The organism is Nocardioides sp. InS609-2 (assembly GCF_023208195.1).
Taxonomy (GTDB): domain Bacteria; phylum Actinomycetota; class Actinomycetes; order Propionibacteriales; family Nocardioidaceae; genus Nocardioides.
The window spans coordinates 1233275-1286427 of record NZ_CP060034.1 but is presented as its reverse complement, the minus strand read 5'-3'; the positions used below and the strand labels follow the sequence as shown (position 1 = coordinate 1286427).

General features: G+C 69.0%; 71 protein-coding genes and 3 tRNA genes (2 of these 74 running past the window's edge). 20 read left to right on the top strand and 54 right to left on the bottom strand.

Annotation, left to right across the window (positions count from 1 at the left end; all coding sequences use genetic code 11):
- Positions 1-330, bottom strand: partial view of a histidine kinase gene (locus tag H4Q84_RS06840; RefSeq protein ID WP_248582648.1) — the 5' end (the start) only. Its footprint begins 828 nt before the window's first position; only the first 330 of its 1158 coding nucleotides appear in the window; its start codon is at positions 328-330; its stop codon lies beyond the left edge, outside the window.
- 129 nt (positions 331-459) lie between these two features.
- Between H4Q84_RS06840 and H4Q84_RS06835 the strand changes: the two genes are divergently transcribed.
- From H4Q84_RS06835 to rdgB, 4 genes are all read left to right on the top strand, one after another.
- Complete coding sequence (locus tag H4Q84_RS06835) at positions 460-1374, top strand: ATP-binding cassette domain-containing protein (protein WP_248582647.1); 915 nt, start codon at positions 460-462, stop codon at positions 1372-1374.
- On the top strand, positions 1371-2171 hold the full coding sequence (locus tag H4Q84_RS06830; RefSeq protein ID WP_248582646.1) for an ABC transporter permease subunit: 801 nt from the start codon (positions 1371-1373) through the stop codon (positions 2169-2171). Before H4Q84_RS06835 ends, H4Q84_RS06830 begins: the two co-directional genes overlap by 4 nt.
- Positions 2172-2298: 127 nt before the next feature.
- On the top strand, positions 2299-3024 hold the full coding sequence (gene rph / locus H4Q84_RS06825) for a ribonuclease PH (protein ID WP_248582645.1): 726 nt from the start codon (positions 2299-2301) through the stop codon (positions 3022-3024).
- Entirely contained in the window at positions 3021-3644 is a 624-nt protein-coding gene (gene rdgB, locus H4Q84_RS06820; RefSeq protein ID WP_248582644.1) for an RdgB/HAM1 family non-canonical purine NTP pyrophosphatase, read from the top strand. The genes rph and rdgB overlap by 4 nt, the downstream gene beginning before the upstream one ends.
- On the opposite strand, the gene H4Q84_RS06815 is transcribed toward rdgB, so the two are convergent.
- The 4 genes from H4Q84_RS06815 to H4Q84_RS06800 all read right to left on the bottom strand — a co-directional run bounded on the left by H4Q84_RS06815 (position 3631) and on the right by H4Q84_RS06800 (position 4787).
- The gene (locus H4Q84_RS06815) at positions 3631-3936 is read right to left on the bottom strand and encodes a hypothetical protein (protein WP_248582643.1); all 306 of its coding nucleotides are present in this window, start codon (positions 3934-3936) and stop codon (positions 3631-3633) included. The two genes, rdgB and H4Q84_RS06815, sit on opposite strands and share 14 nt — an antisense overlap.
- Complete coding sequence (locus H4Q84_RS06810) at positions 3867-4058, bottom strand: hypothetical protein (protein WP_248583724.1); 192 nt, start codon at positions 4056-4058, stop codon at positions 3867-3869. Before H4Q84_RS06810 ends, H4Q84_RS06815 begins: the two co-directional genes overlap by 70 nt.
- Positions 4059-4106: 48 nt before the next feature.
- Positions 4107-4188 (bottom strand) — tRNA-Leu (locus H4Q84_RS06805).
- 128 nt (positions 4189-4316) lie between these two features.
- Positions 4317-4787, bottom strand: coding sequence for a peroxiredoxin (locus tag H4Q84_RS06800; protein WP_248582642.1), 471 nt, complete (start codon positions 4785-4787; stop codon positions 4317-4319).
- 107 nt (positions 4788-4894) lie between these two features.
- On the opposite strand from H4Q84_RS06800, the gene H4Q84_RS06795 reads away from it, so the two are divergent.
- The 6 genes from H4Q84_RS06795 to H4Q84_RS06770 are packed head-to-tail and all read left to right on the top strand — an operon-like array spanning position 4895 to position 7937.
- Positions 4895-5587 (top strand): energy-coupling factor ABC transporter permease, encoded by a 693-nt coding sequence (locus H4Q84_RS06795; RefSeq protein ID WP_248582641.1) that lies wholly within the window; start codon positions 4895-4897, stop codon positions 5585-5587.
- Positions 5584-5916 (top strand): PDGLE domain-containing protein, encoded by a 333-nt coding sequence (locus tag H4Q84_RS06790; protein WP_248582640.1) that lies wholly within the window; start codon positions 5584-5586, stop codon positions 5914-5916. The genes H4Q84_RS06795 and H4Q84_RS06790 overlap by 4 nt, the downstream gene beginning before the upstream one ends.
- Position 5917: 1 nt before the next feature.
- Positions 5918-6601: a cobalt ECF transporter T component CbiQ gene (gene cbiQ / locus H4Q84_RS06785; RefSeq protein ID WP_248582639.1), complete on the top strand. Its 684-nt coding sequence runs from the start codon at positions 5918-5920 to the stop codon at positions 6599-6601.
- Positions 6598-7353: an ABC transporter ATP-binding protein gene (locus tag H4Q84_RS06780; protein WP_248582638.1), complete on the top strand. Its 756-nt coding sequence runs from the start codon at positions 6598-6600 to the stop codon at positions 7351-7353. Before cbiQ ends, H4Q84_RS06780 begins: the two co-directional genes overlap by 4 nt.
- The gene (locus H4Q84_RS06775; protein ID WP_248582637.1) at positions 7350-7598 is read left to right on the top strand and encodes a DUF3618 domain-containing protein; all 249 of its coding nucleotides are present in this window, start codon (positions 7350-7352) and stop codon (positions 7596-7598) included. The genes H4Q84_RS06780 and H4Q84_RS06775 overlap by 4 nt, the downstream gene beginning before the upstream one ends.
- Positions 7599-7613: 15 nt before the next feature.
- Positions 7614-7937, top strand: coding sequence for a co-chaperone GroES (locus tag H4Q84_RS06770; protein WP_248582636.1), 324 nt, complete (start codon positions 7614-7616; stop codon positions 7935-7937).
- On the opposite strand, the gene H4Q84_RS06765 is transcribed toward H4Q84_RS06770, so the two are convergent.
- Positions 7928-8203: a MerR family transcriptional regulator gene (locus H4Q84_RS06765; RefSeq protein WP_248582635.1), complete on the bottom strand. Its 276-nt coding sequence runs from the start codon at positions 8201-8203 to the stop codon at positions 7928-7930. The genes H4Q84_RS06770 and H4Q84_RS06765 overlap by 10 nt on opposite strands.
- A gap of 135 nt (positions 8204-8338) precedes the next feature.
- Here H4Q84_RS06765 and H4Q84_RS06760 point away from each other — a divergent pair, with 135 nt between their 5' ends.
- On the top strand, positions 8339-8770 hold the full coding sequence (locus H4Q84_RS06760; protein ID WP_282580319.1) for an HSP20 family small heat-shock protein: 432 nt from the start codon (positions 8339-8341) through the stop codon (positions 8768-8770).
- A gap of 148 nt (positions 8771-8918) precedes the next feature.
- Here the strand turns inward: H4Q84_RS06760 and H4Q84_RS06755 are convergent.
- Positions 8919-8991: transfer RNA gene (locus tag H4Q84_RS06755), tRNA-Lys, on the bottom strand.
- A gap of 59 nt (positions 8992-9050) precedes the next feature.
- A complete protein-coding gene (locus H4Q84_RS06750) occupies positions 9051-10625 on the bottom strand; it encodes an NAD(P)/FAD-dependent oxidoreductase (protein ID WP_248582634.1) in 1575 nt (524 codons plus the stop codon).
- A gap of 136 nt (positions 10626-10761) precedes the next feature.
- On the opposite strand from H4Q84_RS06750, the gene H4Q84_RS06745 reads away from it, so the two are divergent.
- The gene (locus tag H4Q84_RS06745; protein ID WP_248582633.1) at positions 10762-12807 is read left to right on the top strand and encodes an ATP-binding protein; all 2046 of its coding nucleotides are present in this window, start codon (positions 10762-10764) and stop codon (positions 12805-12807) included.
- A 57-nt stretch (positions 12808-12864) separates the two neighbouring features.
- On the opposite strand, the gene H4Q84_RS06740 is transcribed toward H4Q84_RS06745, so the two are convergent.
- Positions 12865-12940: transfer RNA gene (locus H4Q84_RS06740), tRNA-His, on the bottom strand.
- 47 nt (positions 12941-12987) lie between these two features.
- Positions 12988-13641 (bottom strand): oligoribonuclease, encoded by a 654-nt coding sequence (gene orn / locus H4Q84_RS06735; protein ID WP_248582632.1) that lies wholly within the window; start codon positions 13639-13641, stop codon positions 12988-12990.
- A 73-nt stretch (positions 13642-13714) separates the two neighbouring features.
- On the opposite strand from orn, the gene H4Q84_RS06730 reads away from it, so the two are divergent.
- Genes H4Q84_RS06730 through H4Q84_RS06715 form a run of 4 tightly spaced genes read left to right on the top strand, consistent with a single transcriptional unit; the run spans position 13715 to position 16214 of the window.
- Positions 13715-14185: a MauE/DoxX family redox-associated membrane protein gene (locus H4Q84_RS06730; protein WP_248582631.1), complete on the top strand. Its 471-nt coding sequence runs from the start codon at positions 13715-13717 to the stop codon at positions 14183-14185.
- Positions 14185-14919, top strand: a complete 735-nt coding sequence (locus tag H4Q84_RS06725) for a thioredoxin domain-containing protein (protein WP_248582630.1) — start codon at positions 14185-14187, stop codon at positions 14917-14919. Before H4Q84_RS06730 ends, H4Q84_RS06725 begins: the two co-directional genes overlap by 1 nt.
- Positions 14919-15173, top strand: coding sequence for a hypothetical protein (locus H4Q84_RS06720; RefSeq protein ID WP_248582629.1), 255 nt, complete (start codon positions 14919-14921; stop codon positions 15171-15173). The genes H4Q84_RS06725 and H4Q84_RS06720 overlap by 1 nt, the downstream gene beginning before the upstream one ends.
- Positions 15174-15194: 21 nt before the next feature.
- Complete coding sequence (locus tag H4Q84_RS06715) at positions 15195-16214, top strand: adenosine deaminase (protein WP_248582628.1); 1020 nt, start codon at positions 15195-15197, stop codon at positions 16212-16214.
- Between the two features lie 279 nt (positions 16215-16493).
- On the opposite strand, the gene H4Q84_RS06710 is transcribed toward H4Q84_RS06715, so the two are convergent.
- The 3 genes from H4Q84_RS06710 to H4Q84_RS06700 are packed head-to-tail and all read right to left on the bottom strand — an operon-like array spanning position 16494 to position 17937.
- Positions 16494-16901, bottom strand: a complete 408-nt coding sequence (locus H4Q84_RS06710; protein WP_248582627.1) for an arsenate reductase ArsC — start codon at positions 16899-16901, stop codon at positions 16494-16496.
- Positions 16898-17581 carry an aquaporin gene (locus H4Q84_RS06705; RefSeq protein ID WP_248582626.1) on the bottom strand — a complete coding sequence of 228 codons (684 nt, stop codon included), beginning with the start codon at positions 17579-17581 and terminating at the stop codon, positions 16898-16900. The genes H4Q84_RS06710 and H4Q84_RS06705 overlap by 4 nt, the downstream gene beginning before the upstream one ends.
- Positions 17578-17937, bottom strand: a complete 360-nt coding sequence (locus H4Q84_RS06700) for a metalloregulator ArsR/SmtB family transcription factor (RefSeq protein WP_248582625.1) — start codon at positions 17935-17937, stop codon at positions 17578-17580. The genes H4Q84_RS06705 and H4Q84_RS06700 overlap by 4 nt, the downstream gene beginning before the upstream one ends.
- A gap of 75 nt (positions 17938-18012) precedes the next feature.
- Between H4Q84_RS06700 and H4Q84_RS06695 the strand changes: the two genes are divergently transcribed.
- Positions 18013-18426 (top strand): ArsI/CadI family heavy metal resistance metalloenzyme, encoded by a 414-nt coding sequence (locus H4Q84_RS06695; RefSeq protein ID WP_248582624.1) that lies wholly within the window; start codon positions 18013-18015, stop codon positions 18424-18426.
- A gap of 700 nt (positions 18427-19126) precedes the next feature.
- Here the strand turns inward: H4Q84_RS06695 and H4Q84_RS06690 are convergent.
- The 32 genes from H4Q84_RS06690 to H4Q84_RS06535 all read right to left on the bottom strand — a co-directional run bounded on the left by H4Q84_RS06690 (position 19127) and on the right by H4Q84_RS06535 (position 43690).
- Positions 19127-19330, bottom strand: a complete 204-nt coding sequence (locus tag H4Q84_RS06690) for a hypothetical protein (protein ID WP_248582623.1) — start codon at positions 19328-19330, stop codon at positions 19127-19129.
- Between the two features lie 86 nt (positions 19331-19416).
- The gene (locus H4Q84_RS06685) at positions 19417-19719 is read right to left on the bottom strand and encodes a hypothetical protein (protein WP_248582622.1); all 303 of its coding nucleotides are present in this window, start codon (positions 19717-19719) and stop codon (positions 19417-19419) included.
- A 10-nt stretch (positions 19720-19729) separates the two neighbouring features.
- The gene (locus H4Q84_RS06680) at positions 19730-21775 is read right to left on the bottom strand and encodes a hypothetical protein (protein ID WP_248582621.1); all 2046 of its coding nucleotides are present in this window, start codon (positions 21773-21775) and stop codon (positions 19730-19732) included.
- Between the two features lie 16 nt (positions 21776-21791).
- Positions 21792-22244 (bottom strand): hypothetical protein, encoded by a 453-nt coding sequence (locus tag H4Q84_RS06675; RefSeq protein WP_248582620.1) that lies wholly within the window; start codon positions 22242-22244, stop codon positions 21792-21794.
- A 4-nt stretch (positions 22245-22248) separates the two neighbouring features.
- On the bottom strand, positions 22249-22605 hold the full coding sequence (locus H4Q84_RS06670; RefSeq protein WP_248582619.1) for a hypothetical protein: 357 nt from the start codon (positions 22603-22605) through the stop codon (positions 22249-22251).
- Positions 22606-22608: 3 nt separating this feature from the next.
- Entirely contained in the window at positions 22609-22899 is a 291-nt protein-coding gene (locus H4Q84_RS06665) for a hypothetical protein (protein WP_248582618.1), read from the bottom strand.
- 2 nt (positions 22900-22901) lie between these two features.
- Positions 22902-23084 (bottom strand): hypothetical protein, encoded by a 183-nt coding sequence (locus H4Q84_RS06660; protein ID WP_248582617.1) that lies wholly within the window; start codon positions 23082-23084, stop codon positions 22902-22904.
- An 8-nt stretch (positions 23085-23092) separates the two neighbouring features.
- The gene (locus H4Q84_RS06655; RefSeq protein ID WP_248582616.1) at positions 23093-24145 is read right to left on the bottom strand and encodes a hypothetical protein; all 1053 of its coding nucleotides are present in this window, start codon (positions 24143-24145) and stop codon (positions 23093-23095) included.
- Positions 24142-24798: a M15 family metallopeptidase gene (locus H4Q84_RS06650; protein WP_248582615.1), complete on the bottom strand. Its 657-nt coding sequence runs from the start codon at positions 24796-24798 to the stop codon at positions 24142-24144. Before H4Q84_RS06650 ends, H4Q84_RS06655 begins: the two co-directional genes overlap by 4 nt.
- A gap of 229 nt (positions 24799-25027) precedes the next feature.
- On the bottom strand, positions 25028-25174 hold the full coding sequence (locus H4Q84_RS06645) for a hypothetical protein (protein WP_248582614.1): 147 nt from the start codon (positions 25172-25174) through the stop codon (positions 25028-25030).
- On the bottom strand, positions 25174-25965 hold the full coding sequence (locus H4Q84_RS06640; protein WP_248582613.1) for a hypothetical protein: 792 nt from the start codon (positions 25963-25965) through the stop codon (positions 25174-25176). The genes H4Q84_RS06645 and H4Q84_RS06640 overlap by 1 nt, the downstream gene beginning before the upstream one ends.
- A 166-nt stretch (positions 25966-26131) precedes the next feature.
- The gene (locus tag H4Q84_RS06635; protein ID WP_248582612.1) at positions 26132-26530 is read right to left on the bottom strand and encodes a hypothetical protein; all 399 of its coding nucleotides are present in this window, start codon (positions 26528-26530) and stop codon (positions 26132-26134) included.
- Positions 26527-26958 carry a hypothetical protein gene (locus H4Q84_RS06630; protein WP_248582611.1) on the bottom strand — a complete coding sequence of 144 codons (432 nt, stop codon included), beginning with the start codon at positions 26956-26958 and terminating at the stop codon, positions 26527-26529. The genes H4Q84_RS06635 and H4Q84_RS06630 overlap by 4 nt, the downstream gene beginning before the upstream one ends.
- Positions 26955-27281, bottom strand: coding sequence for a hypothetical protein (locus tag H4Q84_RS06625; RefSeq protein ID WP_248582610.1), 327 nt, complete (start codon positions 27279-27281; stop codon positions 26955-26957). The genes H4Q84_RS06630 and H4Q84_RS06625 overlap by 4 nt, the downstream gene beginning before the upstream one ends.
- A gap of 24 nt (positions 27282-27305) precedes the next feature.
- The gene (locus H4Q84_RS06620; protein WP_248582609.1) at positions 27306-28853 is read right to left on the bottom strand and encodes a hypothetical protein; all 1548 of its coding nucleotides are present in this window, start codon (positions 28851-28853) and stop codon (positions 27306-27308) included.
- Positions 28850-30427, bottom strand: a complete 1578-nt coding sequence (locus tag H4Q84_RS06615; RefSeq protein WP_248582608.1) for a hypothetical protein — start codon at positions 30425-30427, stop codon at positions 28850-28852. Before H4Q84_RS06615 ends, H4Q84_RS06620 begins: the two co-directional genes overlap by 4 nt.
- An 82-nt stretch (positions 30428-30509) precedes the next feature.
- The gene (locus tag H4Q84_RS06610) at positions 30510-31472 is read right to left on the bottom strand and encodes a hypothetical protein (protein WP_248582607.1); all 963 of its coding nucleotides are present in this window, start codon (positions 31470-31472) and stop codon (positions 30510-30512) included.
- A gap of 7 nt (positions 31473-31479) precedes the next feature.
- Positions 31480-32352, bottom strand: a complete 873-nt coding sequence (locus H4Q84_RS06605; RefSeq protein ID WP_248582606.1) for a phage tail domain-containing protein — start codon at positions 32350-32352, stop codon at positions 31480-31482.
- The gene (locus tag H4Q84_RS06600) at positions 32353-35847 is read right to left on the bottom strand and encodes a phage tail tape measure protein (RefSeq protein ID WP_248582605.1); all 3495 of its coding nucleotides are present in this window, start codon (positions 35845-35847) and stop codon (positions 32353-32355) included.
- Between the two features lie 27 nt (positions 35848-35874).
- Positions 35875-36234 (bottom strand): hypothetical protein, encoded by a 360-nt coding sequence (locus H4Q84_RS06595; RefSeq protein WP_248582604.1) that lies wholly within the window; start codon positions 36232-36234, stop codon positions 35875-35877.
- A 35-nt stretch (positions 36235-36269) separates the two neighbouring features.
- The gene (locus H4Q84_RS06590) at positions 36270-36914 is read right to left on the bottom strand and encodes a hypothetical protein (protein WP_248582603.1); all 645 of its coding nucleotides are present in this window, start codon (positions 36912-36914) and stop codon (positions 36270-36272) included.
- Positions 36915-37008: 94 nt separating this feature from the next.
- On the bottom strand, positions 37009-37518 hold the full coding sequence (locus H4Q84_RS06585; protein ID WP_248582602.1) for a hypothetical protein: 510 nt from the start codon (positions 37516-37518) through the stop codon (positions 37009-37011).
- Between the two features lie 4 nt (positions 37519-37522).
- Positions 37523-37939: a hypothetical protein gene (locus H4Q84_RS06580; protein ID WP_248582601.1), complete on the bottom strand. Its 417-nt coding sequence runs from the start codon at positions 37937-37939 to the stop codon at positions 37523-37525.
- Positions 37940-37952: 13 nt separating this feature from the next.
- Positions 37953-38285, bottom strand: a complete 333-nt coding sequence (locus tag H4Q84_RS06575; protein ID WP_248582600.1) for a hypothetical protein — start codon at positions 38283-38285, stop codon at positions 37953-37955.
- 45 nt (positions 38286-38330) lie between these two features.
- On the bottom strand, positions 38331-38795 hold the full coding sequence (locus tag H4Q84_RS06570) for a hypothetical protein (protein WP_248582599.1): 465 nt from the start codon (positions 38793-38795) through the stop codon (positions 38331-38333).
- Entirely contained in the window at positions 38795-39160 is a 366-nt protein-coding gene (locus H4Q84_RS06565) for an HK97-gp10 family putative phage morphogenesis protein (protein ID WP_248582598.1), read from the bottom strand. Before H4Q84_RS06565 ends, H4Q84_RS06570 begins: the two co-directional genes overlap by 1 nt.
- A gap of 14 nt (positions 39161-39174) precedes the next feature.
- Positions 39175-39606 carry a DUF6093 family protein gene (locus tag H4Q84_RS06560; protein ID WP_248582597.1) on the bottom strand — a complete coding sequence of 144 codons (432 nt, stop codon included), beginning with the start codon at positions 39604-39606 and terminating at the stop codon, positions 39175-39177.
- Positions 39603-39977 carry a hypothetical protein gene (locus H4Q84_RS06555; RefSeq protein ID WP_248582596.1) on the bottom strand — a complete coding sequence of 125 codons (375 nt, stop codon included), beginning with the start codon at positions 39975-39977 and terminating at the stop codon, positions 39603-39605. The genes H4Q84_RS06560 and H4Q84_RS06555 overlap by 4 nt, the downstream gene beginning before the upstream one ends.
- 111 nt (positions 39978-40088) lie before the next feature.
- Positions 40089-40709, bottom strand: coding sequence for an HNH endonuclease (locus H4Q84_RS06550; protein ID WP_248582595.1), 621 nt, complete (start codon positions 40707-40709; stop codon positions 40089-40091).
- Between the two features lie 127 nt (positions 40710-40836).
- Positions 40837-41988 (bottom strand): hypothetical protein, encoded by a 1152-nt coding sequence (locus H4Q84_RS06545; protein ID WP_248582594.1) that lies wholly within the window; start codon positions 41986-41988, stop codon positions 40837-40839.
- 12 nt (positions 41989-42000) lie between these two features.
- On the bottom strand, positions 42001-42396 hold the full coding sequence (locus H4Q84_RS06540; RefSeq protein WP_248582593.1) for a DUF2190 family protein: 396 nt from the start codon (positions 42394-42396) through the stop codon (positions 42001-42003).
- A 1-nt stretch (position 42397) separates the two neighbouring features.
- A complete protein-coding gene (locus H4Q84_RS06535; protein WP_248582592.1) occupies positions 42398-43690 on the bottom strand; it encodes a hypothetical protein in 1293 nt (430 codons plus the stop codon).
- Between the two features lie 35 nt (positions 43691-43725).
- Between H4Q84_RS06535 and H4Q84_RS06530 the strand changes: the two genes are divergently transcribed.
- The gene (locus H4Q84_RS06530) at positions 43726-43998 is read left to right on the top strand and encodes a hypothetical protein (protein WP_248582591.1); all 273 of its coding nucleotides are present in this window, start codon (positions 43726-43728) and stop codon (positions 43996-43998) included.
- Between the two features lie 145 nt (positions 43999-44143).
- On the opposite strand, the gene H4Q84_RS06525 is transcribed toward H4Q84_RS06530, so the two are convergent.
- The 5 genes from H4Q84_RS06525 to H4Q84_RS06505 all read right to left on the bottom strand — a co-directional run bounded on the left by H4Q84_RS06525 (position 44144) and on the right by H4Q84_RS06505 (position 49828).
- The gene (locus tag H4Q84_RS06525; RefSeq protein WP_248582590.1) at positions 44144-44338 is read right to left on the bottom strand and encodes a hypothetical protein; all 195 of its coding nucleotides are present in this window, start codon (positions 44336-44338) and stop codon (positions 44144-44146) included.
- Positions 44335-46119 (bottom strand): phage minor head protein, encoded by a 1785-nt coding sequence (locus tag H4Q84_RS06520; protein ID WP_248582589.1) that lies wholly within the window; start codon positions 46117-46119, stop codon positions 44335-44337. The genes H4Q84_RS06525 and H4Q84_RS06520 overlap by 4 nt, the downstream gene beginning before the upstream one ends.
- Before the next feature lie 5 nt (positions 46120-46124).
- Positions 46125-47738 (bottom strand): hypothetical protein, encoded by a 1614-nt coding sequence (locus H4Q84_RS06515; RefSeq protein ID WP_248582588.1) that lies wholly within the window; start codon positions 47736-47738, stop codon positions 46125-46127.
- A gap of 105 nt (positions 47739-47843) precedes the next feature.
- The gene (terL, locus tag H4Q84_RS06510; protein WP_248582587.1) at positions 47844-49367 is read right to left on the bottom strand and encodes a phage terminase large subunit; all 1524 of its coding nucleotides are present in this window, start codon (positions 49365-49367) and stop codon (positions 47844-47846) included.
- Between the two features lie 23 nt (positions 49368-49390).
- A complete protein-coding gene (locus H4Q84_RS06505; protein ID WP_248582586.1) occupies positions 49391-49828 on the bottom strand; it encodes a hypothetical protein in 438 nt (145 codons plus the stop codon).
- Between the two features lie 231 nt (positions 49829-50059).
- Here H4Q84_RS06505 and H4Q84_RS06500 point away from each other — a divergent pair, with 231 nt between their 5' ends.
- On the top strand, positions 50060-50665 hold the full coding sequence (locus H4Q84_RS06500; RefSeq protein WP_248582585.1) for a hypothetical protein: 606 nt from the start codon (positions 50060-50062) through the stop codon (positions 50663-50665).
- A gap of 3 nt (positions 50666-50668) precedes the next feature.
- Here H4Q84_RS06500 and H4Q84_RS06495 read toward each other — a convergent pair whose 3' ends face one another.
- From H4Q84_RS06495 to H4Q84_RS06485, 3 genes are read right to left on the bottom strand one after another with little or no spacing between them, the layout of a single operon-like run.
- Positions 50669-51466, bottom strand: a complete 798-nt coding sequence (locus tag H4Q84_RS06495) for a hypothetical protein (protein WP_248582584.1) — start codon at positions 51464-51466, stop codon at positions 50669-50671.
- A complete protein-coding gene (locus tag H4Q84_RS06490) occupies positions 51463-52293 on the bottom strand; it encodes a hypothetical protein (protein WP_248582583.1) in 831 nt (276 codons plus the stop codon). The genes H4Q84_RS06495 and H4Q84_RS06490 overlap by 4 nt, the downstream gene beginning before the upstream one ends.
- The gene (locus tag H4Q84_RS06485) at positions 52290-52550 is read right to left on the bottom strand and encodes a hypothetical protein (RefSeq protein WP_248582582.1); all 261 of its coding nucleotides are present in this window, start codon (positions 52548-52550) and stop codon (positions 52290-52292) included. Before H4Q84_RS06485 ends, H4Q84_RS06490 begins: the two co-directional genes overlap by 4 nt.
- On the opposite strand from H4Q84_RS06485, the gene H4Q84_RS06480 reads away from it, so the two are divergent.
- Complete coding sequence (locus H4Q84_RS06480; protein WP_248582581.1) at positions 52540-53007, top strand: hypothetical protein; 468 nt, start codon at positions 52540-52542, stop codon at positions 53005-53007. The genes H4Q84_RS06485 and H4Q84_RS06480 overlap by 11 nt on opposite strands.
- A 1-nt stretch (position 53008) precedes the next feature.
- Here H4Q84_RS06480 and H4Q84_RS06475 read toward each other — a convergent pair whose 3' ends face one another.
- Positions 53009-53153: the 3' portion of a hypothetical protein gene (locus H4Q84_RS06475; RefSeq protein WP_248582580.1), read on the bottom strand. 401 nt of this gene lie beyond the right edge of the window; only the last 145 of its 546 coding nucleotides appear in the window; its start codon lies beyond the right edge, outside the window; the stop codon is at positions 53009-53011.

Genomic DNA, 53153 nt, shown 5'->3' with positions numbered 1-53153 from the left:
GCCCGCGATGACGATCGGCACGAGCCGGCGTCGGGTTGCCAGCGAGACGGCCGCCAGGGTGCCCGGGCCGGCCGCGATCCCGGAGAACAGCGACATCACGCCCAGGATGACGGCGATGGCGAAGGGCCAGCGCCGGCGCCAGAAGACCAGTACGTACGCGATGGCGCCGAGTCCGAGATCAAGGACCAAGAAGAGCGGGTAGCGCTCGGCCTGCGCTTCGGCGACCGGCACCCAGACGAGCAGCGAGATGCCGACACACAGCGCGAGCCGCCACGCGTGGGAGTTCCACCGCAGCGGCGGCTGGTACTGCTCCGGTCTCGGCTCTTCCACCTGCAAAGGCTAGGCGCACATCGGCGGCGTGACAGCCGTCCCGGGGACCGGACGGACCCCTACTTTGGTCTGGTACGACGAGCCCCGGGACGGATGTGCCGGTGCCCGGATCTCGGCAGACTCCTCGTCATGATCACCGTTGAAGGTCTCTCCAAGTCGTACGGAAACTTCCGTGCGGTCGATGACGTCAGCTTTGCCTGCCAGCCCGGCCGCGTGACCGGCTTCCTCGGTCCCAACGGCGCCGGCAAGACCACCACGATGCGCATCATGGTCGGCCTCACCGCGCCGTCCGCGGGCCGCGTCACCATTGGCGGTCACCTCTACCAGGACATTCCCAACCCCGGCCGGCACGTGGGCGTGCTCCTCGACGCCTCGGCCCAGCACGCCGGTCGCACCGGCCGCGAGATCCTGAGCATCGGCGCCGAGACGATGGGCCTGCCCGCCTCCCGCGTCGACGAGATGCTCGAGCTGGTCTCGCTCGACAAGACCGAGGCCAAGCGCCGACTGCGCAACTACTCGCTCGGCATGAAGCAGCGCCTCGGCATCGCCCACGCCCTGCTCGGTGACCCGTCGGTGCTGATCCTCGACGAGCCCGCCAACGGTCTCGACCCCGCCGGCATCCGGTGGATGCGCGGGCTCCTCAAGGGGTACGCCGACCGCGGTGGCACCGTACTGCTGTCCAGCCACCTGCTCAACGAGGTCGAGCTGATCGCCGACGAGATGATCCTCATCGGCCGCGGCAAGATTGTCGCCCAGGGCGACAAGGCGTCGCTGCTCGCCGGTGCCAAGCACGACACCACCAACGTCTCGTCGCTCGACAACGACCTGCTCACCAAGGCCCTCGAGCACGAGGGCTACTCCGTCGCGCCCGCCGGCGCCGGCCTGCGCGTCGAGTCCGCTCCGGTCGACGTCGGCCGCGTGGCTGCCGACAACACCATCGTCCTGACCGACCTCCGCTCCGCTGACGGCGGACTCGAGGATCTCTTCCTCGAGCTCACCTCCGACACCCAGCGCGACGTACTCCCCGAAGGAGCCCAGGCATGAGCACCACCGCTGCCCCCTCGATGATCGACCTCACGTCGACCCCGCAGGTCCCGATGAGCCGACTGGCCAAGGTGGAGCTCCGCAAGGCGCTCGACACCCGTGCCGGTCGATGGTTCGCCCTGTCGATCCTGGCCCTGGTCCTGGTGGTCGAGGTCATCTACGCGTTCGCAGCGCCCGACGACGCGAAGGACTACGGCGACTTCCTGGGCGTCGCCGGCGGCGTGCTCGGCTACTTCATGCCGATCCTCATCATCATGCTCGTCACCAGCGAGGCCAGCCAGCGCAACGGCCTGGTGACGTTCACCCTCGAGCCCCGACGGTCGAGGGTCGTGGTCGCCAAGTTCCTGGCCGGCTTCGCGCTCGCGGTCGCCGTGATGGTGCTGGCCGCGCTGATCGCGGTCGTCGGCACGCTCGTCGGCTCGGCCGCCGGCGCGTCTCCCGAGTGGACCGTCGACGGCAACCTTCTCTTCAACGGCTTCGTGCTCTCCAACGCGATCGGTGTCCTGATCGGCTTCGCGATCGCCACCCTGATCATGAACACCCCGGCGGCGATCGTCGGCTACTTCGTCTACAGCCTGATCCTGCCGATCGCGGTCGGCATCCTGGGCTCGCTCAGCTCGGGCTTCGAGAAGTTCGCACCGTGGATCGAGTTCAACACCGCGCAGAAGCCCCTCTTCATGGGCGACTACACCCCGACGGGTGAGCAGTGGGCACAGATCGCCACCTCCGGCACCATCTGGCTGGTCATCCCGCTGGTCCTCGGCATCGCACGCCTGCTGCGCATCGAGTTCAAGTAGTCAGCACCCCACAGACTGCTCTCCCCTCGGGGGAGGGGGCAGGTACCGGGTCCGGACGTCCCACGGGGGCGACCGGGCCCGGTCCAACATTTCGGGGCTGTCCATGCCCCAACCTAGGATCCCCACCATGACTTCAACCCGTGCCGACGGCCGTGCCGACGACCAGCTCCGCGACATCAAGATCACCCGCAACTGGCTCGACCACGCCGCCGGCTCGGTGCTCGTCGAGTTCGGCCGCACCCGCGTGCTGTGCGCCGCCTCGGCATCGGCCGGCGTGCCGCGCTGGCGCAAGGGCTCCGGCCTCGGCTGGGTCACCGCCGAGTACGCCATGCTCCCCGCGTCGACCAACACCCGCTCCGACCGGGAGTCGGTCAAGGGCCGCATCGGCGGCCGCACCCACGAGATCTCCCGCCTGATCGGCCGCTCGCTGCGCGCCGTCATCGACTACAAGGCCCTCGGCGAGAACACCATCCAGCTCGACTGCGACGTGCTGCAGGCCGACGGCGGCACGCGCACGGCCGCCATCACCGGTGCGTACGTCGCCCTCGCCGATGCCGTCGCGAGCCTGCGCGAGGCCGGCTCGCTGACCGGCGAGCCGCTCACCGGCTCCGTCGCCGCCGTCAGCGTCGGCATCATCGACGGCGTGCCGCGCCTCGATCTGCCCTACGAGGAGGACGTCCGCGCCGAGACCGACATGAACATCGTGATCACCGGCGACGGTGGCTTCGTCGAGGTCCAGGGCACGGCCGAGGGTGCCGTCTTCTCGCGCGCCGAGCTCGACGCGCTGCTTGCGCTGGGCGAGAAGGGCTGCGCCGACCTGACCCGCATGCAGCGCGAGGCGCTGGCTCTGTGAGCCGCGTCTTCCTGGCGTCGCGCAACGCCAAGAAGCTGGCCGAGATGCAGCGCATCCTGGCCGAGCACGCCCCGGGCATCGAGGTCGTCGGCCAGGGCGGCGTGCCGACGTACGACGAGCCGGTCGAGGACCAGCCCGACTTCGAGGGCAACGCGCTGCTGAAGGCGAGGGCCGGTCTGGCTGCGACCGGTTTGCCGAGCCTGGCCGACGACAGCGGCCTTTGCGTCGACGCGCTCAAGGGCATGCCGGGCGTGCTCTCGGCGCGGTGGTCGGGTCCGCCGAAGTCCGACGCCCGCAACAACGCGCTCCTGCTCGACCAGCTCGCCGACGTACCTGCTGACCGTCGTGGCGCCCACTTCGTCTGCGCGGTCGCGTTCTGCCACCCCGATGGCACCGAGCTCGTGGTGCACGGCCGGATGGACGGCCGCATCATCGGCGAGGTCCGCGGCGCGGGTGGTTTCGGCTACGACGTGCTCTTCGCCGCCGACGGTCACGACGTCACGACCGCCGAGCTCGACACCGCCGAGAAGGACGCGATCTCCCACCGGGGCAAGGCGTTGCGCGAGATCGCCCCTCAGGTGGCGTCGGTGCTGGTGAGGACGAACATCAGCAGCGAGTAGACCGCGGCCGGCACCGAGATCTCGGTGCTGTCGAGCACCTCCAGGGCAACGAAGACCGCCCGCGTGCCGTTTGTGCACGTCGATCTCCATCGACGAGGCGATCGACTGCGCGGCGGTTGAGCGCGACGTCACCGTGGAAGAGGTGGCTGAACAGGTTGGCCGTCGTACCTCCCGGCGACGACACCAGCAGCATCATGCCAATGCTGATGCCGAGCAGCGGGCTCAGGCCGAAGGCGTCCACCAGGCCGAAGCACATCGCCGGCAGTACGACGAGCTGGCAGGCCAGCGCCACCACGACCGCCTTCGGTGCGCGCCGACCCGCCGGGAGTCGTCGCGCGTCGGGGCGAGGCCGAGCCCGAACATGATGATCGCGAGGGCGATGGGCAGCCCGACGGTGATGAGCGCGGAGTCCATGACCGGACCCCGGTCAGGACCGAACCATTGGTCGACGAAATCGCACAGTGCCGAAGGGGGGACTTGAACCCCCACGCCCGAAGGCACGGCATCCTAAGTGCCGCGTGTCTGCCAGTTCCACCACTTCGGCTCGGGGCTCACCCTACTGAGGTCTACCCGGTCGTCGGAGACGCGACCCGGGCTCCCGGGACGTCATGCGAAGTGGGCCACCCGGGCAGTACCCGGGCAGCCAGATCGCAGGACGTCCGGGCCGTGGAGTCAGTCGAGGCCGAGATCCCGCCGCAGCTTCGCGACGTGCCCAGTGGCCTTCACGTTGTACTGCGCGACGGCGACCTTGCCCTCCGGGTCGACCACGATCGTCGAGCGGATGACGCCCTCGACGAGCTTGCCGTAGAGCTTCTTCTCACCGAACGCGGCGTACGCCGCGAGGGTGGACCGGTCGGGGTCGGAGAGCAGCGTGATGGTGAGACCGTCGCTCTCGCGGAACTTCGCGAGCATCGCAGGCTCGTCGGGGGAGATGCCGAGGACCTCGTAGCCCGCGGCCTGCAAGGAGGACAGCGAGTCGGTGAAGTCGCACGCTTGCGTGCTGCAGCCGGGCGTCATCGCCGCCGGGTAGAAGTAGACGATCACCGAGCGCCCGCGCAGGTCGGAGAGCGTGACGCTCTCGCCCGTGTCGGAGGTGAGGGTGAAGTCGGGGGCGGTGTCGCCGACGGTAAGGCGTTCAGTCATTCGAAGCTCCTGTGACCCGAGGGGTGTTGTTGCAACCAAGTTGCAATAGTGTGACGATGCTGTCCAGATCAATCACCCCAGAATCTACCGACCGGAGGCGGCCACTCGTGCACGTGCCCGACGGATTCCTCGACGCACAGACCTCGATCGCCACCGGCGTGGTCGCGGCCGCCGGCGTCGCCGTGGCGCTTCGGGGCGCGCGCCGCGAGCTCGACGACAAGACCGCACCGATGGCCGGCCTCGTGGCCACCTTCGTGTTCGCCGGTCAGATGATGAACTTCCCGGTGGGTGCCGGCACCAGCGGCCACCTCCTCGGCGGGGCGCTCGCCGCCGTACTCGTCGGACCCTTCACCGCCGTGCTCTGCATCAGCGTCGTGCTGCTGGTGCAGGCGCTGCTGATGGCCGACGGCGGCATCACCGCCATCGGCACCAACATCACGCTCATGGCCCTGGTCGGCGTGGTCGTTGGCTGGGGAGTCTTCGTGCTCCTGCGCAGCGTCCTGCCCAAGCGGGTCGCCCTGGTCGCCCCGGCGGCCGCGGTGGGCGCCCTGGTCAGCGTGCCCGTCGCCGCCACCGCCTTCAGCGCCCTCTTCGCCATCGGCGGCACGGTGCCGGTCGACGCCGGCGCGGTGTTCACCGCGATGGTCGGCTGGCACGTCGTCATCGGCATCGGTGAGGCGGTCATCACCGGCCTGGTCATCGGCAGTGTGGTCGCCGTCCGCCCCGACCTCGTGTACGGCGCCCGCCCGCTGCTGGCCGACCGCGAGCTCGAGATCCGTCGACCGGGAGTGGCCGCATGAAGCTGAAGACCTTCCTCCTGACCGGGCTGGTCGTGGCACTGCTCATCGCCGGCGTGGCGAGCTTCTACGCCAGCAGCCATCCCGACGGGCTCGTGTTCGTGGCCGAGAAGACCGGCTTCCTCGACAGCGCCACCGACCATGGCGCGGCCGACGGCCCGCTGGCCGGCTACCAGGCCAAGGGCGTCGACAACCCGCGCCTGGCAGGTGGACTCGCCGGTGTGGTCGGCGCGCTGGCCGTGCTGCTGATCGGTGGCGGGCTCTTCTGGACCATCCGGCGTCGCGACCGCGACGAAGAGCCGGAACCCCGCCAGCACGCCGACAGCCACTGACGTGGGCGCGGGACACGGCCACCGGCTGCACTTCCACGGGCACAGCCCGATCCACCGCGCGCCGGCGCACCTCAAGCTCGTCGGGCTCGTCTCGTTCATGCTGGTCGTGGTCGCCACGCCGCGCCAGTCGTATCCCGTCTTCGCCGGCTACCTCGTCGCGCTCCTCGTCGTCATCGCGGTCTCGCGGGTGCCCTTCGGCTACCTCGCCAAGCGGATGGTGATCGAGGTGCCGTTCCTGCTCTTCGCGGTGCTGGTGCCGTTCGTCTCGCACGGCCCGAAGGTCGAGGTGCTCGGCGTGCAGGTCTCCGAGACCGGGCTGCTCGCGGCGTTGGCCCTAGTCATCAAGGGCAGCCTCGGCGTACTCGCGTCGCTCACCTTGGCCGCCACCACCGAGCCCGACGAGCTCTTGCGCGGGCTCCAGCGGCTTCGCATGCCCGGTCTGATCGTGGCGATCATGGGATTCATGGTCCGCTACCTCGACGTCGTGACCGGCGACCTGGCCCGGATGACCACAGCGATGCGCTCGCGCGGCTGTGACCCGCGGTCGCCTCGGCACTGGCCGACGCTGGCCCGGTCGCTCGGCGCCCTGTTCATCCGGTCCTACGAACGCGGCGAGCGCGTCCACCTCGCCATGCTGTCGCGTGGGTACGACGGCGCGCTGCCCGACCTCCGGCGTACGCCGTGAGCACCCCGACGCTCGACGTACGCGGGCTCGCCTACGCCTATCCCGACGGCCACCAGGCGCTCTTCGGCGTCGACCTGCACGTGCACAAGGGGGAGCGGGTCGCCCTGCTCGGACCCAACGGCGCCGGCAAGACGACGCTGGTGCTGCACCTCAACGGCATCCTCGCAGCCGGGGCCGGCACGGTCGCCGTGAGTGGGCTGCCCGTGGTCAAGAAGAACCTCAAGGAGATCCGCAGGCGGGTGGGCATCGTCTTCCAGGACCCCGACGACCAGCTCTTCCTGGGCACGGTGCGGCAGGACGTCGCGTTCGGCCCGGCCAACCTGGGCGTGCGCGGCGTCGAGCTCGACCGCCGCGTCATGGCTGCGCTCGACCTGGTCGGCATGGCCGACTTCGTCGACCGGCCCCCGCACCATCTCTCGTTCGGGCAGCGACGCCGGGTCGCCGTGGCGACCGTGCTGGTGATGGAGCCCGAGATCCTGGTGCTCGACGAGCCCAGCTCCAACCTCGACCCCGCGTCCCGCCGCGAGCTGGCCGACATCCTGCGCGGCCTCGACGTCACCGTGCTGATGGTCACCCACGACCTGCCCTACGCGCTCGAGCTGTGCCCGCGGTCGGTGGTGCTCAGCGACGGAGTCGTGGTCGCCGACGGCAAGACCTACGACGTGTTGACCGACGACGCGCTGATGCGTGCGCACCGGCTGGAGCTCCCGTTCGGTTTCGATCCGAGGCGCATTGATAGCCTGCCCCGGTGAGCAACGACATGAGCTCCCTCGAGCGCGAGATCGAGGCGGCCCGCGACAGCCTGGCCAGCACGATCGACCAGCTCGTCCACCGGGCGAGTCCGAAGACGATCATCGGCCGACAGGTCTACGCGACCAAGGCCCACTTCGTCGACATGGAGTCGGGCCAGCCTCGCACCGACAACATCCTCAAGGTCGCCGGGGGCGTCCTGGGTGCTGTCGTGCTGGTCGCGGTGCTGCGCAGGATCACCCGCTGACGGAGCGGCACCCCAATGTCTGACAAGTCGCCCATCAAGATGCTGCACGACCGGATCATGGTCGAGCAGGACCGTGAAGCAGGCGAACGTCGTTCCGCCGGCGGCATCGTGATCCCCGCCACCGCCGCCATGGGCGCCCGGCGCCTCGCCTGGTCGCGCGTGGTCGCCAAAGGCCCGCACGCCCGTGCCGTCGAGATCGGCGACCGGGTGCTCTTCGACCCCGAGGACAAGGCCGAGGTCGAGGTCCAGGGCGAGGTGTACGCCGTCATGCGCGAGCGCGACGTGCACGCCGTGTCCGCCGGCCGGCTCGAGGACGAGTCCACCGGCCTCTACCTCTGACCCGTCAGCTGACGCTCGAGGATGGCGATCCTGTCCTCGAGGACCAGGACCCGGTCGACTCCGGCGAGGTTGAGGCCCTCGGCGAGCAGGTCGCGAATCCGGTGGAGGCGGTCGATGTCCTCGAGGCTGTAGAGCCGGCTGCCACCGAGGGTACGTCCCGGCTCGAGCAGGCCGCGGCGCTCGTAGACACGCAAGTTCTGAATCCCCATCGAGACCATGTCGGCCGCCACGGAGATGGCGAAGACCCCTCGGGTTCGTTCGCTCACTGTTGCACCACCCCCTGCTTGCCGAATAGAGATGACTTGACCAGATCTAACGATTTGAGTATAACGAACCTGTATTCATCAATACAGGTTGTGGGCGTCTTGCGACCCACCTGAAGGCGAACCAGGAGGACAGTGATGCTGCTTCGAAACACCGACCCGTTCCGCGACCTCGACCGCCTGACCCAACACTTGCTCGGCACCACCAGCCGTCCCGTGGTGATGCCGATGGATGCCTGGCGCCAGGGCGACCGTTTCGTGATCGAGTTCGACCTGCCCGGTGTCAGCAAGGACAGTGTTGATCTCGACGTCGAGCGCAACGTGCTGACCGTGCGTGCCGAGCGTGTCGGCAACTACGGGGACTCAGAACCCCTGGCGTCCGAGCGCCCGCGCGGGATGTTCAGCCGTCAGCTCGTGCTGGGCGACAACCTCGACCTGGACCGGATCGAAGCCACATATGCCGAGGGCGTGCTTCGCCTGACCGTCCCGGTGGCCGAGAAGGCCAAGCCCCGCAAGATCGACATCAGCGCCGCCGGCACCTCTGAGGAGCCGGCAGCAATCAACGCCTAGTCGAGACCAGCCGATCCGGCGGAGGTGCGAGAGCCTGGCCCTCAGGCAGCGTGTCACGGCTCTCGCACCCCGCTGGGTCGCACGTGGCAGAGCATGAGATGACACAAGGCCAGGCGCCTTGCGGCGGCCTGGCCTTGCTGTCTGTCTGTACGCCATCAGGGACTTGAACCCCGAACCCGCTGATTAAGAGTCAGCTGCTCTGCCAATTGAGCTAATGGCGCGTGCTGTGAAGCGATCGCAAGGCTACCAGCGGGCGACAGGAGAGAAAAATCGGGCTGGACTACCGCGAGGCGAGCACGGCCTGTGCCGCGTTGTGCCCGCCGAGACCCGACACGGCGCCGCCGCGACGCGCCCCTGCGCCGCACAGCAGGACCGACGACGACTCGGTCTGCACCCCCCACTGCTGGGCCGGGGTGTCGAGCCGCGCGCGGTTGGACGCCCAGGGCCAGTCGAGGTCGCCGTGGAAGATGTGGCCGCCGGGCATGGCGAGGTCGGCCTCGATGTCCTGCGGGATCTTCGCCTCCAGGCACGGCTGGCCGTAGGCGTCGGTGGCCAGGAGATCGGTGATGGGCTCGGTGAGGTGGGCGTTGATCGAGGCGAGCGCGCGCTCGACGGCCAGCGCCTTCGCGCCCTCACGGTCGTCGTCGAAGAGTGCCGCGGGCGTGTGCAGGCCGAAGTAGGTCAGCGTGTGCGCCGCCGACTCGGCCAGCTCGCCCAGGATGGACGGGTCGGTGAGGGAGTGGCAGTAGACCTCGCCGGGGAGGACAGCCGGCATCCTCCCGGCCGCCGCGTCGGCGTACGCCGCCTCGAGCTGGGTGTAGTCCTCGTCGAGGTGCAGGGTGCCGGCGAAGGCCAGCCGCGGGTCGAAACCGGACTTGAGCTGCGGCAGCCGGTCCAGCAGGAAGTTGATCTTGAGCTGCGAGCCCTGCGGTTTCGTCGCGGCTTCCTCGGGCTGGCCGAGCAGGATCTGCAGCACCCACGGAGCGACGTTGGCCAGCACGTGGCGCCCGGTGATCGTGTGCGTGCGGATGCCGTCGTGCCAGGTGACCTCGGCCTCGTCGTCGCCCGCAGAGATCGAGCTGACGCCCGCCGACGTGACGATCTCGGCGCCCGCCTCCACGGCGGCCCGCGCGAGGGCGTCCGTGACCGCGCCCATGCCGCCGACCGGCACTCGCCACTCACCGGTGCCGTTACCGATCAGGTGGTAGAGGAAGCAGCGGTTCTGTGACAGCGACTGGTCGTGCATCGAGGCGAAGGTGCCGATGAGCGCGTCGGTCGCGACCACACCACGGACGGTGTCGTCGGAGAAGCGCTCCTCGATGGTCTCGCCGAGCGGCCGCTGCACGATGTCGCGCCAGATCCGGGCGTCGACCGCCGACGCGAGGTCGCGCTCGGTCGGCAGGGGCGCCATGAGGGTGGGCGCGACGGCGGCGGCCATCCCGGCCACCTCGGCGTAGAACACCCGCCATGCGTCGTACTCGTCGTCGCTGCCGGTCAGCGCCGCGAACGACTCGCGTGTGCGGTCGCCCTCGGGGCGCTCGACGAGCAGCCCGCCGGGCTTCCCGTCGCGGACGAACGGTGTGTACGACGCGGTCGTGCGTGGTGCCAGGGCGATGTCGAGGCCGAGCTCGCGCACGAGCCGCTCGGGCATCAGCGAGACTAGGTAGGAGTAGCGGGAGAGCCGCGCCGGCTGACCGGCGAACGCCTGCGCCGAGACGGCCGCACCGCCGGTGTGCCCGAGCCGTTCGAGCACGACGACCGACAGGCCGGCCTGGGCGAGATAGGTCGCCGCTACCAGACCGTTGTGCCCGCCGCCGACCACCACGACGTCGTACCTGCTCTGGTCGGAAGTCATCGGATCAACCTAATGCAGGGGATGTTTGTCCCGTTCCTCCGCGCGACCCTTGGGAAAGCCCTAATCTCATCTTCGGGCTCGGCGGAGCCCGTGTCGTGATCGATCCCGGGCGCGGGCGAAACATAGGGAGACGTGCGTGAAGTCTCGGGACCTCGGTCTGCTGGCGCTGATGGCGACCGTGGGATTCGTCGCCGTCACCGTCCTGCCCGAGGGAAGTCACGCCGGCGAGATGTGGCCCACCGGTCTCGCTGCCGGCGTCTTGTTGCTCAACGCACGTAGCAGATGGGCCGAGATAGGCCTCCTCGTCTTCTTGGCCAGCGTCGTCGCGATGACGTTCGCGGGCCGCGCGCCTCTCATGGCCGGGGGCTGGTCGCTCGGCATCACGGCTGGTGCCCTCGTCGTCGCCGGGGTCCTCACCCACCGTGGCACGCGGACGCCGCGGCTGCGTGACAACGTCGACCTGGCCAGGTTCTTCGCGGCGATCCTCGCGGGCTCCGCGGTTGCAGGGGCGTTCACGGGGGTGACCTCGCTGCTGCTCCAGGGCGACCGGCCCGGCGTGCTCGCCGTCGCCACGGTGCTTGCGCACCTGAACGGCTACGCCGTCATCCTGCCGTTCTTCATGGCCGTCGCCCGGCACCGGGCGAACAGCTCGCGGATCGAACGGGCGCTCCAGGCCAGCGCGCTCGCCGGCGTGATGCTGCTCGTCTTCGGGCTCTTCGGCGACAAGCCGCTGATGGCCTTCCTCGTCGTACCCGTGCTGTCGTGGTGTGCCCTGCGCAACTCGATGCGCGTCACGCTCCTTCAGTTGCTCGCCTTCGGCGGCAGCGCTGCCGGTCTCACGCTGGCGGGCATCGGTCCCTTCGCGGGCGTGGAACGGCTCTCCCACCACTTCGACATCGTCATGCTCGCGCTGCACCTCTTCGTCCTCGCCTGTGTCGTCTCCTCCCTGCCCAGCGCGGTGGCCGTGGCGATGCAGCGCGACGTCAGCCACGCGGCGTCAGTGGAGCGCGACCGCCTGCACAGCCTGGTCGGCAGCACCCGCGGCATCGCGATCATCGGCACCGACGCCGACGGCCTGATCAACCTCTTCAACCCCGGCGCCGAGCAGCAGCTCGGCTACCGCGCCGGGGAGGTCCTCGGGAAGTCGCCGTCGATGTTCCACCGGCAGGAGGAGTTCGAGCGACTGGCGGAGCTGCTCGGCACCGAGGCCACCCACCGGGCGGTGGCGTTCGTGCTGCGCGAGCCCGAGCACGCCGGCACCGAGGTCGAGTTCGTCAACAAGGACGGCGACCTGCGGATGCACACGATGACGCTGGCCCGGATCATCGACGCCGACGGCAACGTCGCCGGCCACGTGAGCACCGCCGAAGACGTCACCGAGCGGGTGCAGGCGCACACCACCCTCACCGAAGCTCTCGAGACCGAGCGGCAGGCGGTCGACCGGCTTCGTCAGGTCGACCAGCTCAAGGACATCTTCGTGTCCAGCGTCAGCCACGAGCTGCGCACTCCGATCACCAGCATCCTGGGCTACCTCGAGATCCTCGGAGACGGCGGCTTCGGCCCCGTCAACTCGGCCCAGACCAACGCGCTGACCCGGGTCGCCGGCAACAGCGAGCGCCTGCTCTCGCTCATCGACGACCTCCTCCTGCTCAGCCAGGTGCAGGACGGTGTCCTGGAGACGAAGTCCGCCGACTGCGACCTCGGTGCCGTCGTACTTGCCGCGGCCAACGTGGTCGCGCCCGCGTGCGAGACCACCGGCAAGGCGTTCGGCATCGACGTGCCGTCCACACCGTCGCCGTTCACCGGCGACCGGGCTCAGCTCGAGCGCGCGGTGATCAACCTGCTCAGCAACGCCGTGAAGTTCACCCAGGCCGGCGGGCGCATCGACGTGGCGCTGCGGAGCGACGCCGACGCGGCGATCATCTCGGTGCGCGACACCGGCGTGGGCATCCCGCGGGACGAGCAGGCGCAGGTCTTCAAGCGCTTCTTCCGCTCGTCGGTGGCCTTCGAGATGGCGATCCAGGGCAGCGGGCTCGGCCTGTCGATCACCCAGGCCATCGCGGTGAGCCACAACGGGCACGTGGAGTTCGAGTCGAACCCCGGGGAGGGCAGCGTGTTCCGGCTCGTCTTCCCGCAGCGCGTGTACGACGCGCACGCGCACGGGCACGCGAACGCCGGCTGACCGGCGTACTCAGGGCAACGCAGAAGGCCCCCGGCGCGAGCCGGAGGCCTTCTGACTTGGGGTGAACGACGGGACTTGAACCCGCGACATCCGCGACCACAACGCGGCGCTCTACCAGCTGAGCTACGCCCACCACGAAGCCCCGACAACGTCGGGGCCGCGACGAAAAGTATAGAGGTACTAGGCGGGGATATCCGCATCGGGGCCCCGGCCCGTGATGGAGCCACCGTGCCGCGCCGCGATCTCCTTGGCGACCGTGCTGTCGGGGCCGGGCGGGGGCACGAAGACGGCTTCGCGGTAGTAGCGAAGCTCCTCGATGCTCTCCTGGATGTCGGCCAGCGCGCGGTGGTTGCCGCGCTTGGGCGGCGAGGAGAAGTAGGTACGCGGGAACCAGCGCCGCGACAGCTCCTTGATGGAGGAGACGTCGACGTTGCGGTAGTGCAAGAAGCCCTCGAGGGTCGGCATGTCACGCGCCAGGAACGACCGGTCGGTGGCGACGGAGTTGCCGGCGAGCGGCGGGCGGCTGCCGTCGGGGCAGTGCTCCTTGATGTAGTCGAGCACCTGCTTCTCGGCGTCGGCCATCTCGAGCCCCTCGTCGAGCTCGATGAGCAGGCCGGACGTCTCGTGCATCGAGCGCACGAAGTCGATCATCTGCTCGAGCGCGGCCGGGGGTGGCTTGACGATCACGTCGATGCCGTCGCCGATGACGTTGAGGTCGAAGTCGGTGACCAGGGCTGCGACCTCGATGAGTGCGTCGGCCTGGAGGTCGAGGCCGGTCATCTCGCAGTCGATCCAGACAAGTCTTTCGTTCACGATCGGAACCCTACCCACCATGGGGACCCGGCCAGCCACCCCTGGCCAGCAGAGGTTCAGGTTCGCCTCAGGTGAGCGACCTAGGGTCGGCTGCGTGAAGCAGTGGCTCGGTCTGGTGGCGCGACTCGTCACCGGAGGGGTCTGGTTGGTCGCGGGGGCGCTGAAGCTGCCCGAGCCTGCCGAGAGCGTGCGTGCCGTACGTGCCTACGACCTGCTTCCCGAGTCGATCGTGCCGACCGTGGGGCACCTCCTGCCGGTGCTGGAGGTCGTCGTCGGGCTGTGCCTGGTGCTGGGCGTCCTGACCCGGGCGATCGGCGTCGTCTCGGCGCTGCTCTTCCTCGCCTTCGTGGTCGGCATCGCGTCGGCGTGGGCCCGCGGCCTGGAGATCGAGTGCGGCTGCTTCGGTGGTGGCGGCACTCGCGCGGGTGCGTCGAGCGAGTACCCGCTCGAGATCGCCCGCGACGCCGGCCTGCTCCTGCTGTCGTGCTGCCTGGTGGCCTTCCCGCGGACGCGGCTCGCGCTCGACAACTTCCTGTTCCGCGTCGTACCCGAGAGGACCCTGTGATGTCGAAGAAGCGCGCGCACGAGAACAGGAGCGCCCGAGCTGCTGAGGTGATCCGGAGGCAGGAGGCCGCGGAGCAGCGTCGGCGCCTGATCGTCGTCGGCGCCGTCGCGGCGGTGCTCGTGATCGCCGTGGTCGTGGGGCTCGTCGTCCAGGGCCAGCGCGACACGACCGGAGACGTCGCAACTCCACCCGCCGGGGCCTCGGACTCCTTCGGACTCGTGCTGGGCGACGACGGTGCGCCGCACACGGCGGTGGTCTACGAGGACTTCCTGTGCCCCGTCTGCGGGGAGTTCGAGAAGCTGACCAACGCCGGCCTGGCTGACGCCGTAGAGGCTGGTCGGGTGCAGGTGGAGTACCGGACGCTCGACTTCCTCTCCCAGTTCGGCGACTACTCGCAGCGATCCGCCAACGCGTTCGCCGTCGTGCTCGACGCGGCCGGCCCCGACGTGGCCAAGAAATTCCACGACGAGCTCTTCGCCGACCAGCCCTCCGAGGAGGGTCCCTTCCCCGAGGACTCCGCGCTCGTCGAGAAGGCGGTCGAGGCAGGAGCGGACGAGTCGGCAGTGAAGGCCGGGATCGAGGATCTCGCCTTCGCGCAGTGGGTCAAGAACGGCACCGAGCGGGCGTCGAAGGACGGCGTCGTTGGCACCCCTACAGTGATGCTCGACGGCAAGCCGGTCTCAGGCGAGACGCTCGGTGACCTCGCCGCCAACCTCCTGACGGGAATCAGCTGATGCAGGTCGAGCGGGTCCAGAAGTGGGTGATGTCTGCCCTGATCCTGACGACCGCAGCGCACTTCGCCGCCGGGCTCGTGATCCTGGCCAACACGGTCGACCGGCCGGGAGCGTTCCCGGTGCTGCTCACGGTCGCCACCATCGTCTGCGTGCTGGCGATCGTGGGTGTGCGCGTCCTGAACCAGCGCTCGATCCTCACGCCGTGGCTGGTCTTCGCTTCCATCCCGGTCGCCGTCGGTTTCTACTTCTCCTGATCCCGCTGCCAGACTCCGGCGATGAGCATCGCCGCCTTCATCGCAGGCCTTCCCAAGGCTGAGCTGCACGTCCACCATGTCGGGTCCGCCTCTGAGCGGATCGTCCGTGAGCTGGCCGAGCGCCACCCGGGCACCGTGCCGGCCGATCCCGACGAGCTGCGCAAGTTCTACGAGTTCCGCGACTTCGGGCACTTCATCGAGGTCTACCTCGCGGTCGTCGACCTGATCCGCACTCCCGAGGACGTGCGGATGCTGACCTACGAGGTCGCCCGCGAGATGGCCACAGAACAGCATGTCCGGTACGCCGAGCTCACCTGCACGCCGTACACGTCGGTGTTGCGAGGGATCTCCATCCAGGCCTACACGGAGGCCATCGAGGACGCTCGCGTCGCCGCCGAGCGTGACTTCGGCCTGGTGCTGAGGTGGATCTATGACATCCCGGGGGAGTCGGGCATCCCGGCTGCCGACGCGACGCTGGACTATGCGCTGAACCACCGGCCCGAGGGGCTCGTCGGGTTCGGCCTGGGTGGGCCGGAGATCGGCGTACCCAGGCCCCAGTTCGAGCCGCATTTCACCGCCGCGCGCGGTGCTGGGCTGAAGTCGGTGCCGCACGCCGGCGAGACGACCGGGCCAGAGACGGTGTGGGACGCCATCAACCTGCTGGGCGCCGAGCGGATCGGGCACGGCACGTCGTCGGCCCAGGACCCCGCCCTGCTGGCGCACCTGGCCGAGACCGGGATCGTGCTGGAGGTGTGCCCGTCGTCGAACATCGCGACCCGGGCCGTGGCGACCCTGGCGGAGCACCCGATCGTCGCGTTCCGTGACGCGGGCGTGACGATCACGGTCAACTCCGACGACCCGCCGATGTTCGGCACCACGCTCAACCGGGAGTACGAGATCGCCGCCGACCTGCTCGGTCTCGACCAGGCCGGGGTCGCCGACCTGTCGCGGGCGGCCGTTCGAGCGTCGTACGCACCGGAGGACGTGAAGGCCGGGCTCATCGGGGAGATCGACGGGTACGTCGCCGCCAACCGCCTCTGACGGCGTGTCCGGCGCGACACGCCGGACGCCCGAAATTACCTGGGCAGACCCCTTGATCCGTCCGCGCGACGGAGGGTAGAACTGTCCGTGTCGGAAGGACTTCGGTCCGGAAGACACCGGAGCCCCGGCAACTCATACTTGCCGGGGTTCCACCTATTTCTGGGGTCTCGCCGGCTCTCACGACCAAAGCACAGGCCCCGCGAGCTCATACTTCGCGGGGCCGAGTCCATTGGACCGTGCCCCGCTCAGGTTTCGACGGACCTGCGTCGCGTGTCGCTGCTACTCGTTCTGCAGCAGCTCGGCCAGGAGCTGCTCGACCCGGCCCCGGATCTCGTCTCGGATCGGCCGGACCGACTCGATGTCCTGGCCGGCCGGGTCGTCGAGCTGCCAGTCCTCGTAGCGGGTGCCGGGGAAGAACGGGCACGCGTCGCCGCAGCCCATCGTGATCACCACGTCGGAGGCCTGGACCGCCTCGGGCGTCAGCACCTTGGGCTGCTCGGCGGTGATGTCGATGCCTTCCTCGTGCATGGCCTCGACGGCTACGGGGTTGATGCGCTCTGCGGGCTGGCTGCCGGCGGAGAGTACGTCGACCCGGCCGGCCCCGAGATGCATCAGGTAGCCGGCGGCCATCTGCGAGCGACCGGCGTTGTGCACACAGACGAACAGGACGCTGGGTTTGTCGGTCACCGGGCTGACTCCAGGGCTGGCGTGATCGGAAAGAGAAAGCGGACGGCGGCCAGGGCGAGTGCGCCCCCGACCACCTGGCAGGCGATGAACGTCGGCGCGTTGGCCGGCTGGATGCCGGCGAAGGTGTCGGAGAGCGTGCGCGCCACGGTGACCGCCGGGTTGGCGAAGCTGGTCGAGCTGGTGAACCAGTAGGCGGCGGTGATGTAGCCGCCGACGACCAGCGCGACGTGGTCGGCCCGTCCGGTGCGCAGGCAGCCGAAGATGACGAGCACCAGCCCGAAGGTGGCGACCACCTCGGCCAGCCACAGGTCGCCACCGGCGCGTGCGCGGGTCGAGAGCGTCACGGCGTCGAGGTCGAACATCAGGTTGGCGAGGACGACACCGACGCCGCCGCCGGCGAGCTGCGCGGCGACCAGGGCGGTCGTCGTACGGCTGTCGATCATGCCCAGAAGGCGTTCGACCACGGTCACCACCGGGTTGAAGCTCGCCGAGACCGGCTGCAGCGCCAGGATCAGCGCGACGAGCGCGGCGCCGGTGACGAGACTGTTCTCCAGCAGCTGGAGGCCGACGTCGTCGGGGGAGAGGCGGCTTGCGGCGATGCCCGAGCCGACGACGGCCATGACGAGGAACGCGGTGCCGAGGAGCTCGGCGACGACTCGCCTTCGCAGGGTGATGGTCACCGGGCGACGCCGCCGAGCAGTACGCCGACGTCGGCGAGCGCCTCGGAGCGGATCCGGTAGTAGACCCAGACGCCGCGCTTGCTGCGGTCGAGGAGGCCGACCTCGTGGAGCACCTTGAGGTGGTGGCTGATGGTCGGCTGCGAGAGGTCGAACGCGTCGTTGAGGTCGCACACGCAGGCTTCGCCGTCGGCGTGCGAGGCGACCAGCGAGAGCAGGCGCAGGCGGACCGGATCGGCCAGCGCCTTGAGCAAGGGAGCGATCCGTGCGGCACCCTCCGCCGACAGAGGTTCCTTCGTCAGCGGGGAACAGCAGGCGACGGCCTGGACCGGGGTGAGCTCGAGTACAGACTTTGACATGTGTCTATATTGACAGATCCCAATGTCTGGTGCAACATCAGACATCGAAGCCCATCTATGTATTGGAGACGCATCATGAATCGCATCCAGCTCGCCCTCAACGTCGACGACCTCGAGACCTCGATCGCGTTCTACGGCAAGCTCTTCGACGCCGTACCCGCGAAGATCCGGCCCGGCTACGCCAACTTCGCCATCGCCGAGCCGCCCCTGAAGCTGGTGCTCATCGAGAACCCCGGCCACGGCGGCTCGATCAACCACCTGGGCGTCGAGGTGGGCGACGTCGACACCGTCGACGCGATCCAGTCGCGCCTGACCACCGACGGCCTCGCCTCGAGCGACGAGCGCGGCGTCACCTGCTGCTACGCCAAGCAGGACAAGTTCTGGGTGGAGGGCACTCCCGACGGCGAGCGCTGGGAGGTCTACACGGTGCTCGCCGACGCGCCGGTCGCTCCGGCGCCGGTGGTGGACGGGGAGCCCTGCTGCGCGTGACACACACGCCGTGGAGGATCCGGGGTTGTTCGACCGTCGCGCCGAGGGGGTGCGACTCGGTCGTAGTCGTCACTCTCGCGCTCAAGCGTGCTGATCGACTCTCGGGTGGTCTGCCCGGATACCCGCTGAGCCGGGGGGCCTCCGCCTTCTGGAATGGCACGACGTCGATGCCGCAGTAGCCGATGACTTGGTCGCTGCCGAGCTCGCACACGCGCCAGTAGCGGAAACCGAACTGCTGCCAGACATCAGCAGGCGAGCGGTGCGAGTCGAAGTCAGCGAGGGCGACATCTCGTGGCTCTCCGATCGAACCTGTGTCAGTGCCCCCGGGTGGATTCGAACCACCGACCGGCGGATTAGAAGCCCGGTCAGGGCATCCCGGCTGGTTCCAGTGTTGCCCTGCCGGTTGCTTATCTGCGCAGGTCAGGGGGGCTGTGGGGGTTGGCGATCCCAACAAGCCGTGGTGATCCTCTGTCCGTGGCTGCTCCGCGTTCTGCCCCACGTCATGCGTCGAGTTCGAACCCCAGACGCCGTGCCGACCGCTGCTCGGCACGGGCGTCGCGCAGCTCGATCGACCTACCCTCGTCCCATCACGAGGGCAAGCAGGCTGCGGGGGAAAGGTGCGGGGCAGAGCAAGATCAGACCAATCACGCCCATCATGGACTTCAGGAAGCGGTGGGCGGAGCGGAGTACTGCAACTAGCTCACTGGTCCACAGGCCGCACCCGTTCGGCCTCGAACACCTCGAGCCGCCTCTCGCCCGGGCGACGCGACCAGGTGACCTGGGCGGACCATGTGTCGTCGTCGTGTTGGCGCCAGGCGCGGAGGTCGCCGGGGTACCAGCGGTCGTCGACGAGGACCTCGACGAGGGGCTGGTCGTGCCCGGTGTAGGTGATGACCTGACGCATGGCCCTGATGGTGTCAGGGCACAACGAAAACGCCCCACCACCCGGTCTGGGTGGTGGGGCATTGGCGTACGACGGTGCAGCTGGTGTCAGGTCACGGTGACGGTGTTCTCGCTGGCCAGGATCATCCGGTCGCCGGCGCCGCCGAGTCCGGCGTGGACCCGGTACTGGCCGGCTGCGTGGGTGACCTTGGCGGTGGTGCGCGCCAGTCGCCTCGAGCTGGGTGCGCCGACCCAGGCGGCGGTGAGCCACGTGTGTGTGCCGGCTTGTGGTCCGGTGGTTGGGGTGAGGGAGAGCTCGACGGTCATGTCGAGGGTGGTGCCGTCGTCGGCGTCGATGATGCCTTCGACGTACTCCTTGGACCCGGCTGGGATCTCGATGGGCTCGGGCACGGTTGGCTCCTCAGGGCTGTGTGGTGAGCGTCGGGCGGGCCGGGATGGTGAGGGTGTGCCGGTCGGGTGTGAGCACCGTTGTGGGGCGGTCGGGGGTGGTGAGCGTCGTCGTGCGCCGCGGTGTGATGATCGACCAGCGCCGGGGTGTGATGAGGGTGACGTCGATGTCGGGCACGGTCGGGGTGATGCCCTGAGCGGCCACGAGCTGGCCGGAGCCCGTGAGGGCCGCGGGGCCGGTTCCGGCTGGCACCCCGGACGCGGCTAGTTCGCCGGCTCCGGTGAGGTCAGCCAGCGCCTGGGTGGCGGCCCCGGCGGCGAAGGTGAGGGTGCCCGAGCCCGTGAGCACGGCGCCCGTCGCGAGGGTCGGTTTGCTGATGGATGTCAGGGTGCCGGACCCCGACAGGCTGGCGGTGTGCGTGAGGTTGGGAGTCGTGGTGAGGGCCAGGACGCCGGTGCCGGACAGTGTGGTAGCACCGGAGCTCGCGGAGCCGCTGGTGGTGTTCAGCGTGCCGGCGCCTGCGAGGGTGGCCACCGCGGAGGTCTGAGGAATGCCGGTGGCGATCAGCGCGCCGGCGCCAGACAGGGCGGCCGTCGACGCGGCGGCAGGTTTCGCCGAGGCCGATAGCGTTCCGGAGCCCGTGAGGGCCGCGCTGCTCGTGCTCGCGGTGCCCCCGGTCGCAGCCAGGACCCCCGTGCCTGACAAGGTCACGATCGGTGAGGTGGCGGGCGTGCCGGTCGTGGTGATCGTTCCGCTGCCGCTGAGGGCTGCGGCAACGCTCTCGGCCGGGGTCCCGGTCGCCGTGAGGGCGCCGGCGCCTGTGAGTGTGGCGGCGCTGGCGACGACCAGGCCACCCGTCGCGGCGAGGGTTCCGGTGCCCGACAGCGCGGCTGTGCCCGTGGTCGCTGGTGCACCCTGGGCGGTGAGGGTGCCCGCGCCGCTCAGGGTGGCCGTTACCGCCGTGCTGGGCTTGGCCGTGGTTGCCAGGGTTCCGGCGCCGGTGAGTGTCGCCGTGCCTGTCGGGCTGGGGGTGGAGACGGCGGTGAGGGTTCCTGAGCCGCCAAGGGTGGCTGCGCCGACGGCCACGACTGCTCCGGCGGCAACGAGTGCGCCGGACCCGCTCAGCGAGGCGGTGACGGCGGCAGTGGGGCGACCCACCGCTGAGAGGGTTCCGGAGCCGCTCAGTGAGGCCGAGGTCGTGGTGCTCGGCGTGCTGGCCGTGGACAGGGTGCCTGTGCCGGTGAGCGTCGCAGAGCCTGTGCTGGCCGGGGTAGCTGTGGATGACAGTGAACCGGATCCGGTGAGCGTGGCGGCGCCCGTGAAGCCACCTGCGGACTGGATCGACTGGACTTCGAGCGCGACGAGCGACCATGTCTGCCCGGTCGCCGGGGATCGCATGCCTACGCGCTGGGGACCGGCGATGGCAGCGGCCTGCCGCCAGTCGTACCCGACGTAGGTGCCGCCCGTGGAGCCGTCGTCTAGCAGTTGCTCGGTGGCGCCGCTGTAGTAGTCGCGGGTGCCGGGAACCGTGGCGGACCAGTCACCACACGATGCGGTGATGATGCAGTTGTCGTACTTCGTACTGAGCAGGTGGCTGTCGGGGAACGTGCCAGCTGCGCCGTTGAGCTGGAGAATCTTCTGTGTGCCGTCGAAGGTCGCCGCGCCTTGCCACCTTTCGAGGACGATGGCCTTGCGCTGAGCAGTCGTCGTCGTGCCCGTGTCGATCGTGACGGAGCCAGCCGCCGAGACGACGCTGCTGGTCCAGATTTCCTCGTTGACCTTCGACGCGACGAGCACCTGGGCGCGCAGGGTCCACGTCAGCCCACCACCCGAGGGGTTCGCGGACCATGCCGCGCCGCCGTCTGGGCCGGACTCGCGGGACCGCTTGAACACGAGCTGGTCCCCGACAGCCGCCGTGGTGGTGGCCGTGATCGCGGCGGTGCCGGTGCCGGTTGCTGTCTGGGTGTCGGCGGGGACAGGGGCGACATAGGACGCGTCAGCTGTGCGAGGCGGCTTGCCCTGGTGCTTGCGCGCGTGGAGCAGCACGATGTCGCTCACGGCGCGCTCCTAGCGATCAGAGGTCATGGATCGCGAAGATGAAGGCACCGAACGCGTCGTTCGCCGTCGTGCCGTTCGGTCCGCCGTACTTCAATCCCGTGGCCGCCACCAGCGTCTCCACCCCGTAGGCCGCGTCGAGGGTGATGGACGCCGCGGGAGTCAGGCCGGTGATCGGGGCGAACGCCACGACGGTCAGCATCGACGTCGCCGCCGCGTTGCCCTGCAACAGACCCGCCGCCGAGACGCGGGCCCGCACGGTGGCCCCGTCGAGCACACCCAAGAGGATCTGCGGGAACGTGGCCGCGCCGTGCAGCGTGCCCTGAAGCTCGACCCAGAGCCGACCCGACGCGGGCACCGTCACGGTGAGCCGCAGGTTCGTCGTGTCGATCGCGGTCATCGCGAGCGCCGCCGTGGTGGCCTTGGAAACCGATGTGGCGGGGTCGTAGGCGATCGCGCCGAGGACCGTCATCGGGTCAGCTCTGGGTGTAGGTAGCGGTCACCTGGTAGGTGCCTTGGGAGGCGAAGGCCTGCGAGGTGACGGCGACCTTGTCGCGGAGGTCGGCAGTGGCCGCGGTGCCGCTGACGGCCACACCGAAGAACGTCGCGGTCGTCGCAGCGGGCACGTCGAACGTGGGTGCACCCGTGATGGCCGACGCCGAGACTCCGCCCCAGTTCATTGCCTTCCGGGCGTAGGGCGGCGAACCTCCTGTGACCTCACCTGTGACGGTGCCGGAGGTGCCGGGGTCGGCAGTGAAGAGGCACCCGAACGGGGCGTTCGTGCCGTAGGCGGTGGCGAGCGCGTTCCGCTGCGCGAGGATGGCGATGGCCATGGGTCAGTCCTCCTGGGTTGCGGCGAACGTCTGACCGGCGAGCTCGTGCTCGAGGCCAGCGGGGACGTGGGTGGCGCCGTCGTAGCCACCGGGGCCGGCGTCGGGTTCGGGGGAGACGTGCACGGTCTGCCACCGCGTCTGGGCGTCGGCGACGTAGGCGTCGAGAAAGTCGGGGCGGACGTAGTCGACCGCCTTGTGGGTCTCGAAGTACGGCTCGCCGTCGGCGTCGACCATGGCGACGTGGGTGGTCATCGTGACCTTGCGCTTGTCGATGCGGGGGTCTGTCTTGGCCATGGTCAGTTCTCCTGTGCGGTGTTGGCGGCCGCGAGGCCGGAGACGATGGCGATGTACGACCCGAGGAGCACGGTCAGCGCGGCGTCGATGCGCCCGGTGGACGACGCCCACAGGACGGTCGGGGTGGCGAACGTGGACGCGATGTAGAGCGCCGCACGGACACGACGGGGTGGGTTGAGATTCACCAGGACTCCTAGGGGTTGAGTGCAGCCCCGTCGTCCCAGCGGTTGCCGGTGAAGACGTTGCCGTTGGTAGACGGGGCGATGGCTGCGACAGGCCCGTAGACGCCACACTTGCCGGAAGCGCCACGAGCGAACACGTTGTTCGTGATGACGAGGTTCCGGGTCTGCGGCCCATACGGCTTGCCGTCCCATGCGCCGTAGAGGCAGTAGCCGGCGGGCGACTCGGGGAAGTAGTTGCCGTCGATGGTGACGTTCGTGATGGGGTCGAAGTCTCCGTAGAGCGCGACCCCGGACGAGCACGCGCCGCCCGCGTTGTTGGGCCGGGAGTCGCAGGCGAGGGTGTTGTGTACGACGCGCATGTTGTCGCCGCCGTTGGAGAGGAACCCGTCGCCGTGGACGGCCTGGCTGGACGGCATGTACTGCGCGTGCAGCCACGAATCCTGGATGTCGCAGTTGGCCTTGCAGGAGATCGAGTGAGCGCCGCCGATGACCTCGGTGCGGCGCATGGTGATGTTGCGCTGCCCGACCACGCCGATGGTGGCGGTGCCGCCGTTGATGGTGGAGTCGAGGATCGTGACCGTCGCGGTGCCGCTCTCGGACATGACAACGACGCCGTTCACGCGGGAGTTGCGGATGGTCACGTTGGCGGCATTGATGGTGAGGTCGCCCGTGATCTTGCCGTCGATCACGGTGCCTGCAGTGTTGATGGTCGCCGGGCCGGTGTAGGTGGTGAGCGTCTGCTCGTCAGGTGTGCCGGTGTTGCTCGCGTCGGGGAAGCCACTGGCCGGAGTAGGGGTCGGCGACGTCGTCGGCGACGGGGAGGGCGTGGGGCTCGGGGCCGGCGTAGCGGACGGGGAGGGCACAGGGGTGCTGGTGCCCGCCTGCTCGTCGAAGCGGCACCTCATGTACGCCAGGAGCTTGGCGTTGCTGATGCTGCCCGTGGGGTAGGCGCAGGCCGACGCAGCGGCCGGGGCATCCGACTGTGCGGGGCTCAGCGCACCGGCGAGCACGATGCCGAGAATGAGTCCCACGGTCGCGGTCAGGGCGGCGGGGACGCGTTTCACGACTCGTCCTCGAACAGCTTCTTGAGAGCTGCGACCTGGCTCTTGCGGGCGGTCTTGGTGCTGGTCTCGGCGATCTCGTCGAGGCCGGCCAGGATCGCCTTGTCGCGTTTGAACGAGCCTTCACGGGTGCGCTCTGTCACCTTGCGTGTGGCCTTGAGGTCTGCGCGGTCTTCGTCGGTGAACATGTCGTCCTCCTGGTTGCGGATGCGGTCGGCCACGGCTGCGAGGCGTGCCGGGGTGGTGTCGATCTCGAAGTGCATGGCGTCGGGGGTGCCGGTGTAGTCGCCGCCCCAGCGCACGGTGTGGTCGACCTCGGCGAGGATCTTGTGGACCTCGGCGACCTGCTTGGGCGTGAAGGTCCGGTTGGTCGGCACACCGTTGGGGTGCGCCGGCGCGTTGCAGTCGATCGCGGTGCCGGACGCGTGGTTGGACAGGGCGTTGGGGTCGTTGCGGTTCTCGCGGAACGCGTACCCCCAACAGCCGGGGTTCCGGAGCGGCTCGACGCGGGTGTGGAACTGGTCTGCGACGTATCCGAGGACGGTGTGTACGTCGTCGTCGTGGCGGATGCCCGGGACGAACGCGATGCCTCCGACGACGAGGGGCCGCAGGATCATGCCGGGGCCTGCGGACCAGCCGTTCTGGGAGGCGCTCATGACGCGACCCGGACTTGTCCGGCGTTGTTGCGGTGCGTGCCGCCCCACAGACCGGGTTCACGTCCGGCCATCCCCTCCGCGAGGCACTCTCGCGCTACCGGGCAACGACGGCAGTAGGTCACGGTGAGAGTTCGGGCCGCGGTCACGTAGCCCTTGCGTAGGCCGAAGACGGCATCAATCAGGGGCAGTGCGGCGGCTTCGGTGCAGGCCGGTTGTCTGTCGACAGGCATCATGACTTCCTCCTGAGGTTGAGCACGACGGCTCGGTGGTCGGACGCCTCGGCGTCACGCATGGCGCGCCGGAACAGCGCGAGCGCAATGAGGCCACCGAGGGCGTAGGCGGTGAGACATAGCGCGGGCAGGTCGCGGAGTTGCATCACCGACGCCGCTTCTTGCCGAGGAACCGGTAGCCGGCCACGAGGGGTCGATGGTCGAAGGGCCTCACCCGGGCCAGCACACGGGCGAGCACCAGGCGCAGGCGCCGACTGTGCCGTGACCCGTCGATGAGCCGGGGTCCGTGGGTGCCGCGACCGGGGAGGCGGCGCTTCACCCAGATCCCGATGCCGCCGGCGCGGTCGAGTAGCTGCCGGACCCACTGTCGGCGTAGGTCGACGTTCTCGTCGGCGGACTCGAGGATCTGGAACCCGGGGTACTGCTTGCGGAGCGCCTTCTTGAGCTGCCGGCGGCCGGCGAGGATGTCGCGGGTGACCGCGGCCCGCTCGTTGCGGCGCAGCCCGGTGCCTCCGTCGGTGCCTGAGGGGGCGTGGAGCTCGACGCGCACAATGCCGTGCCCTGTCACGCGGTGGCGCAGGGGCTTGCCGACGGCGTGCACACGGGGTCGTACGCGGCCGTCTTCGAGGCGGAACATCTTGCCGGTGAGCGGTTCGGCCCAGCCGGGCCCAGCAGACTCCCAGACCGACTCGTCCCACGCGATCGTGCATTCGTCGCGGCCGGTGTCGCGGGCGGGGCCGTCGTGGAAGAGGCCCCACCCGGGCGGGACCCAAGGGGTGAGCTGGGTGGTCTCGGTCATACCGAGCAGCGAGACGGGTACACCGTCGATCTCCGCGTCGAGGACCGCGGTTACGAGGCCCCGCCAGTCGGCGGGGCCGGCGTTCCAGAGGCCGGCAGCGTGGGAGTCGACGAAGTCGGGTGGCTGGGATCGGGGCATGGCAACCTCCGGGCCTGTTGAGTTGGATGTTCGGCCCGACGCCCCAAGCGGAGTCAGCCGTTGTGGATAGGCCAGTCGCCGCGGCACTCGTCGAGCGGTTGGCGGCAGTACGGGCACCGCGGTGCCAGCTGGCGGGCGAGCCACCGATGGAGGCGGAGCAGCACGGTCAGAACTCGTCCGGGTAACGCATGTGCAGGGCAGCTTTGGCCACCGCCAGTTCGTCGGCCAGGCGTTCGATCTCGGCGCGGTCCTCGCGTCGGCCCTGCTGCAATCCGGCGACCTCGGTCTTGAGGCCGGACACGTCGTCCTCGAGGCCGTGGATCTCGGCGTCCTGACGGTCGATCGTGTCGGTGTAGTACGTCTTGGCGCGCTCGAACGCCGCGAGCTCGATGTCGGTCCGTGAGGCGACGCTCTGGTTGCGAACCGCGGCGGCGGCCGCGGTGCGCTGGGTAGCCCACGCAGCGAACCCGGCGACGGCGGCGGCGATCACCGACGCGATCGCCGTTGACGTCGCGTTTTCGGACAGCTGTGCGATCACCCACGGGGTGACGACCATGGTGATCACCGGGCCCGTGGGATGTCGTCGGGGTTGCGAAGCCCCGAGATCGACCACCACATGAACGCGAGCAACGACCACACGGCCACCGCTGTCACACCAGTCCTGGGTGCACCGAAGAACAGCATGGACAGGGCGTAGATCGCGGCCCACAGGGCTGCGAGCGAGCTCATGGAGGTGTAGCCCCAGGTCTCGCTGGTGGGTGGCCAGCGGGTCGAGGCGAGGCTGAGGAGGCCGACGATCACCCAGACGCCGCCCCACACCTGGGGGGGCGCGACCCGGAGCGCGAGCTCAAGGGCGACTGAACGGTCGACGGTGAGCGGGACCAGGATGTAGACGAGCCCGATCAGGATGTACACGAGGCCGGCGACGGCGAGCACGAGTGAGTGTCGGCGCCAGGGGCGGAGTGCGAGCAGGGGGTGCCCTGTCCGGGTCACGTTGCAGCCTTGTCGGCTGCGGTGACGCCGGCGACCTGGCCCCACATCTGGAGCACTTGGTACTGGATCGCGCTGTCTTCGGCGTCCATGCCCGCGTTGCCGATGATCGGGTTGGAGATGACGGGCCACACGAACGCCTGCACCTTGGTTGCGGGGTCGACCATGACGTCGACGGCGAGACCGAGGCGCTTGCGCTTTTCCTCGAGCCCCATCTCGGACTGGTCCTCGTTCGTGACGAGTCCGGCGACGTCGGGTAGAGCGGCGAGGATGCGTTGCCGGAACGCTGGTGACTGGGCGAGTTCGGCCTTGTTGAGGTAGGACACGTGTGCTCCCTCCGAGCGGGTTGGTCAGGATCGGGCGTCGACGGTGAGGCTGCTGTGGGTGGCGTTGACGGTGAAGTTGCCGCCGGCCGCGGCCAGTTCGGTCGTGATCTTGAAGACGTGCGACCCCGACGAGAGCCCGGTGACGACCCAGCGGCGGGTGCACGGGATCCGCAGACCGGCTGTGGCGGCGTAGACGATCACCGGGGTCTGGGCGGTTCCGTCGACGAGGAGCCGGGCGATCATGGTCCCGCCGGTGTTGCAGACGGTGTCGAGGGTGCAATCGACCTCGAAGAGGGCTGCGGTGCTGACGGCGGACCGGGTGATGGTCAGGGCTGGGACGTCGGCGGGGGTGGTGGATGACACGGTTTGTGCGGTGGCGTTGACGGTGCTGGCGGCGGGGTTCCGTCGTGGGTCGTCGGGGCGGCCGTCGGCCCATTTGAACTCGTCGCTCGTGGGGTTGCCGGCCACGTCGCCGCGTGCGCAGACGAGGACCCAGCCGGCGCCGATGACGTACCCGTCGGCGGAGGTGTTGGCCACGATGTGGAACCGGGCGGGCTGGGACGCGGCGGCTGCGGCGAGTGGGAGTTCGTACCACAGCGACTCGTTGGCGTTGAGCCGGATCAGGCCCGACGCCACGGTGTGGGAGGTGCGGGCCGTGGAGTGGTGGACCGGGATGACGGTGCCGTTGGCGGGCATGCCGATCAGGAAGTAGCCGTCCGGTGCCTCGTCGAGCTGTAGTCCAGCGCCTGTGACGCGGAACCCGGTGCCCCATGCGATGTCGCCGGCGGTGGTGCTGGTGCGGATGCCGCCACCGGTGATGGCCTGGATGGCACGGCGGAGGTAGTCGGAGTGACCGGCGACCTGCTGTTCTCCACCGGTCACGCCGACGTTGTCGACCCACACACTCACGACGGCCGAGGAGGCGGCCGAGCCCATGTCGAAGTAGAGCGCGGCGCGTGTGTGCGTCGATGGGAGCGTCAACGACGCCGTGTACGCGGAGCCCGTGGCCGTCAGGTTGAAAGTTTGCTGGGTGACGGAGGCGCCGGGGTCAAAGAGCCCTGTCCCGCCTGACGCGACGTTGGACACGGTGTAGGCGATGACCTGAGGGCTGACCCCGATGCCCCTGGCGTCGAACTCCACGAGCATCGTGGCTCCGGGCGCCGTGTTCCACGTGCCCGAGTTCGCGATGGCTGCGGAGTTCGTTGCGGGACCGTTGGTGCCCTTGAGCGACCTGCCCCCCAGCGTGGACCACGAGGTGTCGGTGGTGACCGTGGCGTCGGCTGACCGCCAGTACGCCGACCAGTTCAGTGGGAAGCCGGTGTCGTCGACCGCCTCGAACGAGTTGTTCGGGAACGGGGCCGTGCGGGCGATCGGGACGGCGGGGCGTTCGGTGCCGTCGACGTCGCGGAGGAAGAGGATGCCGTCGCGGACGAAGAACACCTGCCCGCCGACCGTGACGGCCGAGGACCGGTTGCGGAGCGCCGCACGCTCCTGCTCGAACTTCGCGTCGAGGTTCGCGACCCTCTTGGGCAGTGTGTCGGGGCTGTTGTCGAAGCGCTTCCGGATCGTCACGAGTCAGCCTCCTGCGTGATGGGCTTGACCGTGTGGTTGTCGAAGTCCAGCTCGACCCCGGTCGCGCGGAGGCGTTCGGTGAAGCCGGGTGAGCGCATGTAGTTGTTGGGGGTGCGGGTCGATGTCGAGGCGTTCGGGGTGCCGGTCCAGTCGTAGGTGTGCAGGTTGTTGTCGGGGGTGTCGCCGTCGAAGTAGGAGCCGGCGCCAGCCACAGCAGACACGACGCCTGCGATCTCGACCTTGTCGGTGCCCGCCACGACGTTGCCGGCGGCGGTGAACACGATCAGGCTGATGTGCCCCACGCTCGCCGTGCCGGTGCGCACCCACGTCCAGACGTTCGCGAGGAGACTCACTTCGGGGCCGTCACCGCTCGCAGTTGAGTAGGTGTGGGCGTTGGCCGCACGGTTGGCCTTGACCCAGACACCGAGCCACCGAGAGATCGCGGTGTCGCCCAGCCCGTCGAGGTTGTAGACCGAAGCCAAGGCGTTACCAGCACCGCTGGTCGGGTTGACGCGTGCGCCGACGGTGAAGCCCAGTGGGTGCCCCGTGATTGCAACGTTCGCGGTGACCGGCCAGAAGGAGTCATTGGGGTAAGGAGTCTGGTTCTTGGGGGTGGTGGTGAGGTTCACTGCGTCGGCCGTGCCGCCCGTGATGGTCGCCACCTCGGGGAACCGGTCGCAGGAGACCTCGGCCATGAGGTCGTCCCCGAGGAACCAGTCGACACCGAACCGGGGTGCGGTCCGCGAGTCGGCGGTGAAGTCGAACTGCGTCAAACCCAACCTCGTGTTCACCAACTCGGCCGCGGCGTGCGACTCCAACGTGGACTCGCGGGTGATCGACGTGCCAGGCGTCCAGCGCCGCTCATACCGGGGCCACCCCCCGCCGATCAGCGCCTCATCAGAAGCCCGAGCCGACGGCCGATCGACCTCACCCGACGACACAGCAGTCACATCGTTGGCACCGAACTCGGTGGTGAAGTCCTCGGTGAAGTTGCCACCGGTGATGCACCCCGGGAACGACCACGTCGTCGGGGTGACCGGGGCTAGGCCGATCCGCGGGGCGATCCGCAGCGTCTTCGTCAGGACCGTGTGGTCGGCGTTGGCCCAACCCAGCTCGACGGCGTACTCGATGCCGCCGTACAGGGTCGACAGGGTCTCGAGGACCGCAGCAACCCGGATGTCCTCACTGTTGGCGTACTCCCCGCTGAGCTTCACCCCGGTGTTGGTCGCGGCCACGACCAGGCCGATCCCGGCGGTGGAGATCGAGTCGACGACGTCGTTGGCGATCTGGGTCAGGTCGACGTTGTTCCACGACACGTCACCGACGTAGCGGCGGCCGAAGTAGTGCTCGAGGGTGACGCAGGAGACCTGCGCGTAGGAGCCCACCAGTGGCGCGATGCGGCGGACGTTCATGCCGCCCCACAGGATCTGTTCGTCGTCGCCGTCGAGCGCGACCAGCATCGTGAGGCCACCGATGGTTCCCTCGAGCCAGCCGGGCTGCGGAGCCCCGCGCTCGTGGTCGTACATCTTGACGCCGATCGTGACGTCGCACGCCTCGCTTATCTTGCGCTTCACCGTGCCGAGCGACTCGGTTTCGACTCGTGCGCCCCGACGCCCCGAGACGAGGTCGAAGGAATGCCAGGAGACGGCCACCGGGTCACCAGCCGACTGCGATGACGTTCACCCGGACCGGCAGGTTCTGGGCCATGCCGTTGCCGTTCGGGGCGTACACCTGGCAGGTCGCCTGACTGGTCGTTACGCCCGTCACTCGTGCGAAGCCAGGGTCGCCGGCCGAGTCGCCGATTGAGACCACCACGGAGATCACACCGTTGCCGAAGGTGCGGCCGAAGGGGACGGTGATGGTGGAAACGGCACCCACCGTCGTCACCACCGACTGTGCCGCCATGATCTGCCGGGCCCCAGCCGGGGGGACGGTCCCACCCTGGACAGGGACCTCCGCGCCGGTCCACGCGTTCAGCGCAACCCACGCCGTGCCGTTCCACTCGTAAAACGAGCCAGTGTCGATCGTCCGGGCCTGCTGCCACTTCGCAGCCGAGGCGGGAAGACGCGCGAACGTGGGCACCATGAGTGTGCCGCCCGCTGCGGTCGCGTAGGTGCGGTAGGTCAGGTCGACCGAGGCCGCGGCGCCGCCGGTCTGCGGGACGGTGATGCGGGCCAGCTCGACGGCCATCGACGGCAACGCTGGGGCCGAGGGGACAGCGCCCGGGGTGCCGTCGACGAACTCGATGCGACCCTTGTAGGCGGCGTGCCCGACCACCACGTCGGTGTCGAGAGCACGGAACACCACCAAGGTGATGCGCGGGTTCGTAGCGTGCCGGGCGGCCAAGGTGCCGGTCTGTAGCGCCGACAGCGACGCCCGATAGACGCCGGTCTCAGCGACCGCGTTGCCGGGGATCACCACGGAGCCGGGGTTCACGGTCACCACGTCGGACCCGTTCACGGTCACGTTCATGGCGGTGTCGGAGTGGCGGGCGATGCCGCCCCACGGGGTACCACCGGCGCCAGCGACAAGGGCACCATCGGCTCGGCGGAGTTCGCCCGCGTCGTAGGAGGCTGTCGTGTTGAGCCACGTCGCGTCGACATCGAAGGGGATAGCCACGGTCTACCTACTTCCATGCCGAACGGAATGAGACGGTCAGGAGCGCTCCCGCGTCGTAGGCGGGAGCAGTGAACGCGATCTGGTTGACACCCGGCTCCAACTGCCACCACGACCCGGTGACGGTGCGGAGCACGGTCCCATCGAGCAGCGCCGTCCGGTTGACGGTGTCGATCGTCAGGACCCGGCCCGCGTCGATCGCATCAGCCACGACCAGGCGTCGACCCGTCCCCAGATGGGTGATCGTCGGGGCCGGGCACGGCCCGGTGATGGAGAGGGACGGCGGTGCGGCGGCGTTGCCCGCGTTCGTCAACGCCAGGCGGCCCGAGTTCACCGTCGCGCCAATGGAGATGGGCAGGACGATCGGGAGCGACAGGCCGCCCGTGGTGAACGGCAACCCCGTCGACGCAGACTGCAGGACCGTGGCATAGCGGCGCGGGTCCGGTGCGATCAGGGACAACGAGTACGACAGCAGCCCACCGACCCGGTCCGCGATCACCGGCTTCTCATGCTGGCGTACGGCAGCCTGCTTGGTGGGGAGCACCGCAGCGACGCCGTGAGCCACAGTCATCGTCGTCTGGTCCGACAACGGGACCGCCGCCATGAGGCGCTCCCACGCGAGGGTCGCAGCATCCCACGAGGGGGCCTTCACCCGGCCCTCGACGTGCACGATTCGCGGCACCGCGAACACATCGCTCACGTGGCCGCCATGGTCGGACACACGGTTCGTGACACCAGAGTCCGGTGCGGCGTAACCGTCGTCCCAGCCGTCGAGCTTGGTGAGGAGCCAGTCGACGCCGTACTCGTCGACCAGCGGGTCGAGGTGCGCCCCGGACATGGCGATGGTGCTGCCGATGGTGAGTCGTGCTGTGTCGACAGGCACCTAGACCACCGCCCTTGCCTGGAGTCGGGCAACCTCGCGGGCCGTGGCCTCAGCGCTGATCGCTTCGGTCACGCTGATCGGGCGCATCGACTTGAGCCACTGGAGCTCCTGGCGTAGCAGCACCAGTTGGTTCTCGATGCGGCCGACGCCGGCGTTGGCCACCCCGAGCTCCCCGCCGTACGCCGCCATCCCTGCCTGGGTCGAGACCGAGCCCAGGAGCGCCTCGCGCTGCTTGAACATGGCGTCGAACTCCAGCGCCCGACCCGAGGAGAGGAGCCCCTGGATGTCACGGTTGGACCCCTCCGACAGGAGCGCGTCGATGGCCCCGGACGAGATGCCAGCGGCCGAGAGCTGCGTGATGATGCCCTGCCGGGCCTCGAGCCCGGCGATGTCCTTCGACAGGGCACCGAACACACCCGACGTCGACGACCCGGAGTAAAGGTTGCCCGACTGGGACTCGAACAGCGACGACCGGAACCCGGCCGTGGCCGCAGCTCCGAGACGCTCCATGTTCTGCACGACGGCATCACGGACCTCCTTGGCTGCAGACTTCTGCTCCTCGGCGGCGTCGATGAACCCATCGACAGCCGTCGTGGCACCGTCGATCATCGCGACCATGGCGTCGGTCTGGTCCTGTTGCCGCTTCTCGGCGGCATCGGCCTGGTCCTTCGCGTCGCTGGCGGCCTTGTCTCGGGCGTCCTTCGCGTCCTGTGCCGCGTCTTCGCCCTTCTGGCGGGCCGTTGCACCCAGCCCGGCCTTTGCGGCCGCCAGCGCGACCTTGGCCGCCTCGAGCTCAGTCTTCGCGATCTCCCGGTCGAGACCCTTGAGCTTGTTCTTGCCGTCGGCGTTGAGGGCCTTGATCAGGTCCTTGATCTGCTTCTCGGCCTGGAAGACGGCCAGCCGCTCGTCGGCGTTGCCAGTGCTCCCGGTTTGTGCGTCGAAGAATCCGACCGGACCACCGTTGGCGTACCGGAACTGGCTCCGCATGGCCTCGACACGGCTGTGTCCGCCGGCGTTGGCGACCTCGCGGGCGGTCCACATGTGCTCGCCGTTCGATGCCCAGATCGGGATCTCGTCGGACGTACCCGTGCCAGGACCGGTGATGGGGCCGCCCGTCGCCTTCGGCTTGCCGCGGCCAACGGTGCCTCCGCCCCCGGACGCGGTGTAGATCGCCCCGACCCGGACGGCGTTGATCCGGACCTCTTCGTCCTTGATGCTGCTCAGCGCCTGCTCAACCGCGTTGATGCTCGAGTAGACACCGCCGGAGTCGATCGTGAGCTTGGTGCTCTTCTCCTTCGGCACACGGGTGGTGGCGTCGACGTACTTGTTGATCTCGTGCTGCCCGCTAGCCCAAGCGGCGTTGGCTCGGTTGATCTCAGCCTTCGTAGCGTTCGCGAGCTGCTCCATGCGCAGAGCGCCCTCCGGGCCGGCTTCCTTGAGGGCCGCGATCAGGCCTTTGCGGAGACCTTTGTCGGCGGCCTCGTTGGCGTTCTTGCGGAAGTTTCGGAGTGCGGTGGCCTGCTTCTCCATGTCGCGGATCCAGTCGTTCAGTGAAACCTTGGAATCGTTGAGGGAGTCGCCCAGGTTGAAGAACCCTTGGGCGGTCTCGCTCGCGGCCTTCCGTGCGTCCTGGAGGGCCTTGACGGCCGCCTCGATCTGGGCGAGGGACTGCCCGGCCGCGGCACCCATACCCTCGAAGCCGTCAGCAGCTTCGCCAGCGGCCGATGCCGCGGCTCCAGCAGAGTCGCCGGTCTCACCGTTCGCCTCCGCGAGCAGCTTGGCGTTCTTCTCGGCTTGGGCTTGGGCCTCGGCTTGAGCCTGGATGTTGGCGACGAATTGATCGGCGTCCTTGGTCCAGTTCTCGGAGTCCCAGATCGCGAACCACGCCGAGTTGTCGGCGTTCGCGGCCGCGTTGACCTCCTTCATCGCCTCGGCCGAGCCGAGGGCGGCATCGACGACTGTCTCGGCGCTTACCCCGATGGACTCGGCGTACTCCAGCCATCCCTCGTCCTGCAGGTTGGTCGCGATCGCTTGGCGGGTCATCGCACCGGTCTGGTCGTCCAATGCCGCAGTCAACGAGCTGACGTACCCCTCGGCCTTGGCTTGCTCATTCATGAGCAGGCCCAGGGCGACCGCGGCCCCACCGAGCGCGATGCCCCACGGGCCACCCATGAACGACGAGAACGACGAGACCTTGCCCTTGACGCTGGAGGCAGTCACACCCAGGCCTGAAAGGGCTGTGTGCGTGTTGTTGATGCCCTGGATGGTCTTCGAGGCGACGAAGATGCCGCCACCGAGGAGTGCGGTGACACCTAGGAGGCCTGCGGTCGCGGACTTCGCGGCACCGGGGAGCTTGTTGTAGGCGTCGACGACCCCCGTGAGGCCCTGGGTAAGGGAACGCAGGGGGCCCTGGGACGACGATCCCGTGCCGATCAGGGCAGTCTCGAGTGACCCCTTAAGTCGTTCGAAGTCGCCGCTCAGATTATCGAGCTTGATGGACGCGTTCTCAGCCGCGTAGCCCTCGTCGTCGACGGCCGCGGTCATCTCGCGTACGCCGTCAGCGCCCTCGCGGTAGAGGATGTTCGCCGCCTGGAGCTGCTCGGTTCCGAAGATCCGGCCCAGCGCGTTGGCCCGCTCGGCGTCAGTCAGACCGCCGAGGCGGGACTGCAGCTGGCCGGCGACACCCTCGAAGCCGACGAACTTGCCCTGGGTGTCGAAGACGGAGATCCCGAGCCCGTCCATCGTCTGCGCTGCCTTGACCGACGGCGACGTGAGCGAGGCGAGCATGCCGCGGAGCCCGGTGCCGGCCTTCTCGCCGATGATGCCGTTCTTCGCGAGAAGCGCGATCGTGCCGGCGGTCTCCTCGATGGACACGCCGAGCTGTGCCGCTGGGACACCGGCGTAGTCCAGCGCCAGAGCCATGTCACGGACTTCGCCCTGTGCCTTGCCGGCACCGGCGGCGAGGAGGTCCGCGACGTGGGATGCCTGGTCGCCCTTAAGGGAGAACTGATTCAGCGCGGTGGCGGTGAACTCGGCGGCTTCACCGACCTCGAGCTGTCCGGCGGCCGCCAGGTCGAGCGCACCGGTCAGACCACCGGCGAGGATGTCGGTCGTGGCCACACCGGCCTTGGCCAGCTCCTCGATGCCCTGGGCGGCCTCGGTCGCTGAGAACACGGTGTCCGCACCGGCGTCCAGCGCGGCCTGCCGCAGCTCATTCATTCCCGAGGCGGTCTCACGAGTGGCTGCCTCAACCGAGGAGATCGCCGACTCGAACTTCGTCGACGCCGCCAGCGCAACACCCAGCCCCGCAGCTGCGACCAGGCCCACCTTGCCGGCCGTGTTCCCGAGCTGGTCGAGCCCCTGCATCGCCTTGCGGTTGTCGCCGACCTTGTCGACCGCGTCACCCGCGGCCTTGCCGAACGCCTGAACGTTACGGATCGCCTGGGCGGTCTCCGCGGAGATCTTGACGACGACGCTGCGGACCTGACCGGTCATCCGTCACCTCCGCGGCTCGTCATCGGGTCAGTCGGGGCGGGTCGTGGTGACACCGAGGACGAACGCCGGCACCGGGTCAGTGGTGGGCCGGGTGTTGCGGACGACGGTGTAGGCGACCTGGCGCCCGGCCTGTGCGGTGCACGCGTGACAGACGTACTCGTCGGCCTCGAACCAGCCGTCCATGTCGGAGTGCCACGCCAGATCGCGGGGGAAGCTGCACCGGCAGAGGGTGGCCTCGTACGACTCGAGGCCCTCGAGGAGTGCGTGGTCGTCCGGGGTGAAGGCCGGCGACCCGATGGTCGAAGTGACCCGATCTACGTGGTCAGGGTCGTCGTACAGCAGGGTCGTGGTGAGGAACCGGATCCCGCAGTAGAGCGTCGGTGCCACCCCGCGCTTGCGGGCGGCGCCGATGAGATCGCGGGCTAGCCCTGCGCGCGGCTCGGCCAGGAGCCGAGCGATTTTGGGACGTCGACACCCCCGGTCGTGTTGGCCTGCCACGCCTTGTTGGCCAGCTCGACCATCTGCGGCGACCCGAGCGCGCCACGCAGGCTGTTGACCTCGTCGACGCTCAGCTTCGGCTCGATGGCGCACGCGGCGATCAGAGCCGTGTTGTACTCGGTGAGGTCCGGGTCCTCGCCCTTGGGGCGGTGCGCCTTGTCCCAGCCGGGCCACTCGTCGGACGGCATCCCACGGAACCGGACGAACCGCATCGCACCGGACATCTCGTGGCGTACGGCCTCGAGCTCGGCGTGCTTGATCTGGGCCGGGGTGGGGCCTTCGTCGCCGTCGGCCAGGCTGACGTCGATGACTTCGCCGGAGGGGCCCATCAGCCCGGCGAGCTCGAGGATGATCCGGTCGTACTCGGCCTGCAGGTCGCCTCGGATGCAGATCCGGGCGGTGCGCTCGATGCGGCGGCCGTGCTCGAGGATCTCGGACACGGACAGCGGCTTCACGGCGGCTTCGGCGAGGGACGTGATGGTGACCTCGGCGATGGCCGTGGGGGTGTGAGCGGGGTGGCCGGCCGGGTCGGAGGGGATCTCGCCGAGCGAGACGTCGGGGTTGGTCATGGTGGTGCTCCTGTCTGAACTGCGAGGTTGCGAGGTGGGCGAGGTGGAGCACCGGGGCAACGGACCTCGCAGCCGCCGCCCCGGTGGGCGTGGGTCAGGCCACGGAGATGTTCGGGTACATCGCCTGCGGCTCAAGCGGGATCCGCTTCTTGAGGTAGCCGCCGAGGTCGGACGGCTCCTGCGGGGCGTCGGTGATGACCTGGCCACCGAGGTAGATCTCGTCACCCGTGGCCCACGCAGCGGTCTCGAGCTTCCCCGTCTTGCGGGCGTAGATCCACAGGTTCGTGCCCTTGGCCTTGGTGGCCGTGAACAGCGAGTCCTCGGTCGGGTCCGCCACGCCGGTGCCGGCGTTGAAGTAGCGGAAGATCGACAGGCCGGCCGAATAGTTGGACGGGCCGAGGGCGTTGATGTTGTTGATGTCACACAGCGCCTTCTCGGCGACCTTGTCGCTGTCGGTGGGTGTCCACAGGAAGTCGGATCCGAGGACCCGGCAGGCGGCGTTGATGCCGAGGTTGAGCTCGGACACCAGGGGTGATCCGGGGTTCGCCGGCTGGGTCGTGAGAACCGCGAGCTTGATGTGGCCGTCGGCCAGGCTCTTGGGCATGGTGTTACTCCTGTCCCGCGTCGGCCGCGGAGTTGTCGGAGGGCTCGGTGCCGTCCGGGCTAGGGGTGTCGCCGATGGGGGTGTCGACGTCGGTGCTAGGGCCGCCGCCGAGCTCGACGTCGACACCAGGGGTTGCGGGCTCAGGCAGGGGATCGGTGCCGACGACCGCCTGGACGGCGCCGAGCAGGTCGGCGTGCTTGCGCAGGCCGCTCACGTCGATCTCCGCCTCATCGGCGAAGCTGCGGATCTCGGCGACCGTGGAGGCCTCGGTGGGGGCCTGGCCGAGCTGACCCTCGAGGGCACGCTGGGACGGGGTCTTTTGGATGTTGCGGCCGAGGATCGGGTCGTCCACGAAGTGCGCGGGGACCCGCTGCTTGAGGCCGGTGATGGTGTCATAGACCTCAACGAAGCCGTCGCTCATGGTCTGTCCCCTCTCAGATCTGGATCGGAGCGACGGTCACGGTGGTGACGGCGCTGTAGGTGATGGCCACGAGGTTGTCGGTGGCCGAGTCGCCGAGGACCGAGGGGAACGGGCCGATGATCCGGTCCGCGCCGGCGGGCACGGCGATGGCGACGTCGGGCTCGGGCAGCCCGAACCGGCCGTTGCCGGGGACAGCGACGGTGACGGTGATGGATGCGCCGGATCCGTTCCGGACGATGAGTGCGCCGCGGTCGTTGGGGACGACCTTGTCGCCGCCTGCTGAGGCGGCCACGAAGCCGGGGTTGGCCCCGGCGATGGCGGCCTGGACGAAGTTGAGCTGTGCCATGAGGGCTTCTCCTCGGGGTTGGTCCTCGGCGGCCGCCGAGGAGGATCAGGTGGTGGCGTCGAGCTGGTACTGCAGGGGCACGAAGAGGCGTACGGGCAAGTTCTGCCGGTCGGGGATCGGCTGGCCGGGGTCGAAGCCGGGGGGCTTGCGGAGGCGGCCGCAGACGTGGCCGGCGACGATCGGGGTCCAGCGGTTGAACGCGGCCTCGATGCGGTCGACCAGGGCGAGGAGGTCCTGGGCGTCGGAGGCGACGGCGGTGATCTGGATGAGCTGGGTGGTGTCGATGGACTCGTCGCCGAGGTTGGCGTCGGGGCCGTCTCCGCCTGTGCCGGGGTAGACCACGAAGTACGGGAGGACACCGAGCACTTCGTCGACAGGCGGGTCGGTCGGGGTGTCGGCGGGTGCGCCGGGAAGGAGCCGGCCGACCTTGCCGTAGTAGCCGGTCGCGTTGGTGATCGTGAGGCCGCGTGAGGCGACTGCGTCGCCCAAGGCCCGGCGCGAGACCGGCATCAGATCAGGCCGTCGAGGATCTGCCCGATCGCGGCATCGAGGCCGGGCGCGCGGCGGTCGAACGCGGGGCCCATGTACGCCTTGCCGGGCTGGGTGCTGGTGCCGTACTCCTGGAAGACGCCGTACTCCGCGGTGGGGCCGATCTCGGCGCTCATGCTGCCGGTGCGGCCATCACCGGTGAGGGTGGTGGTGATCGAGTTCTTGAGGTTGCCGGTGTCGACCGGGGCGAGGGCCTTGGCGTCGGCCTCGATGTCGAAGGCGGTCTTGCGGACGGCTGCCGCGGTGAGGGCGCCGATGGTGCCGGAGGCGGCCTGCAGGCGGAAGCCCAGGGCGCGGAGCTCGGACACGTCGAGGGCGACGGTCATGGCTGGCCTCCTGGTCAGTCGGCGAGGGTGCAGAAGATGTCGCGCTCGAAGCGCTGGGTGCCTCGCACCACCCGCTCGACGCGGAGGGTGCGGTTGATCAGGACGGCGTCGTCGACAGCGGTGACGCGGGCGAGATGGCCCTCGAGGGGCTCGACGTCACGGGGCACGGTGATGAGGTAGTCGGCGATCGTCTCGTCGTCCTCGGCCACGGCGATCACGCGGGCCTGCCCGGTGAGTGCCTGGATGCGGCAGCCACCGGTGAAGTACGGGGTCTTGGGTGTGGCCACGTTCCGCTCGAGCTCGTCGGACCAGGTCTGCACGGTGCCGGGCTCGCGGAGGGCGATGGTGCCGTCGAGCATGGTGCCCTCGGCGACCGGAGCGTGATGCGCGGCCCAGTCGTCCGGGATCACGGCCCGGCGCCCGGACCCGGTGTGGTGACGCTTCACAGCCAGCCCGGCCGCTCGGTCAGCTCAGGCCCGAACCCGCCGCAACCGACGACGTCGACGATCTGGAAGAACCCCTCGTCAGCGTCCTCGTCGACCTGGTCGGCCTGTGCACGGAGCGCAGCGGCGCGCTTGCGCAGAGAGTCCGCGGTCTTCGGGCCGTCGGTGGCCAGGTCCTGGGTACGGATGGCCTTCGAGGTCAGCGCCTCGTCGTCGGCAATCGTGTCGAGCGCCTGAGCGGCCGCCCGCTTCACGCTCCCAGACTCGAGCGCGAGGTAGGCCGTGATCTCGTCGTCGCCGAAGACCTGGTCGGCCTGGGTGTCGTTGATCAACAACCGCACCTGGCCGGCGGGAGTCGTGTAGTCGATCGCCATGACGGCCTCCCTGGGGTGCGGCTGTGGAGTTGTGGTGCTGACCCGGTGGGGCAAGGGGCGTCTGACGCACCCCTCGCCCCACTGGGCAGTTCAACTGGGTCGTGCCCTCGGTCAGGCGCCGTTGACGTGCGCCACGATGCGCGCCAGACGTACAGGTGTGAAGAAGGTCTGGGACCGGAACCAGGTCTCCATATCGGAGTCGTGCTTGCTGGTGTTGCAGGGACGACAGGCCACGACGACGTTCGTGGCGGTGTACGGGCCGCCCTTGCTGTCCGGGATCACGTGCTCTTGGGTGAGCGTCTCGGTCGCCCCGCAGTAGGCGCAGGCATCCTCGAAGAGTTCTAGACAGCGGTGCCAGTCGTCCGCGGTGAAGTTGGCCAGCAGCCCGGAGGCCTCAGCGCGGCGCCGGAGCTGGGTGATGGCGTAGAACAACCTGCCCTCAGAAGACCGGTTCCACTTGGCCGAGTTTCGATACCGAGTAGCCCTGCCCTCTGGTGTGGACATGTAGGCAGCCTCGCGGCTCCTGGACGCTTCGGGATTGGCAGCCCGATGGGCCGCCTTCTGTCCACGGATGCGTTCCCCGTTGGCCTCGCGGTAGCGGCGGTTGCTCTCCGAGACGCAAGCCTTGCAATCAGGCCGGAGGCCGCCGCGTGCGGCGTTGCCTCGCTTGCCGAAGAATTCCGACGTCTCGGGCTTGGAAACACCGCACTTCGAGCAGATACGCTCGTCCATGTTCACTCCTCATCCGAGTGGGCCACGCCCCCGGCCGCCGGCAAGCGGTGCGGGGGTCTTTCGTGCTCCGATTCTACTCGATCGGAGCACCTGAGGGGCAGGTCGAAACCCACCCCTCAGGTCAGGATCACGCGCCCCGAGAGACGTACGTGAACAGGGGATCCCCCTGCTGATTCCCGACGATATGACGACCTCTGTACTGAATGTCGTCGATCTCGAACGACCCCTCAAGTGCGGAGATGTCGCCGCCGCCGATCTTGCGGCCGGTGTCGGCCTTGACGCGCAGGTCGGGCTGCTCGTGCCCGGCGAGCTTGGCGACCCACAGTGCGGGCCGCGAGCTCTTCGGCTTCGGCACGAGGAACCAGGTGGTGGCCGCGTTCGCGTGGGTGTTGAGGTAGTCGAGCATCGGATCGACCACGTAGGAGAGCTTCGAGAACTCGTTGCTCTCCTCGGTCTGCGTGGTGCCCGAGGTCTTGCGGATCACCGTCGGGTTGGTGATCGACAGGACCGTCGCCTCGAGGGCCTTCGGGACGACCAGCACCATCTCCGGTCGCGCGATGACCTTCTTCGACTGCGGGTCCTTCTTCGTGGCCATGCCGTCCCACACCAGCTTGAGGTTGTCCCGGGTGAGGGGCAACGCCGTGGGAACGTTGTTGTTGCCGGCCTTGAAGAAGTCGGTGTTGACGTCCGTCGCGATGCTGGTCAGGGCGTTGACCAGCAGCAGGTTGGACGCCGCAGCGATCATCTCGGTCTCCCGGGCCTGGCGGGCCAGCTCGCCCGGGAGTTCCTCGAGCTCGTCGATGGCCTCGTTGTTCTTCCACGCCTCCCACGAGATGGCGAACCGGCGGCCATACTTAGCCACCGCGATCGCGTACTCGTTTGCGCCGCGACGGTCGTCGGCCGGGTACTCCGTGAGCTCGGGGACCCGCTGCATGCCGACGGTGGAGCGCCACCTCGACACAAGCCGCTTGGGCCGGAAGTCACGGACAGTGGTGGCATCCGTGTATTGGTCCCAAACGGTGGGGAGCTCGTCGTACTGCGCAAGCATCTCCTTGTCGAGCTCGGCCGCGGCAGCAAGCTTGAAGTCGCTGGTGGAGAACGCCTCAGCAAGGCGCACGTCGGCACCCCACTGGTTGGCGAACGCCTCGGCCAGGGCCTTGCGGGCACGGCTGGTGCTCGCCTCCCCGATGCGGAAGGCGCGGGGGTTGAGGGTCCCCGAGAGGTCGGAGTCTGACGCGGCCTCGACCGCGGCGGCCCCGGAGAGCAGTTCGATCGTCATGTCGATCTCCGATCAGTTCGCGATGCGAACGGTCAGGGGCCCGCTGGGCGCGGCCTTGGTGGTCAGGGCGTGGCCGTACAGGTTGTTGCCGGTCGCGGTGCCGGTGAGGGCAGTGCCGTCGGCGAGGATGTAGACCGGGTCACCGACGTTGGCCACGGCGAAGGCGACGGTGAACTCGTGGCCACCGTCGAGCCAGACCGATGCGTTCCCGGTGGGGTTGCCGCCGCCGTAGTTGTACGACGTGCTGAGCGTGCCGTCGGCGTTGGTGGGTGCGACGTCGACCTTGGCGCGGTCGGTGGCGCAGACACCGTTGAGGCTGCCGACACGGACCGGGTCGCCGGCCTTCTTCCCGGCGAGGACCGGAAGGGAGACCTTGTCGCCGGCGCGGAACTTTTCGTTGGTCGCCATGTCAGGCTCCCTTCTGCTCGGTCAGCGTCCGGCCCCAGGCGGTGCGGGTCGGCGCGGAGGACTCGGTGGTGGAGTTGGCCGTGTCGGTCGTCTGACCGAACGACGTGATGCCGCCGGCACCGGCCGCGACCTTCTGCTTCGCGGCCGCCTCGGCGACGGTCGTGGTGAAGGCGTCGACGTCGAGCACGCCCGACTCGGTGACGGGCAGGTCGGCCAGCAAGCCGCGGGCCTGCAGCTCGTCGAAGACACCCTCGGAGTCCTCGATGATCTTCCGGCCGGCGTCGCGGCGGATGCGCGCGGCGTCGCTCTCCTGCAGCTTGTCGCGCTCGGCCTTGAGGGCGGCGTTCTCGCTGACGAGAGCGTCCACCCGACCGGCCTTTGCGAGGGCGTCGGTGTGCACCGACTCCTCGACCTGGATCTTGCCCATGTTGTCCTCCTCGGACTCCGTGGCGGTTGGGGTGTTGCTGTCCGGTCGGGTGACCGAGACGTAGGTGGTCTTGACCTGCACCTCGGTGCGGTCTCCGGACAGCGAGACGCCGTCGGTGGTGGAGGCGGTGTAGGTCTGGCCGAACACGCCGTTGTCGTCCTCGGACTCGATCTCGAACCAGACACTCGACTCGTCGAAGTCGCGGACCCACACGTAGGTCTTGTCGCCGCCGTACTCGTCGCGGAGCACGGTCTGCAGCGCTTCGCGGGTGTCGTTCACGGTGGCCTCAGCAATGCCGTGGCCGATGGCGCGTCGGTTGGCGGCCGCGGACTCCATGACGGAGAGGACCTTCCCGCCACGGCCGGCCCGGGTCACGAAGTCGACGGACAGCACTGGGGCGACGAGGCCCTCGATGATGCCGCCGCGGCGTCCCTCGGCCTCGCCCTCGACGATGTCTGTGGCTGACCCGCGGATGGAAGTGCCGATCTGGTCGCGAACAGCCTCGAGCAGCGGCTGCCACTGCGGGACGACGCGAGCTTCACCGACAAGGGCGCCGAGGTCGGCGCCCCAGGCCGTGACGTCGGCCTGGGTGGCGAGGCGTGACTCGCCCACGGTGACGGCCATGATGTCTTTGACCGACCGGACGGGGCGCTCGGCGTCCTCTGCGTCGGTCGGGTGATCGGCGTACATGTGGGTGCCGGCAGGGATGACCTGGTCAGTCGCGGCCTGCTCGATGACCTGGGGTGAGTAGTACCCGCTGGAGCCCCAGCCTGCTGAGATGAACTGGATGGGGAGGAGACCGGTGTTCTTGGCCTCGGCGGCCGCCTTCTCGGTGATCGCGGCGGTTTCGCGGAGCTGCTTGGGCATGGCGGGACCTCCCGGTCACGGGTAGCGTTCGGCGGATGAACGAGGAGATGGGGAACGTCGAAGAGCCGGAGTGGCCGACGCACTGCGAGTACTGCGGACACGAACTCGAGTCCGGTGTCGTGGACGTGGTGCCGGGCGGTGACGAAGTGCTGGCGACAGTCGTCGCGCAGGACTTCTGCCCGAACCCCGATTGCCCTGGGAAGGCGTCGGACCTGGGGTCGGCCGCTGACCCCGCGCCGGGCGCGCTGCCGAACCAGGCGGTTGAGGGGCACCCCGGGCCGTCAGGCGGGGTCACCAATGGGGGCTGATGACGATGCGGACTGCTTCGAGCACATCTGGGTACTCGAAGAGGTGATCATCGGATCGCGCAGCGCGGAGATGGTCTCAACGTGCCGGCGGTGCGGAGCGATCAGCTACGAGCCGTCCGGGTCAGCGAACCCGAACCGCCCGAAGCTATGACTCGACGCGGTACAAGTCGCTGATCGGGCGCGAGTTCTTCTCGAACGACTCTTCCTCGCGGGCCGACTCGGCCGCGATCTCTGCCCGCTCGGCGGCGGTGAAGTCCGCGAGGCTGACGTTCATGCCGATGGCGTCCATCGCCGCACGGCGCTTCGGGCCGGGGGGCAGGCTCAGGGGGTCAGTCGTCATGGACGCCACCTCCCGTAGATCGTGAGCACACTGCCAACGGCATCGTACCGCTCAACGTCGAAGCCGCCGCTGAGCAAGATCTCGGTGCTCGGTGCCATGCGGCCCATCGAGCTGAGCACGATCCCGGCGGCGCCGTCGATGCGGAGCAGCACCCGTGTCCCGCTGCCTCGGGCGTAGACCTTCGCGACATCGGGGAGGGTCGTGGCCGAGACGTGCCACCAGTCCTCGAGCTGCACGACCGCGACGGCGGCGCGCCGGCCCTCGTCGGTGTCGATTGGGAACCGTGTCGGGAGGTTCAACCCGCGGTAGACGAGGCCGACGTCTTCGACTTCGCGGGCGAGGAGGCGTTCGGCCGCCGCGGTCAGGTCGGTCTTGAAGTCGTCCAGGGAGTAGCCGCCGTCAGCGATTCCCGAGGACCGCATGCCCTCGAAGGCCCGGTAGGTCGTCCCGATCTTCCCGCTGGTCGCGCGAGAACGGACGGAACTGGCGGTGATGTCGGCGGCGATCTGCTTGACCAGGTCCTCGGTGGGCTTCCAGTACTGCAGGAGCGCGGTGGTGCGGTCCTCGGTGTCGGGCACGTAGGTGTGCCAGTGGTTGGCGGTGTTCTGGTCGACGGTGCGCAGGTCCGGGCCGACCTGGAGGGGGCGGGCCTTCTGGTAGATCTGCTGCTCGACGGTTCCGAGGATCGGGCCCATGTCCCAGCCGGGCGGCGGTACGGCAGGGCCGGCGCTCGGAGTCATGCGCGGTGTGGCCGGCGGCTTCGATGGCACGAACGAGTCGCGCCACCCGGTGCTCGTGCGGCGTGCCGCCCACTCGGAGCGGGGGTACTTCCCGCCGGCCCAGGCGCGGTAGCGGTCCTGGCCGAGGAGGTCGTACTTCTCGGCCGGGGAGAGGCGTGCGAAGAACGCGTCGGCGTCGGGGATGAGCGACGGCGGCTCGGTGATTCCGTCGAAGCCGAGGTCGGCCCAGGACTTCGTGGTCGGGACACGGGAGCAGCGGCATTGCTGGTGGCCGAGCGGGCCGGGCTCGGTCAGGGGGAAGACCTCGCCGTGCTTGCCAAGACAGGCCGGGCAGGTGCGCGGTGTCAGCGACGCCACCCAGGTCCACCCAGCCAGCACGTCGGCATGGGGTGCCTGGCCAACGGCGGCCGCGGTGCGGTGCGCGTCGATGATCTCCGTGCGCGACACCACCATGGCCCGGGTGAGACCACCGTTGAAGCCCTGCTCGGCGCGCTGGATCATGCGGCGCGCTGCCACCTTGGGGTTGGACCCGGAGGCCACCGACCGGATGAGCTCGCGCTGCACGACGTCGTACGCCTTGCCCGACAGGGGGCGGAGCGTGGAGGTGATCTGCTGGGTGCTGCGCCGCACGATCGCGTCGACCTGGCGTGGGTCGACCCGAGACCAGGCGTCGAGGTCGACCATCTGCGAGGCATTGCGGGGGAGCTGCGAGTCGATGATGGAGGCCTGCGCCGACCCGGCAGTGTCGATGACGCCTCGGAGGTCCCCGAGAATCCGTACGCCGGCGTTCTGGGAGAGGTCCTCGAGGCGGGTCCCGATGGTGGACAGCGCCTTCTTGAGTCGCTCCGCCTTGAGCATCTGTGCGCGGGTGACCTGGCCGGCGGTGAGGGCGTCGACGAGCGCGGTGTTCAGGTCGCGGCCGATCTCGTCCCACGCCGTCGCCCATGCGCGCGTCAGATCGCGGATCTCGTCGGCCACGACGGCGTCGACCGAAATACGGAGCTGGCGTTGGAGGCGGATGGTCTCCTCGCTGGCAGCCACGACCGTCAGCTCGTGGCGTCGAAGGGGTCATCGCCACGGTTGAATGCGTCGACGGCGACCTGGCCGGCGGTGGCACGGGGGTCGATGAACCGGCCCTCGTCGTCTTGGACCGTCTCGAGGACCTCGTCCACGTCCTTCACACCAAGCGCGTTCAGGAGAAGACGCAGCAACACGAGCGGGACAGCCTGCCCGACCCTGGTGCCCTCGGCCTCAACGATGGCCTTGATCAGCTCGACCGGGTCGATGTCGACCAGAGGCGGCCACTCCCAGTCCAGCGTTTTCTCGACCTCACCGGTCAGGGTGACCGAGAACTGGCCCCACTCGTCCCGCGTCAGGGTGCCCTTCAGCAGGCCGCGGGGTGCGAGGACCGCCTGGTCGAGGACGTACTCGAGGATCTCGGTGAGCGCGGCCTGCCACAGCAGCCGCCGCATCCCCATCTCGAGCACGGTCGGAAGGTCCAGGGTCTCGGCCACGGCCCGGGCACCAGTGATGCCGGGGTCCGCGAGGAGCATCGTGACGGGAAGCCCGAGACCGGCGGCGGCCATCCCGGCGAGCGGCTTCCCGGAGTTCGCGTCGATGGTCGCCCCGGACTTCGAGATCGCCTCGAGGCGGATGTCGCCGGAACCCACCGCTGCCTGACCAGCCGGGGTGGGGGCGACACCGACCGGTGGGATCGCACCGACGCTGCCACCGTTGTTGCGGGCGATCTCGGTGGCCATCTTCTGCGCCCGGGACTTGGTGCCGCCGGTGGCCTGCCACGCGTACTTCGACAGGGACCTGGTCAGCTGCGCCCAGTCGACGAGGAAGTCCTTGTACGCGCGCGCCCAGGCCAGGGAGGCGTAGACGTCGGGGACACCGAACCGCCACCCGGGGACGGGGTTGACCTTGACGTGCTTGATCGGTGCGTCCCACCGGATCGGCATACCGTTCAGGGTCTTGGGTCGCTGCACGGGCCGGTACCCGAGTGCCGGGTGGGCAACCTTCTGGACCTGCTGCCGGACGCGGGTTCCCGACGAGTACGCCGGTTCGACGACCTGCTGAGGGATGTGGCGGACGTAGAACCACGGGTCGTCCCGGTCGTCGGGGTTGTTGATGATGTCGACGACTTCCTCGGTCAGGGCCGTACGAGTCTGCACGGCACCGGTCAAGGGGTTGGTGAAGCAGGCGATGTAGACGTTGCCGTCGGTGGCGCAACCCCGCTCGAGCTGGTCGTGGGCCTCATCACCGGTGAGGGTCTTCGTGTTCGCGTCCCAGAAGGCCTGCACGACCGTGTTGACGTCCTGGGGCTCCTCGTCGCCGGCGGCACGGGCCCGGACCTGCACACCTTGACCCCAGATGTAACCGATGCGGACGATGACGCCGCGCTTGAGGAGCGGGTTGGCCACGACCATGGTGCGGCACAGGGTGGTCATCGCCTTGCGGGCCTCGGGGGTGAAGTCGCGGTGCACCGCGGAGGCGATGTCGAGCCAGCCCTTGTCCTCGAGCGCAAGGGCCAAGTCAGCCATGGACTCGTTGAGAAGCAGGTTGGTCTCCTGCTCGGCACGGAGCTCGGTGCGGAGCTGCTGGGCTTCGGCGACGAGGCTGGTGGGGGTGGTGGTGAAGCCGGTCATCGGGGTCACCGCCTCACATCTGGTCGAGAATCACGCAACGTGGCACCCCGCCCAGGGATCGGACCTGGCAAGGCCGGCTTTGGAGGCCAGCCCGCACCCAGTGCGCGGGATCGGTCAGGGGATGTAGGAGCCGAAGCCGGCGATCTCGTCGTCGAGGTCGTCCATGGTCACGATGCCCGTGCCGTCACCGAGGTCACGACCAGCGAGCAAGGGCTGCAGGATGAGGCGGTTCATGGCCTGGGTGCTCGTGTCGACCTGGTCGTCGTGGGCGCCGGTCGGGAACGTGGCGTGCTCGTCGATGAACCCGCCGACCCAGGGTGCGATCTCGGGGGAGGGGAGGTGCACGTTGCGGCCCTCGACGATCGGGGACACCGCTGCCGCGCGGGCTTCCTTGCCGCCTTGGGGTTCCTCGGGCACGAGCCCGGGGACGCTGCGACGCAGCGACGCGATCACGGCGGGGCCGTTGGCCTTGTCCTCGACGACGTTCAGGATGAGCTGCGGCCAGCGGGCGTTGAGCTCGCGCACCGCACGGCAGGTCTCGGGGAAGTTCATCCGGGCCCGGACCTGGTCGAGGAGGTACAGGTCGATGCCGCGGCGGCCCCACACCTGCCCGACGACGAAGTCGGTGCCCTCGGTGTTCTTGAACGTCATGTCCCAGGACGCAAGGAGGTCGTCGAACCCGGTGACGACCTTCGTGCCGTCCTCGCGTTCGAGCCACTGCGGCTGGGTGTACTCCTGCCACCAGTCGCGCTGGAAGAACGTGCCCTGCGCCGGCGACGGCCGACCCTGGTAGAGGGCGTTCCAGACCCTCGACCCGACCTCGCGGATCTTCTTCAACCAGTCGGCCGGGGTACGACGCCTGGCGGACTCCATGAACTCGCCCGGTGCGCGGCCGAGGACGTCGGTCTCGCCCTTCTCGGGGTCGTGCTCGGCCTGCGCCGGGATGTTCAGCACAGCCCAGTCGTCGCCCTCGGCGGCCAACCAGCCGGCCAGGTCGTCCTCGCGCCACCGGGTCTGGATCAACACCACCGGTGCACCGGGTGCGAGGCGGGGGAGAGCGACCTCGCGCCAGAAGTTCTCGACGGTCTGCTTCCACGCCTTCGAGTCGGCCTGCTTCGCGTCCTTGTACGGGTCGTCGATGATCAGCAGGTCGATCGGCCTCGAGGTCAGGGACCCTTCGATGCCGACACAGACGATGCCGCCGGCGTACCCAAGGAGCTCGAACTCGTCCTGACGCTGGGAGGACTGGGACAGGGTGAGGCCGAGCTCGGGGTGTGCGCGGAGATCGTCGCGGATCCGGCGGCCCCACCGCTTGGCGACGTCGTGGCCGTAGGACACGATGCCGATGCGGAGGTTTGGGTTGCGGTGTAGCACCCAGAGCGGGAACCGGCGTGATGCCCGTTCGGACTTCCCCTCCTGTGGCGGCATGGAGATGATCGCGCGTTCGCACAGGCCGGTCGCGACCTTGACGAGGAGCTGGTCGACCAGTTCCAGGGCCGGTGTCTGGATGGTGGTCCGGTCGAGTGCTTGGGCCATCTCACCCGGCGTGGCCCAGGGTTGCTTGCGGAGCTCGGGGGCGAGGGTGGTGGCGATCATGTCAAGCCACAGGTCAGCACCGGCCGGGGCAGTGGAGGTCATCGCACCCCCCTATGTGCTCCGAGCTAGACCGATTCGGGCTTGTCGTCGTCCTGCTTGTGAGCCACTGACACGGCAACGGCAGTGAAGACGGCTGTCAGCCCACAGAACCCCCACAGAGCGATCTTCGCCGGGAGTAGATAGTCCGAACGCAAGGCGACCAATCCGGAGGCGGCGGCGATCGCGGCGAAGATGGCCGCCCAGATGAGTCCGTAAGGGTCCCAGCTGGCCCCAAGCTGACGCTGCTGCACCCTGACCAACTCCCTGATGGAAAGGTCGATGTGAGCCTGTAGGTCCTTGCGGCCCGCGCTGCCATCAGGGAGCTGGCCGAGCAGCGCCACGTCGGCTTCGATGCGGTTGCGCAGACGTTCGCTCTTCTGCGTGATCTTGCGGATCCCGACCCAGGTGGTAGCTGCTCCGGCGAAGATGGTGGACACCGTGCCGATACTCGCGAGGCTGATCACTGGGCCATGATGCCGGAGCTGACGACGAAGCACGATTCCCGGCATGGCAACGGCGGGGAGTGTCTGGAGACACTTCACCCGCCAAGGCAGAGTGTGTGCGTCCGAATACCGATCTGTCAAGCGTTCGCCGATCGCAGGGGTGGCGCGTAGCCTCCTCGGATGAGTGGGGAACATCGGCGGCATACAGACGCGCAAGAGGTCGCCGAGCTCAAGGACATCGTCCAGGCCGACATGGCGCACCTGCGAGACACCTGGCGCACCGGCATGGATCTGCACGTCCTTCGCAGGGAGGCCGTGGTACTGCGCCGACTGCTCGTGGACAACGGTGGAGACATCGCCCGACTCTGGCGGGCTGAGGGCCGTCCGGGCCAGCCCATGATTCCCGAGGTCTCGGACCTTGCCCGCTTTCCGACATGGAGCGGACTGGTTTTCGCTACTGCGGACACGATCGACACGGGCACCGGCATGCTCGTCGGAGAGATGCTGCTCTGGGAAGACGCGGCCCTGACGACAGAGATCAGAGCGATCATGGAGAGCGACGCTCAGCCGGCCGACATGCCACTGCGCAAGTACGTCGAGGCGGTGTGCGTGGTGAGCAAGTCACGTCCGATCCGACGCGACGACATGATCATGTACGTGGCAAACCGTCGGGGTGGTGCGCACTTCAATCGGAAGAGGCAAACGAACAACCCGCGCCGGCAGGCTGCGTTCAACGTGCTCGACGAGATGAGTTCCGACGGGTGGCAGATGAACGGTCAAGACGCGACGTTCGCCCAACTCATCACGATCGTGCACAACGTAGTCGCTGCACCGGACCTGCAGCTTCTTAGTCGCTGACGGTCACGACGCCGATGCCCGGATCGTGTCGAGCAACCTGGCGCCCAACGCGTGCCGGCACCGCGCGGACCCGCACCCTGGGCACAACCTAGACAGGTCCGGCACCACCGGCTTCGGCACCGGGCACCAGCACGGCCCAGCTCCGACACGTGGCTGCGACTCGGACTCGGACTCGGCCCGGATGTGGTCAGCCAACAGCCCGATCGTGTGCGTGCCCCACGTCGCCCCGCACGGCTCACGCCGCTTCTCCTCGTCACCACGACCCGTGCACATCCCGATGTGGTCCGCAAGGCGGATCCGCAGCGTGCCGCGCTCACCACAAGACGGGCAGGTGTTGTCTGGGGTCCAGGCCGGGGAGTCCCAGCCGGTCACGATGCGGGCCCTGGTCCACCAGCGTCGTACGTCGCGTTCGATCCCACGGCGGGTGAGCGCATCAGAGGATGCGGCCAGGCCGTGGAGCTGGCGCAGGGCGTTGGGGGTGTCGAGGTGTCGGGGTTGTTCGCCGATGTCGAGGATCCACCGGTTGATCTCGAGGTCGATGTCGGTGAGCGCGACGAGGGCGTCGAGTCGGGCGGCGGGCTTGGACGCGAACCCTGGTCGTGGGCCTTCTTCGACGGTCGCGGAGGGGGTGTCGTTGTTGGCGAGCTGGGCGAGGAGTGCGGGGACGGTCGTGGCGTGGCGGGCGTCGATGAAACCTGTGCCGGTGGGGGAGCGGGTTTGGTAGGTCTCGACGTGGTGGTGGGTGTTGGCGAGCTCGTGGACGTAGTCGGCGAGCTGCATCGGCTGCCGGTGCTTGGTCACGGGCGGTTCCTCCTGCGTCGGTGGTAGGCGTGTCCGTCGATGGGGAGAGGGCGCGGGTTGTCGAACATCCATGGACGCGGCGTGCCGGCGAAGGCAGTCCGGAAGTCGTCAACGTGCTTCGTGCCAAGGTGCATCTGATGCTCGAGGCGGGCGATGGTCTCCTCGTGGATCCCGCCGATGGTGTTGAGCTGCAGGTCCTCGACGAAGAGGCCGCCGCGGGTGGTGCGGCGGGCGACGACCACGGTGGACGCGTCTCGGGTGAAGTCGAAGCCGAGCACCACCTCGCCGAGCGGCTGCCCGGCCTCGAGCTCGGCCATAGTCGGGGCCGCGGGGTTGGCGACCGCTGGCAGGACGAAGCAGGGGGCGTTGGTGTGACGGGCGACGGGATCGTCGTCCAGCCTCCTCAGGAACATCTCGTCGACTCGGCGCGCGTAGTCCGCGGAGACCGCTGCGAACCTGCTCATCGCATGCTCGAAGTCAGCGGCCGCGCGGACGGCAGCGCCGAAGCCGAGCATCTGAGTGAGGAACCGCTGGTCGCCGGCCGCGCCGAGGCCCCGGCTAGTGGGTTCGCGGTACTGCCCGCACATCCAGCATGACCCGATCCCCGACCAGGACACGTCGCATGGCTCGCACCGGGCACGTGACCACTGATCGTCATCGAGGACCTGGATCATCGGGCGCGGGTAGTTGCCCTGGAAGGTGCCGTCGTCGTTGGCCGGCTGGGTGTACGGGTGCGGATGGAGGGGGTCGCCGGGCAGCCACGACTCCGGTCGCACTTCCCACCCGGCCACCGCCTGGTCGATCCGGTCCAAGACGTCGTCTGTCATCGGACCGCCACTCTCGCGATGTTCGGGATCAGCAGCAGCCCGGGGCCAGTGATGTGTCCGATGGCGGCGGCAGTCGCGACGAACTCGGCGGACTTCTCGACGGTCCACCCTGTCGCGTCCTTGGTGCGCGCTGTCGCGTGGAGCCCGGTGCCCATGTCGGACGGCAGCATGCCCGCCTTGCCGAGTACGAGCGCGGGGTCGAGGCCGTGGAACTCCAACCAGGTCGCGTCCATGTGGTCGGAACTCGTGTCGCTCATGGTCGGCGTCTTGGGCGTCGCTGGTAGCGCTGGCTGGTTCGCCGGCAGGTCCGGGCGACGGCTACGGCACCTGAAGGCCCACGCGGAACTGCTTCCGCTACTCCCCGACGGAGACGCCAAGAAGCGCTTCATCCGCCACCTAGAGATCCAACTGCTCGTCCACATGCACCGAGAAGAGACACCCGAGGTGCGTAGGGCGCTCGATCGAGCGAGCATCGCCATCGCTGTCGGGCTCTGTCTCGCCGTCGCGGTGCTTGGGATGTCCGCCTGGTCACTACTGGCGGACGACCCATCTGAGGGGGTTCTGATCGTGCAACTCCTCGTCTTCGCGGCCATGCTCGGGAGCCTCTTCATTGCTCGACGAGCCACGCGACAAGCCGGGATCGAGCTGGCAAAGGTCAAGACGCGCCTCGAGGCAGAAGTCCAACCGCCGGCCGGCGAACAGGCGGAGACGTAGGTCACGAGGCACCGCCTTCCAGTGCGCCACCCACGACCGGCCCACGCCCCAGCCCCTCCAAAAACGCCCGCAACATCAGATCCCGGTCACCCGGCACCAACACCACCACCGCCAACGCAGCCATAAACGCCGACGTCACCAACTGA

Excerpts from the sequence above, each read along its gene's own strand:
- H4Q84_RS06835 (WP_248582647.1), top strand. The coding sequence starts at position 460 with ATGATCACCGTTGAAGGTCTCTCCAAGTCGTACGGAAACTTCCGTGCG.
- H4Q84_RS06830 (WP_248582646.1), top strand. The coding sequence starts at position 1,371 with ATGAGCACCACCGCTGCCCCCTCGATGATCGACCTCACGTCGACCCCG.
- rph (WP_248582645.1), top strand. The coding sequence starts at position 2,299 with ATGACTTCAACCCGTGCCGACGGCCGTGCCGACGACCAGCTCCGCGAC.
- H4Q84_RS06810 (WP_248583724.1), bottom strand. The coding sequence starts at position 4,058 with ATGGACTCCGCGCTCATCACCGTCGGGCTGCCCATCGCCCTCGCGATC.
- H4Q84_RS06800 (WP_248582642.1), bottom strand. The coding sequence starts at position 4,787 with ATGACTGAACGCCTTACCGTCGGCGACACCGCCCCCGACTTCACCCTC.
- H4Q84_RS06790 (WP_248582640.1), top strand. The coding sequence starts at position 5,584 with ATGAAGCTGAAGACCTTCCTCCTGACCGGGCTGGTCGTGGCACTGCTC.
- H4Q84_RS06770 (WP_248582636.1), top strand. The coding sequence starts at position 7,614 with ATGTCTGACAAGTCGCCCATCAAGATGCTGCACGACCGGATCATGGTC.
- H4Q84_RS06760 (WP_282580319.1), top strand. The coding sequence starts at position 8,339 with ATGCTGCTTCGAAACACCGACCCGTTCCGCGACCTCGACCGCCTGACC.
- H4Q84_RS06750 (WP_248582634.1), bottom strand. The coding sequence starts at position 10,625 with ATGACTTCCGACCAGAGCAGGTACGACGTCGTGGTGGTCGGCGGCGGG.
- orn (WP_248582632.1), bottom strand. The coding sequence starts at position 13,641 with ATGGTGGGTAGGGTTCCGATCGTGAACGAAAGACTTGTCTGGATCGAC.
- H4Q84_RS06725 (WP_248582630.1), top strand. The coding sequence starts at position 14,185 with ATGTCGAAGAAGCGCGCGCACGAGAACAGGAGCGCCCGAGCTGCTGAG.
- H4Q84_RS06720 (WP_248582629.1), top strand. The coding sequence starts at position 14,919 with ATGCAGGTCGAGCGGGTCCAGAAGTGGGTGATGTCTGCCCTGATCCTG.
- H4Q84_RS06715 (WP_248582628.1), top strand. The coding sequence starts at position 15,195 with ATGAGCATCGCCGCCTTCATCGCAGGCCTTCCCAAGGCTGAGCTGCAC.
- H4Q84_RS06700 (WP_248582625.1), bottom strand. The coding sequence starts at position 17,937 with ATGTCAAAGTCTGTACTCGAGCTCACCCCGGTCCAGGCCGTCGCCTGC.
- H4Q84_RS06695 (WP_248582624.1), top strand. The coding sequence starts at position 18,013 with ATGAATCGCATCCAGCTCGCCCTCAACGTCGACGACCTCGAGACCTCG.
- H4Q84_RS06690 (WP_248582623.1), bottom strand. The coding sequence starts at position 19,330 with ATGCGTCAGGTCATCACCTACACCGGGCACGACCAGCCCCTCGTCGAG.
- H4Q84_RS06675 (WP_248582620.1), bottom strand. The coding sequence starts at position 22,244 with ATGACGGTCCTCGGCGCGATCGCCTACGACCCCGCCACATCGGTTTCC.
- H4Q84_RS06670 (WP_248582619.1), bottom strand. The coding sequence starts at position 22,605 with ATGGCCATCGCCATCCTCGCGCAGCGGAACGCGCTCGCCACCGCCTAC.
- H4Q84_RS06665 (WP_248582618.1), bottom strand. The coding sequence starts at position 22,899 with ATGGCCAAGACAGACCCCCGCATCGACAAGCGCAAGGTCACGATGACC.
- H4Q84_RS06650 (WP_248582615.1), bottom strand. The coding sequence starts at position 24,798 with ATGAGCGCCTCCCAGAACGGCTGGTCCGCAGGCCCCGGCATGATCCTG.
- H4Q84_RS06645 (WP_248582614.1), bottom strand. The coding sequence starts at position 25,174 with ATGCAACTCCGCGACCTGCCCGCGCTATGTCTCACCGCCTACGCCCTC.
- H4Q84_RS06640 (WP_248582613.1), bottom strand. The coding sequence starts at position 25,965 with ATGCCCCGATCCCAGCCACCCGACTTCGTCGACTCCCACGCTGCCGGC.
- H4Q84_RS06600 (WP_248582605.1), bottom strand. The coding sequence starts at position 35,847 with ATGACCGGTCAGGTCCGCAGCGTCGTCGTCAAGATCTCCGCGGAGACC.
- H4Q84_RS06590 (WP_248582603.1), bottom strand. The coding sequence starts at position 36,914 with ATGACCAACCCCGACGTCTCGCTCGGCGAGATCCCCTCCGACCCGGCC.
- H4Q84_RS06585 (WP_248582602.1), bottom strand. The coding sequence starts at position 37,518 with ATGCCCAAGAGCCTGGCCGACGGCCACATCAAGCTCGCGGTTCTCACG.
- H4Q84_RS06580 (WP_248582601.1), bottom strand. The coding sequence starts at position 37,939 with ATGAGCGACGGCTTCGTTGAGGTCTATGACACCATCACCGGCCTCAAG.
- H4Q84_RS06575 (WP_248582600.1), bottom strand. The coding sequence starts at position 38,285 with ATGGCACAGCTCAACTTCGTCCAGGCCGCCATCGCCGGGGCCAACCCC.
- H4Q84_RS06570 (WP_248582599.1), bottom strand. The coding sequence starts at position 38,795 with ATGCCGGTCTCGCGCCGGGCCTTGGGCGACGCAGTCGCCTCACGCGGC.
- H4Q84_RS06565 (WP_248582598.1), bottom strand. The coding sequence starts at position 39,160 with ATGACCGTCGCCCTCGACGTGTCCGAGCTCCGCGCCCTGGGCTTCCGC.
- H4Q84_RS06555 (WP_248582596.1), bottom strand. The coding sequence starts at position 39,977 with ATGGCGATCGACTACACGACTCCCGCCGGCCAGGTGCGGTTGTTGATC.
- H4Q84_RS06550 (WP_248582595.1), bottom strand. The coding sequence starts at position 40,709 with ATGGACGAGCGTATCTGCTCGAAGTGCGGTGTTTCCAAGCCCGAGACG.
- H4Q84_RS06545 (WP_248582594.1), bottom strand. The coding sequence starts at position 41,988 with ATGACGATCGAACTGCTCTCCGGGGCCGCCGCGGTCGAGGCCGCGTCA.
- H4Q84_RS06540 (WP_248582593.1), bottom strand. The coding sequence starts at position 42,396 with ATGGCGACCAACGAAAAGTTCCGCGCCGGCGACAAGGTCTCCCTTCCG.
- H4Q84_RS06535 (WP_248582592.1), bottom strand. The coding sequence starts at position 43,690 with ATGCCCAAGCAGCTCCGCGAAACCGCCGCGATCACCGAGAAGGCGGCC.
- H4Q84_RS06530 (WP_248582591.1), top strand. The coding sequence starts at position 43,726 with ATGAACGAGGAGATGGGGAACGTCGAAGAGCCGGAGTGGCCGACGCAC.
- H4Q84_RS06525 (WP_248582590.1), bottom strand. The coding sequence starts at position 44,338 with ATGACGACTGACCCCCTGAGCCTGCCCCCCGGCCCGAAGCGCCGTGCG.
- terL (WP_248582587.1), bottom strand. The coding sequence starts at position 49,367 with ATGACCTCCACTGCCCCGGCCGGTGCTGACCTGTGGCTTGACATGATC.
- H4Q84_RS06500 (WP_248582585.1), top strand. The coding sequence starts at position 50,060 with ATGGCGCACCTGCGAGACACCTGGCGCACCGGCATGGATCTGCACGTC.
- H4Q84_RS06490 (WP_248582583.1), bottom strand. The coding sequence starts at position 52,293 with ATGACAGACGACGTCTTGGACCGGATCGACCAGGCGGTGGCCGGGTGG.
- H4Q84_RS06485 (WP_248582582.1), bottom strand. The coding sequence starts at position 52,550 with ATGAGCGACACGAGTTCCGACCACATGGACGCGACCTGGTTGGAGTTC.